Below are 44,708 nucleotides of genomic sequence, written 5' to 3' on the forward strand. Positions count from 1 at the left end.
CTGGTGGCGGTGCTCGTGGTGGCCGTCTCGCTGGTGCGCGAGGCGCGCAAGCGGAAGGCCTCGGCGCCGTCCGGTCCGAAGAGGCTTCCCCGCCCGCCGGACCGCGTGGCGGGGAGAGCCTCCCCGGTGTCCCCGGCGGTCTTCCGTCAGGTAGGCGTACGGGTCACGCGACCGGCGCCGAGGCCTTCCGCTTGCGCGCCTCGCGCACCAGCGAGACGGCCACCACGAGCACCGCCACCAGCAGCGAGAGCAGCACCTGCTCCCGGCCGGCGTCGTCGGTGAGCATGTAGACGAGGACGAACGAGATCATCGCGATCGTCGCCCACGTGAGGTAGGGGAAGAACCACATCCGTACGACGAGCTTCTCGGGGTCCTCGCGCAGGATGATGCCGCGCATCCTCAGCTGCGTGAAGCAGATCACCAGCCACACGAACAGGGCGACCGCGCCGGAGGAGTTCAGCAGGAACGCGAACACCGTGTCGGGCCACTCGTAGTTGAAGAACACGGCCACGAAGCCGAACACCACGGACGAGAGGATCGCCGCCTGCGGGACGCCCCGCTTGTTCACCCTGGCGAAGGCCTTGGGGGCGTCTCCGCGCTGTCCGAGCGAGAAGGCCATGCGCGAGGCCGTGTAGAGGCCGGAGTTGAGGCAGGACAGCACGGCCGTCAGCACGATGACGTTCATGACCTGGCCGGCGTGCGGGATGCCGATGACGTTCAGTGCGGCGACGTACGAGCCGTCCTCGACGATCGACGAGTCGTTCCACGGCAGCAGCGTGAGGACGATGAAGATCGAGCCCAGGTAGAAGATCGCGATACGCCAGATCACGCTGTTGGTGGCCTTGGAGACGGCGCGCCGGGGATCCTCCGACTCGCCGGCGGCCAGGGTCACGATCTCGCTGCCCATGAAGGAGAAGACGACCATCAGCACACCCGTGAGGATGGCGCCCGGCCCCTCGGGGAAGAAGCCCCCGGTGTCCGTCAGGTGGGCGAGGCCCGGCCCGGGGCTGTCCGAACCCGGCAGCACACCGAAGACGGCGAGCAGGCCGACGACGACGAAGGCGCCGATCGCCACGACCTTGATCCCGGCGAACCAGAACTCGAACTCACCGTACGACCCGACGGAGACCAGGTTCGTCGCCGTGAGCACCAGCATGACGATCAGCGCCCAGGCCCACTGCGGCACGCCCGGGACCCAGCCCTCGAGGATCTTGGCGCCCGCCGTGGCCTCGACGGCGAGCACCACGACCCAGAAGAACCAGTACAGCCAGCCGATGGAGAAGCCCGCCCAGCGGCCCAGGGCCTGGTCGGCGTAGGCGGAGAAGGAGCCGGAGCTCGGCCGGGCGACGGCCATCTCACCGAGCATCCGCATGACGAAGACGACCATCAGGCCGACCAGGGCGTACGACAGGAGAATGGCGGGTCCGGCGGCCGCGATGCCGGCGCCGGAGCCCACGAAGAGGCCGGCCCCGATCACGCCGCCGATGGCGATCATCGAGAGGTGGCGGTTCTTGAGGCCGGCCTGGAGACCGTCCGGGGAGTTCGCCTTGTCCGGGTCACCGGGCTGGTGGCCCGGCTGCTCCAGCGTCGTCTGCGACGTCATGGATCGAATCCTTACGTTTTCTGATCACGTGTGTCGGTCCGGCCGCCGCGGGGTGGTGTGCGGCACGGCCACGCATTCAAGCCCGGGCGGTACCAGAAACGGAACCCCCTCATCCGGTCCTTGACCCGATCGTTGCCACAGTGGCCCGGCCCACATCCCGGGGGCGGCGGACGGTGCCGACCCCGCTGACGGCTACCCCGCCCGGTCCGTGCCACACTTCGCTCCATGCGCGTGTACCTCGGCTCCGACCATGCCGGCTACGAACTCAAGAACCACCTCGTCGAGTGGCTCACGGCCCATGGCCACGAGGCCGTCGACTGTGGCCCCCACATCTACGACGCACAGGACGACTACCCGCCGTTCTGCCTCCGCGCCGCCGAGCGGACGGCCGCGGACCAGGGCAGCCTCGGCATCGTCATCGGCGGCTCCGGCAACGGCGAGCAGATCGCCGCGAACAAGGTCAAGGGCGTCCGCGCAGCACTCGCCTGGAGCGAGCAGACCGCCGCGCTCGGCCGTGAGCACAACGACGCGAACGTGGTGGCCGTCGGCGGCCGCATGCACACCCAGGAGGAGGCCACGAAGTTCGTGGAGATCTTCCTGGCCACCCCGTACTCGGGCGAGCAGCGCCACACCCGCCGCATCGAGATGCTGGCGGACTACGAGACCACCGGCGAGCTCCCGCCGATTCCGGCCCACCACCCCCAGCAGGGCTGACCGGCCCCCACCCGCTTCCCCTGTGCCGCCGGGTCCCGCCCGGCGGCACAGGCGTGTTCCCAGGAGACGTGCCGTGCCCGAGGGGCATACGATCCACCGCCTCGCCGCCGACCACCGCGAGCGGTTCGCCGGCGCACCGGTGCGCGTCAGCAGCCCGCAGGGGAAGTTCGCCGACAGCGCGGTGCTGCTCGACGGCCGGCCGCTCACCGGTGTCGACGCCCACGGCAAGCACCTCTTCCTCGGCTTCGCCGGGGCCGGGCCCGGCGGACCGGCCTGGGTCCACATCCACCTCGGCCTCTTCGGCAAGCTCACCTTCGGGCCGGCCCCGGCGCCCGTGCCCACCGACACGGTCCGGCTCCGTCTCCTCAACGACGCCCACCACGCCGATCTGCGGGGACCCACCACCTGTGCGCTGATCACCGGTCCCGAGAAGCAGGCGATACACGACAGGCTCGGCCCCGACCCGCTGCGCACCGACGAGGACGGTGAGCGGGCGTGGCAGCGGATCTCCCGCAGCCGCGTCACGGTGGCCGCCCTGCTCATGGACCAGAAGGTCGTCGCCGGCGTCGGCAACGTCTACCGCGCGGAGGTCCTCTTCCGCGCCGGCATCGACCCGTACCGGGCGGGCCGGGACCTCTCACGCGGCGAGTGGGACGCCCTCTGGGCCGACCTCCGGGTCCTGATGCGACAGGGCGTGCGCGCCAACCGGATCGACACGGTCCGCCCCGAGCACCTGCCCGAGGCGATGGGCCGGCCTCCGCGCGTCGACGACCACGGGGGAGAGGTCTACGTCTACCGCCGCGCGCGGCAGGCCTGCCACGTCTGCGGCACCGGGATCCGCACGGCGGACCTGGCGGCCCGCAACCTCTTCTGGTGCCCGGGCTGCCAGACCCGTTAGCCGTGCCCGGCGACGGCCACGACGCCGGTCCCGTCCGGGGGCCGGGAGGCCGGCCGAGCCGGCTTCCGGCACGGAACCGCGTGCGCCGGCGTCCGGTCCGTAGTAATCCTGGAGGCACCGAAAACCCGCCGCCGCCGTTCGGAGCGTCCGATGACCATTCGCCGCGTCATGCCCGTCATCCGGTCCGAAGCGCCTCAGGACAACCGGGACTTCTACGGCCTGCTGGGCTTCGAGGAGGTCATGGACCTCGGCTGGATCACGACCTTCGCCTCCCCCTCCACCCCGGCGGCACAGGTCAGCTTCATGACCCGGGACCGCACGGCGCCCGTCGACCCCGACATGAGCGTCGAGGTCGACGACGTGGACGCGGTGTACGAGGCCGTGCGGGGGAGTGGTGCGGAGATCGTGCACCCGCTGCGGGACGAGGAGTGGGGAGTGCGCCGGTTCTTCGTCCGCGACCCCAACGGCCGCGTGGTCAACGTGCTGAGCCACCGCTGAGGCGGCCCGTTCCCGGGAGGCGCCGTCAGGACCCGCGCGGGAACGGCGCTGCGACGCACCTGCCAGGACCCGTGCGGGGCGGGCCCTGACGGATCCGTCAGAACTCGTGCGGGCACCACGGCTCGACCTCCGTGAAGAACGCCGACGAGGCCTCGGCCACCGCGCCCTCCCGCTTCTCACGGATCCGGCCGGCCGCCGCCAGCCCGGACAGCGGCACCCCGCCCAGATACGCGGTACCCAACTCCCGTACGGAGAGCGCGAGGTCCGCGGGGTCCTCGGTCCGGCGGCAGGAGGCGACGCCCTTCTCGTCGGCGGTCAGCCGCCAGCGCCCCGCGTTCCACGGGCAGAAGGCGTCCTCCACGTCCAGCACCACGTCCACCGGGGCCCGGTAGCTCCGCGCCTCCAGCGCCGCGCCCACGTCGACGAGCCGCACGTACAGTCCGTCCCGCAGGTGCACCTCGCAGCGCCGCACGTCCGAGACCATGTGCAGTACGGCATCGTCCGCCGGGCGGTTGCGGCACTCCACGACCGAGACCAGGTCGATCCCGAGGAGGAAGCGCCACAGGGCCGCGCAGGACGCGGGGTCCAGGGCCGCGAGGTCCCGCAGCAGGACGCTGCCCCTGGGGCCGGCGCCGTCCCAGTCCGGCCTGACCCGGTACGTCGCGTACCCGGTGACCCGGCCGTCCCGCTCGGCGAGGACGCACTGCAGGGGGGAGGCGCCCTCCCGGGTCTGCTCCGGGTCGAGCAACGCCAACCGGTCCCACCCCGGCTGCCGCACCGGTGTGCCGGGCCGGCCGGGCGCCAGCCGCGCGTACACGTCCTCACAGGCGGCGAGCGCGGCCGCCGGGGACGCGTACCGCACCCGGACCGCGTCCGTACCGGGCGGCACGTCGAGCCGCACCCGTGCCGTGTCGATCCGCAGGCGCATCTCCCGGGCGGCGGCGCCGTAACCGAAGCGGCCGTAGATCGCGGGCTCCGAGGCCGTCAGCACCGCGAGCGGCTCGCCCCACGCGTGCACGTCGGCGAGCTGCCGCCGCATCATCGACGTCAGCAGCCCGCGCCTGCGGTGCGTGGCCGCCACGCTCACCATCGTCACACCGGCGGCGGGCACCGCGGCCCCACCGGGCACGGTCACGCGGAAGCGGTACGCGCCTGCCGTCCCCACCCAGTCCTCGCCGTCCCGGTGACCGAGGGTTCTCGCCGGGTCGGTCAGCGCCGCGAACAGCTCACGCCTCTCGGGGGCCGAGCCGACCCCGCCGAAGGCACGCTCCGTGCACCCGAACCACGCGTCCCACTCGGCAGCCGCCGGCGGCCTCAGCTCTGTCGTCATATGCCATGCCTACCAAGGCAACGGCGCGGGCGGCGACCCAATTTCCGACACATTGTCACGGGGGTCCCCCTGCACCGGAGGCCGCCCAGTGGATAGGGTCCCCGCAATGGCCCGTCGCACAGGAGTAGACGCGTACCCGGCCCGGTGGCGAAAATCGGCGCACCGGGCGCGCATCGCGCTGCGCAGGTCGGGCGTCGACTACTTCCGCGGCGACGGGTCGGACTGGATAGCCCTGGCCGGTCTGCTGCTCATCGTTCCCGCGATCACCTTCGCCAGTCTCCTCAACCCGGTCTGGTGCTCGCCGGCGGCCCTCGCGCTGCCGATCATCGCCGGTGGTCTGCTGCTGAGGCCGGCCAGCCTGCTGGCTCTCTACGCGACCGCGGCAGCCGCCCTCATCGTGGAGTCCGTCGTCCTCGGCCCCTACGCGGACGGGCCCGCCCGCGTCACCCCCGGCATCGTCCTGACCGTCGCCGCCTGTGGGTTCTTCGGGCTCGTCCTCGCCCAGTTCCGGGCACGGGTGGGGGTGCCGTGGCGGCGTGGCGGGACCATGCTCTTCGACCTGCGCGAACGCATCCGGGTGCAGAGCGCCCTGCCCCGGCTGCCCCAGGGCTGGCACCGCGAGATGGCGCTCCGCCCGGCGGGCGGCCAGTCGTTCTCGGGCGACTTCGTGGTCGCGGCCCGCACCAACGGCGGGCGGACCCTGGAAGTCGTCCTCACCGACGTGTCGGGCAAGGGCATGGACGCCGGCTCCCGGGCGCTGCTGCTGTCCGGGGCCTTCGGCGGACTCCTCGGCTCGCTGCCGCCGCACGGGTTCCTGCCCGCCGCCAACGGCTACCTCCTGCGCCAGGACTGGGAGGAGGGCTTCGCCACCTCCATCCACCTCGTCCTGGACCTGGAGTCCGGCGATTACGAACTCCTCTCGGCCGGCCACCCGCCCGCGCTGCAACTGCACGCGGGCAGCGGCCGGTGGGAGGAGAAGGCCGCCGAGGGCCCGCTGCTCGGCGTCTACGACGGGGCGCAGTTCGACGCGGTCAAGGGCTCGCTGGCCCCCGGCGACGTGCTGATGCTGTTCACCGACGGCCTGGTGGAAGCCTCCGACCGGGACATGGCCGAAGGCATCGACCGGTTTCCTCGTGTCGCTCGAACTGCGGCCCGGCCGGGTCACCGAGCGGGCCGACGTGGTGCTTCCCGTCGCCGCCGTCGCCGAGAAGCCCGGCACCTTCCTCAACTGGGAGGGGCGGGCCCGCATGTTCGAGGCCGCGCTCAAGCCCGAGCAGCTGCCCCGCACCCTCTGCCCGACCGACGCGCGGGTCCTGCACATGCTGGCCGACGCGCTGGACGTCCACCTCGCGCTGCCCGACCTGCGGGCGGTCCGCCGTGAGCTGGACCGCCTCGGCGGCAGGCCCGGCCCGTACGCCGAGGACCCGCACACGGCCTCCCGTCCCGTGCCGCGGCCCGGCGACGGGGAGGCGGTGCTCGCGGGCCACCGGCTGCTGCTCGACCGGGGCAGGCTCCAGGAGGGCGACGAGGCGCTGGCCGCGACCCGGCACGCGGCCGTCGCCAGGGTCTCCGCGGCCACGGCGGCCGAGGCGGGCGTGAAGGACGGCGACCTGCTGGCCGTCACCGGCCCCGCCGGCACCACCGAACTCCCGCTCGCGGTCACCGAGATGCCCGACCGGGTGGTCTGGGTGCCGCTCAACTCCGTCGGCCGCGGCGTCCCCGCGGACACCGGCGCCCGGCCGGGCGGCCTGGTGCGCATCGGTCCTGCCGCACCCGGCTCCCACGTCGTGACTTCGGAGGTAGGAGAGTGACCGCCCTCGCCCAACTCGCGGCGGCCCCCCGGGGCACCGTCCTGGCCGCCGAGGACCTCTCGGTGTTCGGCACGGACCCGTGGTGGCTCGTCGTCGTCAAGGCGGTGTTCTGCTTCGCCTTCCTGATGGTGACCGTGCTGTTCTCCATCGTGTGGGAGCGCAAGGTCGTGGCCTGGATGCAGCTGCGCATCGGCCCCAACCGGCACGGCCCGTGGGGCATGCTCCAGTCGCTCGCCGACGGCATCAAGCTGATGCTGAAGGAGGACGTCGTCGTCAAGCGGGCCGACAAGGTCGTCTACGTCCTGGCCCCGATCATCGCCGCCGCCCCCGCCTTCATGGCCATCGCGGTCATCCCGTTCGGCCCGGCCGGCAACGAGGTCTCGATCTTCGGCCACCGCACGACGATGCAGCTGACCGACCTGCCGATCGCGATGCTGTACATCCTCGCGGTCGCCTCCGTCGGCATCTACGGCATCGTGCTGGCCGGCTGGTCGTCCGGATCGACGTACCCGCTGCTCGGCGGTCTGCGCTCCTGCGCCCAGATGATCAGCTACGAGATCGCCATGGGCGCCGCGTTCGCCTCGGTGTTCCTCTACTCGGGTTCGATGTCGACGTCGGAGATCGTCGCGGCGCAGGAGGACCGCTGGTTCATCATCCTGCTCCCGGTCTCCTTCATCATCTACGTCGTCACGATGGTCGGGGAGACCAACCGCGCCCCGTTCGACATGCCGGAGTCCGAGGGCGACCTGGTCGGCGGGTTCAACACCGAGTACTCGTCCATCAAGTTCGCGATGTTCATGCTCGCCGAGTACGTCAACATGGTGACCGTCTCCGCGGTGTCCGTGACGCTGTTCCTCGGCGGCTGGCGGGCCCCCTACCCGGTCAGCACCTTCTGGGAGGGCGCGAACCACGGCTGGTGGCCGATGCTCTGGTTCGTCGTCAAGGTGCAGCTGCTCCTCTTCTTCTTCATCTGGCTGCGCGGCACGCTGCCACGGGTCCGCTACGACCAGCTGATGAAGCTCGGCTGGAAGGTGCTCATCCCCGTCTCGGTGGTCTGGCTGATGCTGGTCGCCACCGTCAGGGCGCTGCGCAACGAGGGTTACGACTTCTCGCGGATCCTGCTGTACGTCGCGGGGGCCGTCATCGCGGTGCTGCTGATCTCGTTCGTCGCCGACGCCTTCCGCGACCGCAAGGCGAAGTCCGCCGGGGAGGCGGCCGGCCCGGAGCCGGAGTTCGACCCGATGGCGGGCGGCTACCCGGTACCGCCACTGCCGGGCCAGACCCTGCCGCCGGTGCCGCGCCGCACGCCGCGGCGCGAGCGGGAGCTCGTTGTCAGTGGCGGGTCGGACACTCCCGGTGACGACCTCGCGGAAAAGGGAAAGGAGGCTGACGGTGTCTGAGCCATCGGAGCCCTCAGGGGACAAGTTCATGAATCCGGTCGCCGGCTTCGGCGTGACCTTCAAGGCCATGTTCAAGAAGCGGCTGACCGAGCAGTACCCGGAAACGCAGAAGGTGACGGCACCGCGCTTCCACGGCCGGCACCAGCTCAACCGCCACCCGGACGGGCTGGAGAAGTGCGTCGGCTGCGAACTGTGCGCGTGGGCGTGCCCCGCGGACGCGATCTACGTGGAGGGCGCGGACAACACCGACGAGGAGCGCTACTCACCGGGGGAACGCTACGGCCGCGTCTACCAGATCAACTACGCGCGCTGCATCCTGTGCGGACTCTGCATCGAGGCGTGCCCCACGCGTGCGCTGACCATGACGAACGAGTTCGAGCTCGCCAACACCACCCGCGAGAGCCTCATCTACACCAAGGACGAGCTGCTCGCGGGCCTGGAGGAAGGCATGGTCGACAGCCCGCACGCGATCTTCCCCGGCATGGACGAACAGGACTACTACCGGGGCCTGGTGACCGAGGCCGCTCCCGGCACGGAGCGCCAGCGGGTCGTCTCCGAAGGAGAAGCGGACAAGGAGGTGGACGCGTGAGCGCCTCCCTGGCCGCGGCGGCCACCGCCACCTCCACCGGCGAGGCCGTCCAGTTCTGGCTGCTCGGTACCGTCGCCGTCGTCGGCGCGCTCTCCACCGTCCTCATGCGGAAGGCGGTGCACAGCGCGCTCTCGCTCGCCGGCACCATGATCGTGCTGGCGGTCTTCTACCTCGCCAACGGCGCCTACTTCCTGGGCATCGTCCAGATCGTCGTCTACACCGGCGCCATCATGATGCTGTTCCTCTTCGTCGTCATGCTCGTCGGCGTCACGGCCGCGGACTCCCTCAAGGAGACCCTCAGGGGACAGCGGTGGCTGGCCGCCGCCTGCGGGCTCGGGTTCGGCGTCCTCCTGATCGCCGGCATCGGGCAGGCCTCCCTGAGGAGCTTCAACGGCCTCGGCGCGGCGAACGCCCGGCACGGCGGAAACGTCGAGGGCCTCGCCAACCTCATCTTCACCAAGTACGTGTTCGCGTTCGAGATCACCGGCGCCCTGCTGATCACGGCGACCGTCGGCGCGATGCTGCTCACCCACCGGGAGCGCACCGAACGCGCGAAGACCCAGCGGGAGATGTCCCAGGAGCGGGTGCGCAGCAGCCACGTCCCGCCGCTCCCCGCCCCCGGTGTCTACGCACGGCACAACGCCGTCGACATCGCGGGACTGCTCCCGGACGGCACCCCGTCCGAGCTGACCGTCATGCAGACGCTGCGTCAGCGCGGCCAGGTCCGCGACGTGTCGGGCGAATCGCTCGCCGACCTGAAGGCGCTGGAACGGCGCTCCGAGGTGCGGCTGGGCCGTGACCACGAAGAAGAAGAGGAGGAGGTCACCAAGTGAATCCCGTCAACTACCTCTACCTCGCGGCCCTGTTGTTCACGATCGGCGCCTCCGGCGTACTGATCAGGCGGAACGCGATCGTGGTGTTCATGTGCATCGAGCTGATGCTCAACGCCTGCAACCTCGCGTTCGTCGCGTTCTCCCGGATGCACGGCAACCTCGACGGCCAGATCATCGCGTTCTTCACGATGGTCGTCGCCGCCGCCGAGGTCGTCGTCGGGCTCGCGATCATCGTGTCGCTGTTCCGCTCACGCCACTCGGCCTCGGTCGACGACGCCAGCCTGATGAAGCTGTAAGGGGTCGCAGTCGTGGAAAACCTGATCGCGCTGCTGGTCGCGGCGCCCCTGCTCGGAGCCGCGGTCCTCCTGTGCGGCGGCCGGCGTCTCGACGGCGCGGGCCACTGGATCGGCACCCTGCTCGCCGGCGCGTCCTTCGTCGTCGGCGTCGTGCTGTTCACCGACATGCTCGGCAGGGACGCCGAGGACCGGGCCCTGCACCAGACGCTGTACAGCTGGATCCCCGTCGAGGGGTTCCAGGCCGACGTGGCCTTCCAGCTCGACCAGCTGTCGATGACGTTCGTCCTGCTGATCACCGGTGTGGGCACGCTCATCCACATCTACTCGGTCGGTTACATGGAGCACGACGAGCGGCGCCGCCGCTTCTTCGGCTACCTGAACCTCTTCCTGGCCGCGATGCTCCTGCTGGTGATCGCGGACAACTACCTCCTGCTGTACGTCGGCTGGGAGGGTGTCGGCCTGGCCTCGTACCTGCTCATCGGCTTCTGGCAGCACAAGCCCAGCGCGGCCACCGCCGCCAAGAAGGCATTCCTGGTCAACCGGGTCGGCGACATGGGCCTGTCCATCGCGATCATGCTGATGTTCACCACCTTCGGCACCTTCACCTTCGGGCCGGTGCTCGAAGCGACCGGGGACACCGGAGAGGGCAAGCTCACCGCCATCGGCCTGATGCTGCTGCTCGCCGCCTGCGGCAAGTCGGCACAGGTACCGCTGCAGTCCTGGCTCGGCGACGCGATGGAGGGCCCGACCCCGGTCTCGGCCCTGATCCACGCCGCCACCATGGTGACCGCGGGCGTCTACCTCGTCGTCCGCTCGGGCGCCGTCTTCAACGCGGCGCCCGACGCCCAGCTGGTCGTCGTGGTCGTCGGAGCCGTCACGCTCCTCTTCGGTGCGATCGTCGGTTGCGCGAAGGACGACATCAAGAAGGCCCTCGCCGGCTCGACGATGTCGCAGATCGGCTACATGATCCTGGCGGCGGGCCTCGGCCCCATCGGGTACGTCTTCGCGATCATGCACCTGGTGACGCACGGCTTCTTCAAGGCCGGGCTCTTCCTCGGTGCCGGTTCGGTCATGCACGGCATGAACGACGAGGTCGACATGCGCAGGTACGGCGGACTGCGGAAGTACATGCCGGTCACCTTCGTGACCTTCGGCCTCGGCTACCTGGCGATCATCGGCTTCCCCGGCCTGTCCGGCTTCTTCTCCAAGGACAAGATCATCGAGGCGGCCTTCGCCAAGGGGGGCACCGAGGGCTGGATCCTCGGCTCCGTCGCCCTGCTGGGTGCCGCGATCACCGCGTTCTACATGACGCGCGTGATGCTGATGACGTTCTTCGGCGAGGAGCGCTGGCGCAGTGCGGCGACACCGTCGCCCGCCGAGCCCGACGTGGAGCCCGCCGCCGAGACGCGCGGTGAGCACGGCGAGCCGCATCCGCACGAGTCACCGAGGTCCATGACGATCCCGATGGTCGTCCTGGCCTTCGGATCGGTGTTCGCCGGCGGGTTCTTCTCCATCGGCGACCGGTTCCTGCACTGGCTGGAGCCCGTCACCGGACACGACCACGGCCACGCCCCGGTCAGCGCCACCACCGTCACCGCGGCCACCATGGTCGTGCTCGTCGTCGGTGTCGCGATCGCCTGGGCCATGTACGGGCGCAAGCCCGTCCCGGCCGTCGCCCCGCGCGGCTCGCTGCTCACCCGGGCGGCCCGCAGGGACCTGCTCCAGGACGACTTCAACCACGTGGTCCTGGTCCGCGGCGGTGAACACCTCACCCGCTCCCTGGTCTACGTCGACCACACCCTGGTCGACGGCGTCGTCAACGGCACGGCCGCTTCCATGGGCGGGCTCTCCGGCCGGCTGCGCAAGCTGCAGAACGGCTACGCCCGCTCGTACGCGGTCTCGATGTTCGGCGGTGCGGCGGTCCTCATCGCCGCCACCCTGCTGATGAGGGCGGTCTGATCCCATGTCCTTTCCCCTCCTGACCGCGACGGCGGCCCTCCCGGCGATCGGTGCGATCGCCACCGCCGCCGTCCCGGCCGCACGCCGCACCGCGGCCAAGTGGCTCGCCCTGGTCGTCTCGCTGGCCACGCTCGCGCTGGCCGGCATCGTGTTCGCCCGCTTCGAGCCGGGCGGCGACCGCTACCAGCTCACCGAATCGCACGCCTGGATCAAGGACTTCGGCGTCCGGTACGAACTGGGCGTCGACGGCATCGGGGTGGCGCTCCTGGCGCTCACCGCGCTGCTGATCCCCTTCGTCGTGCTGGCCGGCTGGCACGACGCCGACCCCCTGGAGACGTCCTCCTCGCGCTGGCGTCCCACCCAGGGCTTCTTCGCCCTGATCCTGATGGTGGAAGCGATGGTGATCCTCTCCTTCGTGGCCACCGACGTCTTCCTCTTCTACATCCTCTTCGAAGCCATGCTCATCCCGATGTACTTCCTCATCGGCGGCTTCGGGGACCGGGCGCACGCGGGCAGCGACGAGAACGCGGCGGCGCAGCGCAGCTACGCGGCCGTGAAGTTCCTCCTCTACAACCTCGTCGGCGGCCTCATCATGCTGGCCGCCGTCATCGGGCTGTACGTCGTCGCGGGGAGCTTCTCGCTCTCCGAGATCGCCGAGGCCCGTGCCAACGGCTCGCTGGACATGGCGACCGGTACCGAGCGGTGGCTGTTCCTCGGTTTCTTCTTCGCCTTCGCGGTGAAGGCGCCGCTGTGGCCGCTGCACACCTGGCTGCCCAACGCCATGGGGGAGGCGACCACCCCGGTCGCCGTCCTGATCACCGCGGTCGTCGACAAGGTCGGCACCTTCGCGATGCTCCGCTTCTGCCTCCAGCTGTTCCCGGAGGCCAGCAAGTGGGCGACGCCGGTGATCCTCGTGCTGGCCCTGATCTCCATCGTCTACGGGGCGCTGCTGGCCGTCGGCCAGCGGGACATCAAGCGGCTCATCGCCTACGCGTCGATCTCGCACTTCGGCTTCATCGTGCTCGGCATCTTCGCGATGACCAGCCAGGGCCAGTCCGGGGCCACGCTCTACATGGTCAACCACGGCCTGTCGACGGCGGCGCTGATGCTGGTCGCCGGATTCCTGATCACCCGGCGCGGCTCGCGGCTCATCTCCGACTACGGCGGGGTGCAGAAGGTGGCACCCGTGCTGGCGGGGACGTTCCTGATCGGCGGGCTGGCCACGCTGTCCCTGCCCGGTCTCGCCCCGTTCGTCAGTGAGTTCCTCGTCCTCGTGGGCGCCTTCAGCGCCTACCCGGCGGCCGGGATCATCGCGACGGTGGGGATCGTCCTGGCCGCGCTCTACGTCCTGGTCCTCTACCAGCGGACGATGACGGGGCCGGTCAGGGAGGGGATCGGGGGCATGCCCGACCTCAGGGTCAGGGAACTGGCGGTGGCCCTGCCGCTGATCGCGATGCTGATCTTCCTGGGTGTCTTCCCGAAGCCGCTCACGGAGGTCGTCGACCCCGCGGTGCGGCACACCATGCACGACGTACAGAAGAAGGACCCCCAGCCCGAGGTGGAGGCCGCCAAGTGAGCGCAACAGCTGTCCACAGCCTGTGGACGACGGCGGGCGGGGTGACCTCGGCCGCACCGGGCGACACGTTCACCGCGCCGACCATCGAATACGCCCAGCTCGCGCCCGTCCTGATCGTGGTCGGCGTCGCCGTCCTGGGCGTCCTGGTGGAGGCGTTCGTCCCCCGCCGGGCCCGGTACACCACCCAGGTGTTCCTGACCGTCGTCGCCCTCGCGGCCGCGTTCGCCGCCGTGGTGGGCCTCGCCGCCGACGGGTACGCCACGAAGAACGCGCACATCGCCGCGATGGGCGCCGTGGCGGTCGACGGCCCGGCCCTGTTCCTGCAGGGGACCATCCTGCTCGTCTCCATGGTCTCCGTCTTCACGTTCGCCGAGCGGCGCCTGGACCCGGCCGCGCACGGAAACCGGGTGGACTCCTTCGCCGCGCAGGCCGGGTCGGTCCCCGGCAGCGACAGCGAGAAGGCCGCCGTGAGGGCCGGCTTCACCACGACCGAGGTCTTCCCGCTGGTCCTCTTCTCCGTGGCGGGCATGCTCGTCTTCCCCGCGGCCAACGACCTGCTGACCCTGTTCGTCGCCCTGGAGGTCTTCTCCCTCCCGCTCTACCTCCTGTGCGCCATCGCCCGCCGCAAGCGGCTGATGTCGCAGGAGTCCGCCGTGAAGTACTTCCTGCTCGGCTCGTTCTCCTCGGCGTTCCTCCTCTTCGGGATCGCCCTGCTCTACGGCTACGCGGGCACCGTCTCGTACGCGGGCATCGCGAACGTGGTGGACGGCACGGTCCAGCAGATCGACCCGGCCCTCGCGGACACCATGGGCAACGACGCGCTGCTCCTCATCGGAGGCGCGATGATCCTCATGGGCCTGCTCTTCAAGGTCGGCGCGGTCCCGTTCCACATGTGGACCCCGGACGTCTACCAGGGCGCCCCCACCCCGGTCACCGGCTTCATGGCGGCGGCCACCAAGGTCGCCGCGTTCGGAGCCCTGCTGCGCCTGCTGTACGTGGTGCTGCCGGGCCTCACCTGGGACCTGCGCCCCGTCATGTGGGGCGTGGCGATCGTCACGATGCTGGGCGGCGCGGTCGTCGCGATCACCCAGACCGACATCAAGCGGCTGCTGGCCTACTCCTCGATCGCACACGCGGGCTTCATCCTCGCCGGTGTCATCGCGGCCAGTCCGCAGGGCATCTCGTCGGTCCTCTTCTACCTCGCGGTGTACTCCTTCGTGACCGTCGGCGCCTTCGCCGTCGTCACCCTGGTGCGCGACGCGGGCGGAGAGGCGACGCACCTGTCGAAGTGGGCCGGTCTCGGGCGGCGCTCCCCGCTGACCGCGGCGGTCTTCGCGGTCTTCCTGCTGTCCTTCGCGGGCATCCCGCTCACCTCGGGCTTCTCCGGCAAGTTCGCCGTCTTCAAGGCGGCGGCGGACGGCGGCGCGTCCGGGCTCGTCGTGGTCGGTGTGATCTCGTCGGCCATCGCCGCGTTCTTCTACATCCGGGTCATCGTCCTGATGTTCTTCAGCGAGCCGAAGGCGGACGGCCCCACGGTCGCCGTCCCCTCCCCGCTCACGATGACCACCATCGCGGTCGGCGTCGCCGTCACCCTGGTGCTGGGCCTCGCCCCGCAGTACTTCCTGGACCTCGCGAGCCAGGCGGGCGTCTTCGTGCGGTAGGCGGGACGACAGCGGGACACACGCCGGACGGGCCTCGGAAAGTCAAGCCCGTCCGGCGTTGTCGTACGCGGCGCCTATGGTTGCCGGTGACGGGTGAAGACGGACGGACGGGCGCGACCATGAGTGTGACGACCGAGAGCGCTGCGCAGCAGACGCTGCACCGGGTGTTCGGGTACGAGGCGTTCCGCGGCGAGCAGGGCGCGGTCATCGACCACGTGGTGGCCGGCGGCGACGCCGTCGTGCTCATGCCCACCGGCGGCGGCAAGTCCCTCTGCTACCAGATCCCCGCCCTGGTCAGGCCGGGCACGGGCGTGGTGATCTCCCCGCTGATCGCGCTCATGCAGGACCAGGTGGACGCCCTGCGGGCGCTCGGCGTCCGCGCCGGCTTCATGAACTCCACGCAGGACTTCGACGAGCGCCGCTCGATGGAGGCCCAGTTCGTCGCCGGTGAGCTCGACGTGCTGTATCTGGCCCCCGAGCGCCTGCGCCTCGACTCCACCCTCGCGCTGCTGGCCCGCGGCGAGATCTCCGTCTTCGCCATCGACGAGGCGCACTGCGTCGCCCAGTGGGGCCACGACTTCCGCCCCGACTACCTGGCCCTGTCCGTGCTGGGTGAGCGCTGGCCCGACGTCCCGCGCATCGCGCTGACGGCCACGGCCACCGAGGCCACGCACGAGGAGATCACCCGGCGCCTCGGCATGCCCGAGGCCCGGCACTTCGTGGCCGGCTTCGACCGGCCCAACATCCAGTACCGCGTCGTGCCGAAGTCCGACCCGAAGAAGCAGCTGCTGACCTTCCTGAAGGAGGAGCACGCGGGGGACGCCGGCATCGTCTACTGCCTCTCGCGCAACTCCACGGAGAAGACCGCCGAGTACCTCTCCCGCAACGGCATCGAGGCCGTGCCCTACCACGCGGGCCTGGACGCCGGGACGCGCGCGCTGCACCAGTCGCGCTTCCTCCGTGAGGAGGGCCTGGTCGTCGTCGCGACCATCGCCTTCGGCATGGGCATCGACAAGCCGGACGTCCGCTTCGTCGCCCACCTCGACCTGCCCAAGTCCGTCGAGGGCTACTACCAGGAGACGGGCCGCGCGGGCCGTGACGGCGCCCCCTCCACGGCGTGGATGGCGTACGGCCTCCAGGACGTCGTCCAGCAGCGCAAGCTGATCCAGGGCGGCGAGGGCGACGAGGCGTTCCGGCGCCGGGCCGCCTCGCACCTGGACTCGATGCTGGCGCTCTGCGAGACGGTGGAGTGCCGCCGCGCCCAGCTCCTGAGGTACTTCGGCCAGGAGCCCGGCGCCGAGAGCTGCGGCAACTGCGACACCTGCCTGACCCCGCCGGAGACCTGGGACGGCACGGTGGTCGCCCAGAAGCTGCTGTCCGCCGTCGTCCGGCTGAAGCGGGAGCGGAACCAGAAGTTCGGCGCCGGCCAGATCATTGACATCCTGCTGGGCCGGAAGACCGCGAAGACCATCCAGTTCGACCACGACCAGCTCTCGGTCTTCGGGATCGGCGAGGAGCTGTCCGAGGCGGAGTGGCGGGGCGTGGTGCGCCAGCTGCTGGCGCAGGGGCTGCTGGCCGTCGAGGGGGAGTACGGCACGCTGGTGCTCACCGAGGAGAGCGGTTCGGTCCTCGGCCGGGAGCGTGAGGTGCTGCTCCGCAAGGAGGCGAAGGTGCCGACGACCCGCTCCTCGGGCCGTGGCGAGCGCAAGGCCAAGTCCGCCGCCGCGGTGGCCGACCTGCCGGCCCAGGCCGTCCCGGTCTTCGAGGCGCTGCGCGCCTGGCGGGGCGCCCAGGCCAAGGAGCTGGGCCTCCCGGCCTACGTGATCTTCCACGACGCGACGCTGCGCGAGATCGCCGCACTGCGGCCCGCGTCGCTGGCGGAGCTGGGCGGGGTCAGCGGTCTGGGCGAGAAGAAGCTGGCGACGTACGGCGAGGGAGTGCTGGAGGTGCTGGCGGGGCTGGGAGACACGGGCCCGTCCGCGGTCGCGGCCGCCGCGCCGGGGACCTCCGCGCCGGAGGCCTCGCCGTCGCCCGCACCGGCCCCGGCGCCCGAGCCTGCGCCGGTGACCCGGTCCGCCGCCCAGGCCCCGGACCCCGAGTTCGGCTGGGACGAGGAGCCCCCGGAGTTCGACTGACCCTCGGGCGGGCCGGCCGACGCGGCCGGCGCTACTCCGTGTGCGCCCGGCGTCGGGAGACGATCGCGGTCAGGTCGAGATCGACGGCGAAGGGCGTGGACACCTTCATCCGGTCGTGGAAGATCCCGGTCGAGGTGTAGGCGCCGGTGGCGGGTTCCAGCTCGAAGACGTGGACGACCGCCCGGCCGTCCTGGTTCTCCACGCGCCGGTAGTGCGGGATCCGCGCCCGCGCGTACTTCACGGGTTTGGTCTCCCGGTCACGGGTGACGGACTCGTCGGAGACGACCTCGACCGCGAGCAGCACACTGCTCGCGGGGAACCGTGTCTGCCGCAGACTCTCGACCGCGTCCGCGCGGACGACGACGACGTCAAGTTCCGGCCGGTTCTGGAAGTCGACGTCGATGGTGAACTCGCGAAAGACGTCCAGGTCGAGCGGTGCGAGTGACTGCAACTGCCACTTCAGGTAGTCGATCGCACGCTCATGGAACACGGCCCGCGGACTCACGAGAACCAGGCTCCCGTCGATCAGCTCCGTGTGCGGAGGCAGATTCGGGAGTGTGTCCAGGCCGTCGGCGGTCCAGCCGCCCACGGGCGGGACCGCCCACCGCGGCTCGGGGGCCTCGGGTTCGATGCTCGTCAGTGCTCCCGTACGAAGGAGTCTCGCGGGTCCGTCCAGCGTATCCGCCGGCATCCCGATCAAGCCCAGCCGTACGTGCGCACGACTCACGCGTCGTTGACCACCGCGCCCCTCGCCGCGTACGCGCGCACGTCCGCGTCCGGGTCCGTGAGCACGCCCGAAAGGGCCTCCCGGGCCGCTTCGTGGGACGTGTGCCGGAGGAGCGCCAGGACCGCCGCCTTGCGGACGTCGGCGTTCGGGTCACCCAGCGCCCGGGCCAGCGGGCCGACCGCCGAGGCCGGATCGGCCGAGGAGAGCGCCGTCGCCGCCCCCGCCCGGACCTGCCACGCCGGATCGGAGAGGGCCGTGACCGCCGTGGCCGCGTACCCGGGCGGGCACCCCGTCGCCGCCAGCGCGCCCAGGGCCGCCGCCCGCACCAGCGGGTCCGGGTCCGACAGGAGAGGGGCCAGCGGCTCCGGGCCGGGGGAGCGCGTGGCCGCCAGGCCCTTCGCGACGGCCACCCGGACCTCCCGGGACGGGTCGGCGGCGGCCCCGGCCAGCAGACCGGTCGCGTCCACCGAGACCAGGGCGCTCACCGTGTGGATGCGTACGTCGATGTCGGAGTCGCCCAGCGTGCCCGCGAACAGCTCCGCGTCGCCCAGCCGCAGCGCCCGCAGGGTGTCCAGCGCCGTGGACCGTACGACGGGGTCCTCCGAGCCCAGCGCCGCCACCAGCGGCTCGCGCAGGGCCGGCACGGCCGGCAGTACCTCGACCAGCTCCCGCAGGGAGGCGGCCGCCGCCGCCCGCACCGAGGGAGCGGAGTCCGCGAGCGTGGCGGCCAGCGCGGGCCCCGCGCCCTCCGGCGTCGACTCGGTGAGCGCGGCCACGGCGGCCCGCCGGACCGCCGGGTCGGAGTCGGCCAGGTACGGCGCGAGGTCCGCGAGCACCGGTTGCTCCTCGGCCAGCGCGAGGAGTTCGAGGATGCGCGGCGAAGGGCCGGCCGGCGCGGAGGTGCGGGCCCCGGCGCGCGGGGGCGCCGTGGAACCGGAGGGAGCGGACTCCCGTGCCCCGGCGGTCGCGACCTGCTCGGCAGCGACCTCGCCGAGCTCCCTGGAGGGCCCGCCGACGGGGTCGAACCCCTCCACCGGCACGAGGTAGGGCGCCACCGGCCGGGCCGTGAACTCCATCGCCCCCGAAGCGGACTTGCGCAGGTCCAGGTGGTGGAACCAGTCCGTGTCGTCGCGCCCCGGATGGTCCGTGCGCTCGTGGTACAGGCCCCAGCGGGACTCCGTCCGGGCCAGCGAGGAGCGCGCCGCCATCTCCGCGCAGTCCCGGATGAAGCTCACCTCCGCGCACCGCATCAGCTCGTGCGGGGTCGTCGCCCCCATCTCCGCGATGTCCGTGCGCATCCGCTCGAAGGACTCCAGCGCCAGTGACAGGCGGGCCCCCGACTTGGGCGGTGCCACGTAGTCGTTCACGAACCGGCGCAGCTTGTACTCGACCTGCGGCTGCGGCGGGCCCTGCGGGTTGCGCAGCGGCCGGTAGACCAACTCGTGGGCCTCGCGCAGCTGGTCGGCGGGCAGCTCGCCCTCGTAGGCCGTGTACTGCGAGGCGTCGGCGCCCGCGAGGTCTCCGTAGACGAAGGCGCCGATCATGTAGTTGTGCGGGACGCAGGCCAGGTCCCCGGCCGCGTACAGGCGCGGCACCGTCGTGCGGGCCTGGTCGTCGACGCGGACCCCCGAGGCCGAGTGCCCGCCGCACAGGCCGATCTCGGAGATGTGCATCTCGATGTCGTGGGTGCGGTAGTCATGGCCCCGGTTCGCGTGGAACGTGCCCCGGGTGGGCCGTTCCGTGGTGTGCAGGATGCCCTCCAGGGCGCTGACGGACTCCTCGGGCAGATGGCTCAGCTTCAGGTACACCGGCCCCCGGTCCGAGGCGACCTCCGCCGCGAACTCCGCCATCATCTGCCCCGACCAGTAGTCGGAGTCGACGAACCGCTCGCCGTGCCGGTTCACCTGGTAGCCGCCGAAGGGGTTGGCCACGTAGGCGCAGGCGGGCCCGTTGTAGTCCTTGATCAGCGGGTTGATCTGGAAGCACTCGATGCCGGTCAGCTCCGCGCCCGCGTGGTAGGCCATGGCATAGCCGTCGCCCGCGTTGGTCGGGTTCTCGTACGTCCCGTAGAGGTACCCGGACGCGGGCAGGCCGAGCCGCCCGCACGGGCCGGTGGCGAGGACGACCGCTCCCGCGCGCACGGTCACGAACGCGCCGGTGCGGGTGTTGAAGGCCGCCGCGCCGATCGCCCGGCCGTCGTCACCCGTGAGGATCCGGACCGGCATGACCCGGTTCTCGATCCGGATCCTCTCCCGCATCTCCCGGCGCCGGAGCTGCCGGTAGAGGACCTTCTTGACGTCCTTGCCCTCGGGCATCGGCAACACGTACGAGCCGGAGCGGTGCACCTGCCGGACGGCGTACTCCCCGTGCTCGTCCTTCTCGAACTTCACCCCGTACGACTCCAGCCGCCGCACCATCCCGTATCCGCGCACCGCGGTCCGGCGGATAGTGGACTGGTCGACGATGCCGTCGTTGGCCCGGGTGATCTCGGCGACGTAGTCGTCGGGTTCGGCGCGGCCGGGGATCACCGCGTTGTTCACGCCGTCCATGCCCATGGCGAGGGCCCCCGAGTGCCGGACGTGGGCCTTCTCCAGGAGCAGGACGGAGGCGCCGTGCTCGGCGGCGGTGAGCGCGGCCATCGTGCCGGCGGTGCCGCCCCCCACGACCAGTACGTCGCAGGAGAGTTCCTCGGCGTCGGCGAGGGAGGGGATCTGCACGGTCGGGCCTTTCAGTGGGCGGAGGTGAGTGAGGCGAGGACCTCGCGGCGCAGCGCGACGGTCGCCGGGTCGGAGTGCGCGGCGCGCTCCCGGGGGCGCGGCACGGCCAGGACGCGGCCGGACGGGAGCAGTGCGACACGGTCGCCGAGGAACAGCGCCTCGTCGACGTCGTGCGTGACGAAGACGACGGTGGCGCCCGTGCCCCGCAGGACGTCGACGAGCAGGTGCTGCATCCCGGCACGGGTCTGGGCGTCCAGCGCCCCGAAGGGCTCGTCCATCAGGACCGCGCGGGGCTCGGCCGCCAGGGCGCGGGCCAGCTGGACGCGCTGGCGCTGGCCGCCGGAGATCCGGTGGGGGAGGCTCGCGCCGTGGCCGGCCAGGCCCACCCCGGCGAGCCAGTCCTCGGCGCGCCTGCGCCGCTCCGCCCGCGCCACACCCCGGACGGCCAGGGGCAGTTCGACGTTGGCGCGCACCGTGCGCCACGGCAGCAGGGCGTCGTCCTGGAAGACGAGGGCGCGCTCGGCGCTGGGCGCGGTGATCACCTCTCCGTCCTGGGTGACCTGGCCGCCGAGGGCGGGCAGCAGTCCGGCCAGGGTCCGCAGCAGTGTCGACTTCCCGCAGCCGGAGGGGCCGAGGACGGCCAGGATCTCGCCGGGCACGACGTCGAGGTCGACGCCGTGCAGCACCGGGGCCCCGGCCCGCCCGAGCACGGCGCCCCGCAGGGTCAGCCGGACGCCGGGGGCTGTGGTCGTGGTCATGGGTGGACCCCTTCCTTCACTCGGGGGACCGGCGCCGCCGCCGGCAGGACGTCCCGGTCCCGGTGCCGTGCGGGGGACGCCGGGCGGCCGCCCTCCGTGCGCGGGAGCCACCGCGTGAGCCGCCGGCCCAGGACCTCAACCGCCGTCGAGGTGACCCACCCGAGCACGCCGATCGTGGCCATGCCGACGAACACCCCCGGATAGTCGACGACCGTGTAGTCCTGCCAGGTGCGGTAGCCCACCCCGTACTCGCCGGAGATCATCTCGGCGGAGATCACACAGATCCACGACACCCCGATGCCGACGGAGAGCCCGCCGAGGATGCCGGGGAGCGCGCCGGGCAGCACGACGGAGCCGAGGATCCGCCACCGCCCGCCGCCCATGGTCAGCACCGCCTCCTCCCAGACCGGGGTGAGCGCCCGCACCGCGTGCCGGGTGGACACCATGACCGGGAAGAACGCCGCGGTGCAGGTGATGAAGACGATGCCCTGCTCGTTGGTGGGGAAGAGCAGGATGGCCACGGGCACCAGCGCGATCGCCGGTACGGGGCGTACCACCTCCAGGACGGGGCCCAGCAGGTCCGAGGCGATCCGGGACCGGGCGACGGCCGTGCCGACCGAGATGCCGAGCACGCCGGCCAGCGCGAAGCCGGTGAGGATCCGGGTCAGGCTGTCGGTGAGGTCCTGCCAGTAGGCGTCGGTGCCGAGACGGTCACCGAAGGCGCGGGCCACCTCGGTGACCGTGGGGAACTGCTCGAAACGGAGCCACAGATCGACGTCGTAGGAGGTCAGCAGCTGCCAGAGGCCGAGTGCCGCCACCAGCGACAGGACCCGCCGCACGGCCGACCGGTGCCGGGCGCTCATGAGGCGCGGGCCAGGTCGAGCGCCGTGCGGTAGGGGACGACGCGGGCGCCCGGATGCGCGGCGGTGTCCCGGCGGGCCGCGGCGGGGGTGACGTAGGGCCTGAGCTCCGTCCCGTCGGCCACCCAGACGGCCCGGTCCGCGAACCACAGGGTGCCGGTGCCCGCGTCGGGGACGTACGCGGCGCGGACGCGGCCCTCGTGCCGGGCGGCGTACCGCAGGACCTCCGCGGGGGTGGCGAACGCCGACGTGGTGTCCTCGCCCTTCAGCCAGACCTCGCCGCCGCGCGCGGGGGGCGGCCCGGCGGCCCGCGCCTTCGCGTAGGCGGAGCCGTACACCCGCTTCACGTACGTCTCGTCGACGAAGGAGTCGACGTCCACGTCGCCGACGAGTTTCGCCGAGCGCAGCACGGGGACGTCCTTCTTCAGCGCGGCCACCAGGGCCGGCTTCACCGTCGTGTCGAACGTGGCGATGCCCTGGGCGCCGTTGTACAGGTGCACGACCTCGGCCGGCAGGCCCGTCGCCTTCGCCACCGACTCGGAGGCCGCCACCGGGTTCTTCCGCAGGTACTCCGTCGCCCGGCCCTGGGCCCGGAGGAAGTCCTCCAGCACGGCGGGCCGCTTCTTCGCGAAGTCCTCGACGACGGTGACCCCGTGGAAGGTCGGGAGATTCAGCTCGGCCCCGTCGTAGAGGGCCTTCGCCCTGCCCTGGAAGGCCAGCAGACCCGGCCACGCCACGAACTGCGACAGGGCGTCGGCGCTTTCGGCCTGGAGCGCCGAGGCCCCCACCGCCGGCTGCTGGTTGAGCTTGCGGATGTCCTTCTCCGGGTCGAGCCCCGCCTGCTGGAGCGCACGGACGAGTGTCCCGTCGGCGGCCGAACCGACGCTGGTGGAGACCTTCTTGCCGCGCAGGTCCCGCAAGGACCCGACGGACGATCGGGGGCCGGTCACCACGGTGTTGAGGCCGCCGCGCAGGTTGTAGCCGGTGACCGAGACCAGCTTCGTCGGGCGGTTCAGCTGCTTGCCCCGGGCGGCGTTGATCAGCAGCGGGAAGTCGCCCATCGAACCGATGTCGATCTTGCCCGCGGTCATCTGCGCGGTGATCGGCGCACCGGTGGCGTAGTCCTGCCACTTCACCGCGTACGTGACACCGTCCCGCTCGCCGCGGGCCCGCAGCGCGTCCTCGAAGTAGCCGAGCGAACGCAGGAGCGTCCCCGCCGTGACGGTGTTGATGGTCCTGGACTGGTAGCCGACGGTCACCGTGACCGTGTCGCCGTCACCCGCGCCCGCCTCGCCGCCGCAGCCCGCCGTGAGCGGGACGAGCAGGAGGGGGGCCAGCAGGGCACCGGCGCGGATTGCCGTGCGTCGCATGGGAGGAGGGGCCTTTCACCGCAGGAGATAGGGCATGTTGACCGTGACCGCGTCGGTGGGACACCGGGCCGCGCACGGGCCGCAGTACCAGCACTCGTCGACGTGCATGAACGCCTTGCCGCTCTCCGGGTGGATGGCCAGGGAGTCGAGGGGGCACATGTCGACGCAGAGGGTGCAGCCGTCGATGCACTTGGACTCGTCGATGGTCACGGGCACGTCGGCCCGCTGGGGCGCCAGAGGCATGGCGGTCTCCAGGGAAGAGGGGGGCTGGCGGGGAGGTCAGTCGGATCTGTGCAGCAGGGCGTTCATGCTGATGCGGTCGCCGCGGAAGCGGATGAACTCCAGGTCCACGGGCCGCCCGTCACAGAGGTGGGTGAGCCGTTCCAGCATCAGGACGGCGGAGCCGGGCGGTGTCTCCAGGACGGCGGCGGAGTGCGCGTCGGCGTTGACCGCCTCCAGCGTGATGTCGGCGGTGCCGAGCGGCCGGCCCGTCAGGGACTCCAGGAGGCGGAAGACGTCGGTGTTCTCCAGGTCGCAGCCGACGAGCCCCGCCCCGATGTCCATGGGGATGTACGTGAGGTCGAGGGAGAGCGGCAGCCCGTTCAGCAGCCGGCGCCGCTCGATGTAGAGCACGTCGCCGTGCTCCTCGACGCCGAGCCGCCGCGCCACGGGCACCGGCGCGGGTACGGGGCCCACGGTGCGGACCTCGTTGGTGACCCGGCCGTGTTCGCGGAGCGTCTCGGCCAGGCCCTGGAGCCGGTCGAGGCGATGCGGGTACTTCTCGCTGACCACGACGGTGCCGACACCCGGCTGCCGCTCCACGAGACCCTCGGCCCGCAGCAGGTCGAGGGCCTGGCGGACGGTGTTGCGCGAGACGCGGTAGTCACTGCCGATGGTGTCCTCGGAGGGCAGGACCCCGCCCGGCAGACCACCCGTGCGCACCTGGTGGCGCAGCAGGTCGGCCAGCTGCCGGGCATGGTCCGCGCGCAGCCGGCGCCGACGGGCGGCGGCGACGGGCACGGTGTGCTCACGGGTGCGTTCGACTGGCATGCGCCGGACCATACCGACGGGGTCCGCGCAATGGTGTTGCCGCAGTGTTGCGCCACCTGAAGGTCTCCGGCACACGGCCGTGACCTGCTGTTTCCGCCTCCGTGGGCGAGGATCCGCCACCCGGCTGCCCACGCCTCGGACACGCGGGGGCCCGCTCAGCCGCCGGCCCCGCCCCCGTCCCCGCCGCCCCCGCCTCCGTCGGCCGACGCGGCCTTGTCCTGGCGCACGTCGCGGTGGACGGCCCACGCGGCCCGCTCCGTGCGGACCAGGGAGCGTGCCGCCGCACGCGTGCGGCGGCCGCCCCGCCGCAACTCCTCGGGAAGGGTGAGCTCCTGCAGGGTCACCGAGGGGCCGTGATGCGCCCGGTGACGTCACCGAGCCCGACCCGGGTGCCGTGGGGGCCGGGCGCCCACGCGGTCAGGGTCACCGTGTCCCCGTCCTCGAGGAAGGTGCGCTTCCCCTCCGGCAGATCCAGCGGATCACGGCCGTTCCACGTCAGTTCCAGCAGCGAACCGCGCTGTCCCGGCTCCGCCCCGCTGACCGTCCCGGACCCGTACAGGTCGCCGGTCCGCAGCGAGGCGCCGTTCACCGTCATGTGGGCCAGCTGCTGGGCGGCCGTCCAGTACATGGAGGCGAACGGCGGCTCCGAGACGGTCTGCCCGTTGATCTCCACCGAGATCCGGATGTCGAAGCCCCCGGGCTCCTCGTCGTGCGCGTCGTCCAGGTAGGGGAGCAGCTCGGCGTCCCGGGCGGGGGGCGCCGTGCGCGCCGCGTCCAGGGCCTCCAACGGGGTCACCCACGCGGACACGGAGGTGGCGAAGGACTTGCCGAGGAAGGGGCCGAGCGGCACGTACTCCCAGGCCTGGATGTCCCGGGCCGACCAGTCGTTGAGGAGCGAGAGCCCGAAGACGTGCTCGCGGAAGTCGCCGAGCGGCACGGGTGAGCCCTGCCGCGAGGGGACCCCGACGACGAAGCCGACCTCGGCCTCGATGTCCAGCTTGACCGACGGGCCGAAGACCGGGGCGGGATCGGTGGGCGCCTTCCGCTGTCCGCAGGGGCGCACCACGTCCGTACCGGAGACGACGACCGTGCCGGCCCGCCCGTGGTAACCGATGGGCAGGTGCTTCCAGTTGGGGGTGAGCGCGGCGCCGTCGGGGCGGAAGATCCTGCCGACGTTGGTGGCGTGGTGCTCGCTGGCGTAGAAGTCGACGTAGTCCGCGACCTCGTACGGCAGGTGCAGGGTCACCGCGTCCACGGGGTGCAGGAGGGGCTCCACGTCCGGCCGGTGGGCCGGCACGGTCACCCAGGCCGTGAGCGCCCGCCGGACGTCCCGCCAGGCGGTGCGCCCCGCTGCCAGGAGCGGCGTCAGGCTGGGCTGGGCCAGCAGCCGGGCGTACGGCGAACCCAGCGCGTGGGCGGCCGCGCCGGCGTCCAGGACGTGCCCGCCGATGCGGACGCCGACCCTGCGGTCGTGCGGGTGTCCGGGGGTGGAGAACACGCCGTACGGAAGGTTGTGCGGACCGAAGGGGTCGCCCTCGGCCAGATCGAGCGGGCTGCTCTGCTCGGGCATCTGTCGCTGCCTCGCTTTCCAGGTCGCTTGGGGGACACGTTACGTCGGCCGAACGGGTCGCCGGCAGGGCCGCAACCAGCCGCTACGCCCGGAAAGTTATGCCGTGTTCCCGTATGGGCACCGGTGTCACCCCGCCGTGCGCGGGATCCGCTTCTCCCACGTCCGGTGGAAGACGATCTCACCGCCGTCCTTGCAGACGACCTCGTCGGACGTGATGAAGTCGTGCGCGTCCGCGGTGGTTTCGGAACGGGTCTCCACGCGCACGTCCCAGGACATCTCCGGCCGGTGCAGGCGGATCGTCCAGTCCGAGCGGGCCCTGGCCGACAGCGGGTCGTCCTCCCGGATCGTGTACGTCTCCACCGCGTCCTCGGTGAACTCGAGCCCGTCCGGGTAGACACGCGTGCCGCCGTAGCGGGGGTCGACCTCCAGACGCCACTCGCCCTTGGCGACGTCCCGGACCACCAGGCGCTCGGGGCGCTGTTCGTCGAGCGTGGCGGGGAAGACGACGTTGAGCGGCTCGGACTGCTCCGGTTCGCCGAAGGTGATCGCGGGGTCCTCCGTGTGGCGGCGCACCGGGAGTTCGACGAGGCTCCCGTCCGCCTGGAGCGTGAAGCCCTCCGAACCCGCCTGCGGCCAGATCCACGGCCAGTACGCGGACGAGACGGCCAGCCGGATGCGGTGGCCGGGCGGGAAGGTGTGCCCGATGCCGTTGAGTTCGAAGGTCACGTCCTCGGTCTCCCCGGCCGGCCAGTCGTCGGACCGGTCGCGTCCGTGGCGGGCCGAGAGGTTGAGGGAACCGCGGGTCACGAGGGTCGAGGCGCCGTCGGGGGAGACGTCGCAGAGGCGGGCGACGGCCTGTCCGCGCGGCACGTCCATACGGATGCGGAGCCGCACCCGGGGCCTGCCGAGGATCTCGATCGGCGCGTCCTGGACGGGGAACTCGAAGCACACCGACCTGGCGTCCTCGTCGCGCTGGTCCGGCGGCAGGTCGGCCTCGTTGCCGAAGGGGAAGAAGCGGCCGGCGTCCACTCCGGTCTGCTGGGGTGAGCGGACGGTCTGCGGCCCGCCCTGGAGGGCGTAGGCGACGACCGAGACGTTCGCCGACGGCCAGGAGGCGTCACCGACCCAGCGCCCGGGCAGCGTCTCGTACACCGTGGCCGGGCGGTGCGATCCGCTGATCCAGGACCGCAGCAGGGGCTCGTTCATCACCCCGGTGTCCTGGTCCTTGAGGTGCTGGTCCCACCAGCGCAGCGTCTCCTGGAGGAAGCCGATCGCGGGCCCTGGGGGCAGTCCGCGGTCCGGGTACTGGTGGGACCAGGGGCCGATCAGTCCGCGGACCTTCGCGGGGTCCAGGTGCTCGACGAGCCGAAGGACGGTGTCGCGGTAGGGGTCGTGCCAGCCGCCCACCGCCAGCACGCTCGCCTCGACAGCGCCGTAGTCCTCGCAGACGCTGCCGTGCTTCCAGTAGTCGTCACGCGTCTGGTGCGCCAGCCAGGTGTGGATGAACGGTTTCACCGCCTCCAGCCGGCCGAGCCACATGTCACGCCAGTCGTCGCCGACGTCCGCCGGGTCCGGGGGGCGGCAGACGAAGGCCAGCATGGTGGCGGCCCAGGCGTGCATGTCGACACCGAGGACGGAGCCGCCCATGTAGTGGACGTCGTTGTCGTAGCGGTCGTCGGCCGAGCAGACGGTGACGACGGCCTTCAGCGGCTCCGGCGCGAGCGCGGCGATCTGCAGGGAGTTGAAACCGCCCCAGGAGATGCCGAACATGCCGACCCGGCCCGAGCACCAGTCCTGCTCCGCCAGCCAGTGCACGACGGCGACGCCGTCGGCCAGCTCGGTCGCGTCGTACTCGTCACCGGGCAGGCCCTCGCTGTTGCCGTGCCCGCGCACGTCCACCCGTACGGAGGCGTAGCCGTGGCCCGCGTACCAGGGGTGGCGCTGCCAGTCGCGGGGAGCCGTCCAGTCGCTCAGCCGGTACGGGAGGTACTCCAGCAGGGCGGGCACCGGTTCCTCGGTGACCGGCCGCCAGATCCGGGCGTACAGCTGGGTGCCGTCCGCCAGCGGGATGTAGAGGTCCTCGCGGGTGGTCTCGTACGGGAAGTCGGTGCGGATCTGCATGGCGATACCTCAGTGGACGGGGTGCATGGTGCGCCTGAGCCAGGGAGCGGCGGCGACGACGGCCACACCGGCCACCACCGCGACAGCGCCATTGACACCGAAATAGGCGGGGTTGGAGACCTCGCCGTACAGCTTCACGATCTGTGCCTGGATGCCGTTGGCCAGGGCCAGGGACAGGAACCAGAGCGCCATCGTCTGGCTGGCGAACGCCCGGGGGGCGAGCTTGGTGGTGGCGGACATGCCGGAGGTCTCCAGCAGGACGTCGCCGAGACCGAGCAGCAGGTACGAGCCGACGATCCACCAGGCGGCCATCCGGTAGGTGTCGCCGGTGTGCCCGGAGGTCGGCAGGACCATCAGGAGGAAGGACAGGCCGCCGAGGATCACCCCGAACGCGATCTTGTTGGAGGCGTGCGGCTGGCGCGGACCCATCCGGGCCCACACGGCGGCCACGACGGGTGCCAGCGCGACCTCGAAGGCGCCGAGCGCGGAGGCGTACCAGCCCGCCGGGAAGTGGAAGCCGAAGACCTCCGTGCGGGCGTTCGTCGAGGCGAGCAGCATCATCGTCGAGTACGCCTGGAAGAGGATGAAGTTGAAGACGACGGACGCCAGGAACAGCACCACGTACGGACGCAGCCTGCCGCGCTCGTCCGCGGTCACCCGGGGGCTGCGGAACATCACCGTGAAGTACACGACGGGCGCGATCACGGAGACCAGCGTGAGGACGTCGACGAAGCGGTCCATCGTGAGCCATCCGGCCAGGGCGAGGGCGCTCGCCACCAGGGCGGCCGTGAGCAGTCCCGCGGCGCCCAGCAGCACGGCCCGGCGCATCGGGCCGGGCGCGAGGGCGTACTCCGCCGCGTGCTTCCGCCCGGCCAGGTGACGCCGGCCCGCCACGTACTGGACGAGTCCGAGCGTCATGCCGACCGCGGCGGCCGAGAACCCCCAGTGCCAGCTCGCGTGCTCTCCCAGCCAGCCGGTGACCAGCGGGCCGGCGAAGGCGCCGATGTTGATGCCCATGTAGTAGAGCGCGAACCCGGCGTCCCGGCGCGCGTCCTCGGTGCGGTAGAGCTTCCCCACCATCGAGGCGACGTTCGGCTTCAGCAGGCCCGTACCCGCGCTGATCAGGCCGAGGCCCACCCAGGTCGTCACGGCGGCCGGTACGGCCATCGCGTAGTGGCCGCAGGCGATGAGGACGCCGCCGTACAGGACGGCGCGGTAGGAGCCGAGGATCCGGTCGGCCAGCCAGCCGCCCGCGACGGAGACCAGGTAGACGAGGGTGCCGTAGGCCGCCGACACCGAGGCGGCGGTGCCCGGGTCCATGCCCAGCCCGCCGTCGGACACCCTGTCGGCGAAGAACAGCACCAGGATCGCCTGCATCCCGAGGAACGAGAAGCGCTCCCACACCTCCAGCCCCGACAGGGTCATCAGGCCCCGCGGCTGCCCGAAGAAGGCGTGATCGTCCTCGGGTGGTGGCTGATCCGGTTCGGTACCGGTCACGGTGTGGGACAAAGCGACAACTCCTGATCGTATGGGCTCATCCCGAACATACCGGCGGCGGCGGGAAGGCGCCCACGGTGATCCAAAGGCGACCGGATACGCTGGCTTGGGTGAAGACAGCGACACATCGACATTCCGTGTGATCGTCAGCAGACAGGAGACCCCCTCGTGACCGTCGTCGGGCCGTTCGGACTGCGCGTGCGGGACCAGGCTCTTGAGGCCGATGTCCAGGCCGGTTTGGCCGCTGTCGAGGCGGGGCTGCTGGACGCCACGAAAAGCGACGTCCCGTTCATCACGGAGGCGGCACAACACCTCGTCAGCGCGGGCGGCAAGCGGTTCCGTCCGCTCCTGGTGATGCTGGCGTCCCAGTTCGGGGACCCGGGCGCGCCGGGGATCGTGCCCGCCGCCGTGGTCGTCGAACTGACGCACCTGGCGACGCTGTACCACGACGACGTGATGGACGAGGCGGACGTGCGCCGCGGGGTGGACAGCGCGAACACCCGCTGGGGCAACTCCGTCGCCGTCCTGACGGGTGACTTCCTCTTCGCCCGGGCCTCCCACATCCTGGCCGACCTCGGCCCCGAGGCCGTACGCGTCCAGGCGGAGGCGTTCGAGCGCCTCGTCACCGGACAGATCCTGGAGACGGCGGGCCCGCGCGAAGGCTGCGACCCCGTCGACCACTACATGGACGTCCTGGGCGGCAAGACCGGCTCCCTGGTCGCCGTGTCCGGACGCTTCGGCGCCATGATGGCCGGGGCCGACGAGTCGGTCGTCGACATCCTCACCCAGTACGGCGAACGGCTCGGCATCGCCTTCCAGCTCGCCGACGACGTACTCGACATCGCCTCCGACTCGCACGAGTCCGGCAAGACACCCGGCACCGACCTGCGCGAGGGCATCCCCACGCTCCCGGTCCTCCACCTGCGCGCGCGGGCGGCGGCCGAGGGCAGGCCGGAGGACCTCGCGCTCGTGGAACTGCTGGACGGCGACCTCGGCGACGACGACCGGCTCGCCCGGGCCCTCGGCGGCCTGCGCGCCCACCCGGCGCTGGAGCAGGCGCGGCGGGACACCGTCCGCTACGCCCAGGAGGCGAGGGCCACCCTGGCGCCGCTGCCCGAGTGCTACGCGAAGGCCGCGCTCGAAGAGCTGTGCGACGCCGTGGTGCACCGCGCGGGCTGACCCCCGGCGCGCGCGGGCCGTCGCCCCCTAGGGGCTCCGCCCCCCTCGGAGTCATCCCGGAGAGGTAGCGACAGTTGCACCCGGGGGCTGACGCTTGTCGCCGCCCGATTTGGTCAGATGGAGGACAACCACTCCTGACCACATCGGGTGAGCAGGGCGGCGAGGGGTGGACGAGTGCAACGGGATGGCAGCCGCCGACCACGGAGGTAGGGCACACATGGCACCGAACGACAGCGCGGAGACCACCGGCGAGGCCACGAGCACTGTCGTGGGCCGCCGGAAGGCGGCACGCTACATCGTCCCCGTCGCGGTGGCGGGGGTGGCGGCGGCGACGATCGGGCTCGTCCCGGCACTGGCGAGCTCCGGCGACCCGGACCTGCCGGAGATCACCGCACAGCAGCTCGTCGAGAAGATCGCCGCGTCGGACGAGGAGCAGCTCTCCGGCACGCTGAAGATCAGCACCGACCTCGGCATCCCGTCCCTCGGCGGGCTCGCGGGCTCCTTCGTGCCGGGGGCGCAGGGCGGCGGCGGCGCGTCGAGCGCCGCCCCCGAGACGAAGCTGATGGAGCTCGCGTCCGGTACGCACACGCTCCGGGTGGCGGTCGACGGCCCCGACCGGCAGCGCCTCTCGATCCTCGGCGAGGGCTCCGAGTACAGCGTCGTCCACAACGGGGACGACGTCTGGGCCCACGACAGCGGGAGCAACCAGGTCTACCACGCGCGGTCCGAGGGGGCCGACGGGAAGGCCGGGAAGCACGCGGCACCCGAGGGCGTCCCGGCGACCCCCGGGGAACTGGCCGAGGAGGCCCTCGCGGCGGCCGGCGACACGACGTCGGTCACCGTCGACGGCACGGCGCAGGTGGCGGGCCGCGACGCCTACCAGCTGCTGATCAAGCCGAAGCAGTCCGGCTCGACGATCGGATCCGTCCGGATCGCGGTCGACGCCTCGACCGGCGTACCGCTGAAGTTCACCCTCGCTCCGAGCAGCGGTGGCAAGGCCGCGATCGACGCCGGGTTCACCAAGGTCGACTTCCGGAAGCCCGCCGCGTCCTCCTTCTCCTTCACCCCGCCCAAGGGGGCCGAGGTGACCGAGGCCGACGAGCTGTCGGCCGGTGCCGCGAAGAACGGGATGGACGAGAAGGCGCGGAAGGACGTCGCCGCCCTGGGGGAGGACTTCAAGGGCCTCGACGTCATCGGTGAGGGCTGGAACGCGGTCGCCGAGGTCGAACTGCCGGGCGGCGCGGGCCTCCCGGCCGAGGGCTCCGGCGACATGCCCGCCCAGGCGCAGCAGTTCCTGGACGCGCTCGGCGACAAGGTCACCGGCGACTTCGGCTCCGGCACGGTCTTCAGGACGCGCCTGGTCAACGCACTGATGACGGACGACGGCAAGGTCTACGTCGGAGCGGTCACCAAGGACGCCCTGGTGAAGGCGGCCGACGCCGCCGAGTAGGAGCGCCGCGTCCGGTGCCGGACCGTGCGCCGGAGGCCGCACGGGCAAGGCCGGGCAGGGACGGCGGCACGGACGGCGGGTGCGGGAAGAGGCCCGCACCCGCCGTCACCGTCCGGGCCGTGACCCCCGGGGCGCGTACGCGTGAGCGCCCCGGGGGTTTCCCGTGTCCGGGTGCCGGTGGCGGGGCTCCGGCGTCCGGCGCGCAGGCGGCCCGGGAGCGAGGGGCCTGGGCGCGGGGCGGAGGGCCCGGGGGGACGGGTCCCGACCCGGAGGGCGCGGCGGGAGGCGGACGCGGATCACCGGGGTCCGTCGGCCCCGGGGGCTGCCGGGGCGGGCGGGCGGTCGGCACCGGCAGCCCGGCGAAGGTTCGGGTGCGAGGGAAGTTCGGGTGCCGCCGTGTTGTGCCTTCACCCGGCGGCAGCGGACCGGCAGGGCTGCGATCCGCGCGTTCGTGGGTCACGCGGTCCGGCGTCCTGTGCGGGCCGCGCGTCTGCGGCGGCCCGGGCGCGATTCTCGGCCAGGGGCGCACCGCCCGAGGAGACGACCAGGTGGCCGGTTCGCGCCGTCGGCCGGTCGAGCCGTCCCCCGATCGGCTCGTCGCGGCACGAACGGCACGAACGGTGTAAGGCACGGAACGCGCACGACACGGTACGTTCCGTTTCTACCTCGTCATTGTTCGACTTCTGGCGACGAGCTGTCAACAAGAGGTGGCCGGAATCCCCCTATGCTCACCGAATGATCACATCGCCGAGTTCCGGTCGCCGCAGCGAGCGATCACGACGGGCGACGCTGGACGCGGCTCTGGAGCTGTGCTCGGAGAAGGGGTACGGCCGGGTCACCGTGGAGGCCATCGCCGCCCGCGCCGGCGTGAGCAAGAAGACCATCTACCGGTGGTGGCCGTCGAAGGGCGCCGTCCTGCTGGAGGCCTTCACCGAGGCGCTCGTCGGAGCCACGCCCTTCACGGACTCCGGGGACATCGCGGCCGACCTGCGCACCCACATCAACAGCGCCGTCCAGCTCATCTCGACAGCACCGTACGGACCGGCCTACGCGGGCATCCTCTCCGAGATGCACCACGACGACGAGCTGGCCCGGGCCGTCCGCGAGCAGCTCGTCGACCCCCGTTTCGAGGCCGCGCTGGGACGGCTGCGCAGCGCGCGGGAGCAGGGGCAGATCCCGGCCGGTGCCGACCTCCCCCTGGCGGTGGAGATGCTGTACGGCCCCGTCTACTACCGCCATGTCCTGCGCAAGCCCCCTCAGGACGAGGCGGCCGTCGCCGCTCTGGTGGCCCACGTCCTGCGGTCCCTGGGAGCGGCCCCGGGGGACGTGGACTGACGCGGGGAGCCCGTCCGGGCCTCCCCGCGCCTGTCCGGGCGGGCCCTTCCGCGCCTGCCCGGGCGGCCCGGTCTCCCTCGCGCCTGCCAGGGCAGGCCGGGGGTGTGCCGGGCGGCACCTGGGCGAAGCCGGGGGAGGGCCGGGTGGGTCCCGCCCCACCCCATCCCGCCCCACCCCTCACCTCCGGCCGAACAACCGCTCCAGGACCACCGCCACCCCGTCGTCGTCGTTCGACAGGGTGATCTCGTCCGCGGCGGCCCGCAGCTCCGGATGGGCCCCCGCCATCGCCACCCGGTGGCCCGATCGGCGGAACATCGGCAGGTCGTTCGGCATGTCGCCGAAGGCCACCGCCCCGGCCGGGTCGCGGCCCAGGATTTCGGCGGCCAGGCCGAACCCGGTCCCCTTGTCCACGCCGTGGGGCGCCAGCTCCACCGTGCCGGGACCCGCCATCGTGACGGTCGCCAGATCGCCCACGACCGCACGGGCGGCGGCGGCCAGCTCGTCGTCCGTCAGCCGCGGGTGGCGCACCAGGACCTTGATGACCGGGGCTTCCCAGAGCTCACGCCGGTGCCCGGTCCGCTGGGCCGGGAGCGTGGGGTGGGGCATCAGGTAGCCGGGCTCGATCAGGGTCCTGCCCTCGGTCCCGTCCTGGTCCACGGCGGCGAACACCGGCCCGACCTCGGCCTCGATCTTGCCGAGCGCGGTGTCGGCCAGTTCCCGGTCGAGCGTGCGCGAACTCAGCATCCGGGCGGAGCCGGCGTCGTACACCTGGGTGCCCTGCCCGCAGACCGCTAGGCCCTCGTAGGAGAGGTCGGCGAGCAGGGCGCGTATGCCGGGCACCGGCCGCCCCGTGACGATCAGATGCGGTGCGCCGGCCGATGCGGCGCGGGTCAGGGCGGTTCGGGTGCGGGCGCTCACGGTGTCGTCGGAGCGCAGGAGGGTGCCGTCCAGGTCGGTCGCGACGAGGCTGTGGGCGGGTGGGGTCGACATGGGCCCAGCGTAGGAGGCGCGGGCCCCCGGACGGACACCGCCGGCCCGAGGGCCTCTCCCCGCCTCACGGAGCGGACGGCCCGCCTGTCACTGCACGCAGAACTCGTTGCCCTCCGGGTCGAGGAGGACCTGCCACGAACCGCCCGGCTCCTCGACGCTGCGCAGCACGCTCGCCCCCAGGGACACCAGCCGCTCCACCTCCGCGTCGCGCTGCCCGGGGGGCGCGTGCACGTCCAGGTGGAGACGGTTCTTCACCGTCTTGGGCTCCGGTACGCGCTGGAAGAGCAGGCGGCGCCCCAGACCGGTGCCGCTCCCCTCCTCGTACGGGTCGTCCGGGTGCCGCACCGCGACGAGGTCGCGGAACGCGTGGCGCCCGTGGGACTCGACCACGGCCGCCCCGGGCAGGGCCCCGGCCTCCAGCAACCGGCCGATCAGGGCGCTGTTGTCCTCGACCAGGTATCCGAGGGCCTCGGCCCAGAAGTCGGCCTGGCCGTGCGGGTCGTTGGCGTCGATGACGACTTTCCAGTGCAGGGTCATGCGACCGTTCATAGCGGGTGCGCCGTCGGACCGGCAACACGATCGCCGGGAGCGGGCCGATTTACGCCGTGCGGGCGTCCGGGAGGGGGCCACGGGCCGGCGGGCAGGCGCCGCAGGCGTGTGCGTCGGCCGAGGCGAGGAGGGTCCCGGCGGCTTCGCGGACCGCCGGATCGCCGTGCCCGGCCAGCCGCTCGGCCGTCGGCCGGCCCACCAGCACGGCCGCGTGCGCGGCCCGCGTCCACTCCGGCCGGTGCGCGTGCCCGTGCGCGTGCGCGTGCGCGAGGATCGTACGCAGGAGGTCGAGCACCCCCGCGCGGTCCCTCACCGTCTCCGCGTCGGCCAGTTCCCACAGGAACGGGACGGCGGCGACGGTCGAGTCGAAGAGCGCCCCGGCGCCTATCCACCGCCCCAGGTCGCCCAGCGCGTCCCCCGCCGACTCGCCGTCGCCCCAGGCGATCCGCGACAGCAGGCCGGGGACCTGGGACGCCGACCCCTGGGCGTGACGCAGTTCGTGCCACCGGACGTGCCTCATGTCCCCCAGAAGCGTTTCCATCCCGGGCACTCGATCAGCCTTTGCGCGCGCCGTCCACCATGTCCGCGGTACCCGTCCGATCCGCCCGGGGAGCACGGTCGAGCGCGTCGAGGTACCCCAGCACCGCCGCGGTGTCGCCCGCCGTCGCGATCAGCCCGACGTGGTTGTCGGGGCGGATCACGACGACGGCGTCCTCCTCCACGCCGTACGCCGACCGTGCGTGCCCCGCGTCGTCGTGCAGTCCCGCCGGGCCGCCCGGGGAGGCGGGGGTCGCCTCCCCGGGGCCGTACACCCGGTACGCCCGCACGGTGTCCCCGTGGGCGGCGACCGCCGCCTCCAGCGCGTGCGCCGCACCCGCGCCGAAGCCGAGCACGGTGAGGTGCGGTCCGGCGAACGCGTGGAAGAGGCGGATCGGTGCGCCGGTGACCGCCTCGCGGCACGGGGCGTCGGGCGCCCGGTCGCCGGACAGCGGGCCGCCGGCCCCGGCCCTGTGTCCGGGGCGCGCGAGGGAGCTCCACCGGTAACCGCGGTCGAGACCGGCCGTCTCGGGGGTGACCGCGCTGTCCAGCCCGCCGCCCGGCTTCCTGATCGCCTCGAGCGTGGCCCGCAGCCGCTCGGAGGTGAGGTCCAGTGTCCAGGCGGCGACCGGGAGCCGCTCCTCCTCGTAGGTGTCGAGCAGCCCGGGGTGCGCCCGGCCCCGCACCACCTGTGCGAGCTTCCAGCCCAGGTTGTAGGCGTCCTGGATGCCGGTGTTCATGCCGAGGCCCCCCGCGATGGAGTGCACATGGGCGGCGTCCCCGGCGAGGAGGACCCGGCCCACCCGGTAGCGGTCGGCCATCCGCACGTTGACGCGGTACGTGGACAGCAGCGTGGCGGCGGTGAGGTGTGCGGCGGGGAGCCGGGTGTGCCGGGCGAAGAGGCGCCGGAAGCCGTCGTGGCTCGGGGCGAGCGGGCGGCCCCGGGAATCCCGCTCGGGACCCGACTGGTACCACCAGCCGGCCCGGGTGCCCGGGATCGGGCACAGCATGACGGCCCCGTCCTCGTCGAACCACTGGTGCCAGACGCCCCGGTCCAGGACGCCCGGGGTGATCTCGACGTCGCCGCAGACCATGACCTGCTCCTCGTCCGTCGCCCCGTCGAACGGGACGCGGAGCAGTTTCCGTACGGAGCTGTGGGCGCCGTCGCAGCCCACCACGTACCGTGCGGTGGCCCGGGACCCGCCGGCCAGCTCGGCGGTCACGGCGGTGGCGCCCTCCGTGAGCCCCACGACCTCGGTGCCCAGCTCGACCTCCACGCCGTAGGCCGCGAGGCGGTCGCGGAGGACCTCCTCCAGCCGCCACTGGGCGATGAGCCGCCCCCGGTCGTAGGGCGCGTCCGGCGTCGGGGAGGAGTCCGCGTACGGGTCGGTCTCGGTGACGGGGAGGCCGTCGCGGTACTTGCGCATGGGGAGCGGCGCCGATCCGGCGGCCAGGACCGCGTCGACGACGCCGAGGTCCTCCAGCACCTCCAGGGAGCGGGCGTTGGGGCCCTTGGACCGGGAACTGCGCGGATGCTCCGGCGACCTGTCCAGGACCCGTACGGCGATCCCCCGCCGGGCGAGGTCGCACGCCAGGGTCAGTCCGGTGGGGCCCGCGCCCACGATCAGTACGTCGGTCATCGCCATCTCCCAGGTTCGAGTCGTCCGGAACCAGGGAAACGTAACCAAGTAATAAAAGCAACTCGGTAACGACAGGGTGCGCCGACTCCGGCCTACCGCGGGGCGGCCGGGCCCGTGGCCGGATCCTTGGTGGACGCCGGCGACGGCGGGGTGGCGGGGTCCGTGCGCTCGTCGGCCGCGTAGGCGGAATCCGTGCCGGTCGGTGCCGTGACCTCGGCCGCCCGCACGGCCAGCCGCAGCGCCTGCGCCCTCGTGCGCCGCGCCGTGCGCAGCGCGTCCCAGGTCAGCAGCATCAACGCCACCCAGACCAGGGCGAAGCCGGCCCACCGCTCGGGCGGCATCTCCTCGTGGAAGTACAGGATGCCGAGGGTGAACTGGAAGACGGGCGCCAGGTACTGCAGCAGACCGAGCACGGACAGCGGGACCCGGATGGCCGCCGCCCCGAAGCAGACGAGCGGGATCGCGGTGACGAGACCCGTCGCCGCGAGCAGGGCGCCGTGCCCGGCCCCGCCGGCCAGGAACGTCGCGTCACCGCGTGCGCCGAGCCACAGCAGGAATCCGAGCGCGGGCACGAACAGCACGGCGGTCTCGGCGGCCAGGGACTCCAGGCCGCCCATGCCGACCTTCTTCTTCACCAGGCCGTACGTGGCGAAGGAGAACGCCAGGGTCAGCGAGATCCACGGCGGCTGCCCGTACCCGACCGCCAGGACGAGCACCGCGGCGAAGCCGGTCGCGACCGCGGCCCACTGGGCGGGCCGCAGGCGCTCGCCGAGCAGCAGGACGCCCATCGCGATCGTCACCAGGGGGTTGATGAAGTAACCGAGCGACGCCTCGACCACGTGGCCGTTGTTGACGGACCAGATGTACAGGCCCCAGTTGACCGATATGACGGCGGCGGCGGCCGTGATCAGGCCCAGCTTCCGGGGCTGCCGCACGAGCTCCCCGATCCAGGCCCAGCGGCGCAGGGCGAGCAGGGCGATCCCGACGACGCCCAGCGACCAGACCATCCGGTGGGCGAGGATCTCCACCGCCCCGGACGGCTCCAGCAGCGGCCAGAAGAGGGGGACGAGGCCCCACATCCCGTACGCCCCGACTCCGTACAGCAGGCCCGCCCGCTGTTCGTTCTTCCCCTTCACGGGTCCCTCCTGGCACTGTCCGGCGCCGGCGATCGGCCGACCGCTCGACGGTAGCGCCGGAAGGCCCCGGTGTCATACCCGTCTCACGGTAACGGTCGTGACAGGGTGGTCCGGGCATGCCTCCGGCGGCAGGCGGGGGGCGCCTCGGGGAGGGCGGATGTCCGCGCGAGGTGCCTCAGGGCGTGCCTCTCACAGGGCGGCCACCGCGGCGGCCACCGTCTCGGCCATGGGGGTCGTCGGGCGGCCGATGAGGCGGGCCAGGTCGCCGGTCGTCCCCGCGAGCAGCCCGCGCCGGACCGCCTCGTCGACGTCGACGAGGATCGCCGCGAAGTCCTCGGGGAGCCCCGCCCGGACGAGGATCTCCTGATGCGTGGCGGCGGGCACGTCGGAGTAGGTGATCTCCTTGCCGCTCGCCGCCGCCACCGCGTCGGCGTACTCCGCCAGGGACCAGGCGACGTCACCGCTCAGCTCGTACGTCGCGGCGAGGTGCCCCTCGCCGGTGAGGACCGCCGCGGCCGCGGCGGCGTAGTCGGCCCGGGTGGCGGAGGCGACCCGGCCGTCACCGGCGTTCGCCACGACGGTGCCGTGCCGCAGGACGGGGGCGAGGTTCGCCGTGTAGTTCTCGGTGTACCAGCCGTTGCGCAGGAAGGTGTACGGGAGCCCGGAGTCGAGGATCAGCCGTTCGGTCACCTTGTGTTCGGCGGCCAGCCGGAAGTCGGCGTCCGGGCCGCCCAGGACACCGGTGTACGCGAGCTGCGCGACCCCCGCGGCCCGGGCGGCCCCGATCACGGCGGTGTGCTGCGGAACCCGCCTGCCGACCTCGTTGCCGGAGATCAGCAGCACCCGGTCACCCGCCCCGAAGGCGTGGGCGAGGGTCTCCGGCCGGTCGTAGTCGGCGACGCGGAGGCGGACGCCGCGTGCGGCGAGGGCGGCGGCCCTGCCCTCGTCGCGGACGACCGCCACGACCTCCCCGGCCGGCACCGTGGCGAGCAGCCGCTCGACGACGAGACGGCCGAGCTCGCCGGTGGCTCCGGTGACAACGATGCTCATGGGGTTTCTCTCCTGTGCGCTGGTCCGTGCGGGCTTCGTGCACTCACCGTAAGTCGGGCGCTAACCAAATGAAAGTACCCACTTTGAAGTAAGGTACTGGCATGAGCGTGAGTGCGACGAGCCAGGAGGCCGCGGGCGGGGCGCCCCGCTGGGTCCCGGACGTGAACCGGCCGGTGTGCCCCTCCCGGGTGGTGCTGGAGCACGTGACCAGCCGCTGGGGGGTCCTCGCACTGGCCGCGCTGCTGGAGCGTCCGTACCGCTTCGGCGAGCTCCGGCGCACGGTGGGCGGCGTCAGCGAGAAGATGCTGGCCCAGACGCTGCGGACACTGGAGCGCGACGGTTTCGTGCACCGCGACGCCAAGCCGGTGATCCCGCCGCACGTGGACTACTCGCTGACCCCGCTCGGCCGGGAGGCCGCGGAACAGGTCTGGGGGCTGGCCCGCTGGGCGGAGCACCGGCTGGACGCGGTGGAGACGGCACGCGAGGCGTACGACGAGGCCCGGAGCTGACCGGTCGGGCCGGCTCCGGGCCTGTGGGGCGGACGTCGTGCGCGGGGGTCAGCCGACGACGGTCCAGGTGTCGCCACCCGCCAGCAGCGCGCTCAGGTCGCCCTTGCCGTGTTGCTCGATCGCGGTGTCGAGCTGGTCGGCCATCAGGGTGTCGTAGACGGGACGCTCGACGCTGCGCAGCACCCCGATGGGGGTGTGGTGCAGGGTGTCCGGGTCGGCCAGCCGCGAGAGGGCGAAGGCGGTGGTGGGGCTGGGGTTGTGGGCGTCGTGGACGAGGATCCGGGACTGGTTCTCCTCGGTCACCGTCACGACCTCCAGGTCGCCGGTCAGCGGATCCCGGACGACACCCTTGCCCCCGTCGGCCCCGAAACGGATCGGCTTGCCGTGCTCCAGGCGGATGACGGCCTCCTCGGCCCTCTCCTTGTCCTTGAGGGCGTCGAAGGCGCCGTCGTTGAAGATGTTGCAGTTCTGGTAGATCTCCACCAGTGCGGTGCCCGGATGGTCCGCGGCGGCCCGGAGCACGCTCGTGAGGTGCTTGCGGTCGGAGTCGACGGTGCGGGCCACGAAGGACGCCTCGGCCCCGATCGCCAGCGACACCGGGTTGAAGGGCGCGTCGAGCGAGCCCATGGGCGTCGACTTGGTGACCTTCCCGACCTCGGAGGTGGGACTGTACTGGCCCTTGGTGAGCCCGTAGATCCGGTTGTTGAAGAGCAGGATCTTGAGGTTGACGTTGCGGCGCAGGGCGTGGATGAGGTGGTTCCCGCCGATGGACAGGGCGTCGCCGTCACCCGTGACGACCCACACGCTCAGGTCACGGCGCGAGGTGGCCAGCCCGGTCGCGATGGAGGGCGCCCGGCCGTGGATCGAGTGCATCCCGTAGGTGTTCATGTAGTACGGGAAGCGGGACGAGCAGCCGATGCCGGAGACGAACGTGATGTTCTCCTTGGCCAGCCCCAGCTCGGGCATGAACCCCTGCACCGCCGCCAGGACCGCGTAGTCACCGCAGCCCGGGCACCAGCGCACCTCCTGGTCGGACTTGAAGTCCTTCATGGACTGCGCACCCTCGGCTTTGGGCACCAGGTGGAGGAGTTCGTTGGCGTGGACGTCAGGCACCGTTGGCCTCCTTGAGGGCTGTGGCGAGCTGCTCGGCCTTGAAGGGCATTCCGTTGACCTGGTTGTAACTCCGCACGTCCACGAGGTACCTGGCCCTCAGCAGACTGGAGAGCTGTCCGAGGTTCATCTCCGGGACGACGACCCTGTCGTAGCGCTTCAGCACCTCCCCGAGGTTCTTCGGGAAGGGGTTGAGGTGGCGCAGGTGGGCCTGTGCGATGGTCTCGCCCGCGGCGCGCAGCCGGCGGACCGCCGCGGTGATCGGCCCGTAGGTCGAACCCCAGCCCAGGGCGAGGGTGGTCGCGCCGGCCGGGTCGTCGACCTCCAGGTCGGGCACCTCGATGCCGTCGATCTTGGCCTGGCGGGTGCGGACCATGAAGTCGTGGTTGGCCGGGTCGTAGGAGATGTTCCCGGTGCCGTCCTGCTTCTCGATCCCCCCGATCCGGTGCTCGAGCCCCGGGGTCCCCGGTACGGCCCACGGCCGTGCCAGCGTCCTGGGGTCGCGCTTGTAGGGCCAGAACACCTCCGTGCCGTCGGCGAGCTCGTGGTTGGGGCCGGTCGCGAACTGCACGCGCAGGTCGGGCAGGCTGTCGATCTCCGGGACCCGCCACGGCTCCGACCCGTTCGCCAGGTAGCCGTCGGACAGCAGGAAGACCGGCGTGCGGTAGGTCAGGGCGATCCTCGCCGCGTCCAGGGCCGCGTCGAAGCAGTCAGCCGGGGTCCTGGGCGCGATGACCGGGACGGGGGCCTCGCCGTTGCGGCCGTACATCGCCTGGAGCAGGTCCGCCTGCTCCGTCTTCGTCGGCAGGCCCGTCGAGGGGCCGCCGCGCTGGATGTCGACGATCAGCAACGGCAGCTCCAGCGAGACCGCCAGGCCGATCGTCTCCGACTTCAGCGCCACCCCGGGCCCCGAGGTCGTCGTCACCGCGAGGGACCCGCCGAACGCCGCACCGAGTGCCGCGCCGATCCCGGCGATCTCGTCCTCGGCCTGGAACGTCCGCACCCCGAAGTTCTTGTGCTTGCTCAGCTCGTGCAGGATGTCCGACGCCGGGGTGATCGGGTACGACCCCAGGTACAGGGGGAGATCCGCCTGCCGGCCCGCCGCGATGAGCCCGTAGGACAGGGCCAGGTTCCCCGAGATGTTGCGGTAGGTACCGGTCGGGAAGGCGTGCGAGGCCGGAGCGACCTCGTACGAGACGGCGAAGTCCTCGGTCGTCTCCCCGAAATTCCAGCCCGCCTTGAAAGCCGCCACGTTCGCCTCGGCGATGACCGGCTTCTTCGCGAACTTGGACCGCAGGAACTTCTCCGTGCCCTCCGTCGGACGGTTGTACATCCAGGAGAGCAGCCCGAGCGCGAACATGTTCTTCGACCGCTCGGCTTCCTTGCGGGAAAGTCCGAACTCCTTGAGGGCCTCGATCGTCAAAGTCGTCAACGGCACCGGATGCACGTTGTACGCGTCGAGCGATCCGTCTTCCAGCGGCGACACCGCATAGCCGACCTTGGCCATGGGGCGCTTCGTGAACTCGTCCGTGTTCACGATGATGTCCGCCCCGCGCGGCACGTCGGCGATATTCGCCTTCAGTGCCGCCGGATTCATCGCGACCAGCACATTCGGGGCGTCACCCGGCGTCAGGATGTCGTGGTCCGCGAAATGCAGCTGGAACGACGACACACCCGGCAGGGTTCCGGCGGGCGCCCGGATCTCGGCCGGGAAGTTCGGCAGCGTCGACAGGTCGTTCCCGAACGAAGCCGTCTCCGAGGTGAACCGGTCACCCGTCAACTGCATGCCGTCACCCGAGTCCCCCGCGAAACGGATGATCACCCGGTCCAGGCGGCGGACTTCCTTCTCCGCGGCGCCCGTCCCCTCGGCGGAGGGGACGCTGTGCTCCCCGACGACGGCCTCGCTGGCCTCATCGGTCTTTCCGGCTGGGCTACTGACCTGGCTGGTCACTGAACTGGACCTCCCTCGGGGCGGCGGCTCGGGACCGGCCGGCCCGCGGGCGGTCCGGGCCCCACCCTACTTCTGTAAGGGTCGCCTTCCTCGGACCGATCATATGGTGGACGGGAATCCAGGACATGAATTCATCCGACTCCGTCCCATTTCACAAGCCCCGGCCGACCGCCGGGACCGCCTCCCGACTCAGCCTTTCGACCTAGGCCTGCCGTTGCGGATCAGGTTCCGCATAGGGCTCCCCGTCCGGTTCCGGATCAGGCTCCCGATCGGGTTCCGGATCGGACTCCGGGCAGGGCGCCGAATGCGGCTCTCATTCATGTTTTCCCGAGGCTCGGGGTGGGTATTGCGAAGCGGCTGCGGACGGATTATCGATCATGTTCTCGCGGCGCGGCTCCGCGGGCGCGGCGGCCGCTCGGGTTCCGGATCACGCCCGGTCGACCATGCCGTTCCCGTGACGCGTCAGGAGTTGAGATAGGTGAGGACCGCGAGCACACGCCGGTGGTCCCCGTCGCTGGGGGACAGGCCGAGCTTCATGAAGATGTTGCTGACGTGCTTCTCCACGGCCCCGTCACTGACCACCAGCTGCTTGGCGACCGCCGAATTCGTCCGGCCCTCCGCCATCAGGCCGAGGACCTCCCGCTCGCGCGGCGTGAGCCCGGCCAGTACGTCCTGCTTGCGGCTGCGGCCCAGCAGCTGGGCCACCACCTCGGGGTCCAGCGCGGTCCCGCCCTGGGCCACCCGCACCACGGCGTCGACGAACTCCCTGACCTCGGCCACCCGGTCCTTGAGCAGGTAGCCGACGCCCCGGCTGCTGCCCGCCAGCAACTCGGTGGCGTACTGCTCCTCGACGTACTGGGAGAGCACCAGCACGCCGATGTCCGGATACTCCTTGCGCAGCCGTACCGCGGCCCGCACACCCTCGTCGGTGTGGGTCGGCGGCATCCGCACATCCGCGACGACGACGTCCGGGAGCGCGTCCAGCGCGGCGAGGTCACCCACCGTCCTGATCAGCGCCTCGGCATCCCCCACCCCCGCCACGACGTCGTGCCCCAGGTCGGTCAGCAACCGGGTCAGCCCCTCCCGGAGCAGTACCGAATCCTCGGCGATGACGACCCGCACCCTGTCCTCCACGACGGTTGTGTCCCCCACTGTCGGTCCCGCTCCGCGCACGCCGCTCGGCGCGGCGCCCCTGCTTTCCCCCAGCATCCCAGCATCCCTGCGCGCACGGGCCCCGCCCCGCGGATTCCCGCCGGCGCCCCGCCGGGGAACGTGCCGCAGTGCCCCGGCGGCCATGGG

General features: G+C 72.1%; 37 protein-coding genes and 2 pseudogenes. 17 read left to right on the plus strand and 22 right to left on the minus strand.

The features are described from left to right. Positions 1–163: 163 nt before the first annotated feature. Complete coding sequence (locus tag ABZ371_RS04800; RefSeq protein WP_358673460.1) at positions 164–1,603, minus strand: amino acid permease; 1,440 nt, start codon at positions 1,601–1,603, stop codon at positions 164–166. Positions 1,604–1,828: 225 nt separating this feature from the next. Between ABZ371_RS04800 and ABZ371_RS04805 the strand changes: the two genes are divergently transcribed. From ABZ371_RS04805 to ABZ371_RS04815, 3 genes are all read left to right on the plus strand, one after another. Further along, a complete protein-coding gene (locus tag ABZ371_RS04805) occupies positions 1,829–2,317 on the plus strand; it encodes a ribose-5-phosphate isomerase (protein ID WP_358673463.1) in 489 nt (162 codons plus the stop codon). Between the two features lie 73 nt (positions 2,318–2,390). After that, complete coding sequence (locus tag ABZ371_RS04810; RefSeq protein ID WP_358673466.1) at positions 2,391–3,215, plus strand: DNA-formamidopyrimidine glycosylase family protein; 825 nt, start codon at positions 2,391–2,393, stop codon at positions 3,213–3,215. Between the two features lie 150 nt (positions 3,216–3,365). Beyond that, the gene (locus ABZ371_RS04815) at positions 3,366–3,713 is read left to right on the plus strand and encodes a VOC family protein (RefSeq protein ID WP_358673469.1); all 348 of its coding nucleotides are present in this window, start codon (positions 3,366–3,368) and stop codon (positions 3,711–3,713) included. A gap of 97 nt (positions 3,714–3,810) precedes the next feature. Here ABZ371_RS04815 and ABZ371_RS04820 read toward each other — a convergent pair whose 3' ends face one another. Beyond that, entirely contained in the window at positions 3,811–5,043 is a 1,233-nt protein-coding gene (locus ABZ371_RS04820; protein WP_358673472.1) for a GNAT family N-acetyltransferase, read from the minus strand. Between the two features lie 106 nt (positions 5,044–5,149). Between ABZ371_RS04820 and ABZ371_RS04825 the strand changes: the two are divergent. The 10 genes and pseudogenes from ABZ371_RS04825 to recQ all read left to right on the plus strand — a co-directional run. Then, a pseudogene (locus ABZ371_RS04825) lies at positions 5,150–6,169 on the plus strand (PP2C family protein-serine/threonine phosphatase); the annotation flags it as partial. Continuing rightward, a pseudogene (locus tag ABZ371_RS04830) lies at positions 6,168–6,854 on the plus strand (molybdopterin dinucleotide binding domain-containing protein); the annotation flags it as partial. The pseudogenes ABZ371_RS04825 and ABZ371_RS04830, both read left to right, overlap by 2 nt. After that, the gene (nuoH, locus tag ABZ371_RS04835; RefSeq protein WP_358673475.1) at positions 6,851–8,254 is read left to right on the plus strand and encodes an NADH-quinone oxidoreductase subunit NuoH; all 1,404 of its coding nucleotides are present in this window, start codon (positions 6,851–6,853) and stop codon (positions 8,252–8,254) included. The pseudogene ABZ371_RS04830 and the gene nuoH, both read left to right, overlap by 4 nt. After that, the gene (gene nuoI, locus ABZ371_RS04840) at positions 8,247–8,843 is read left to right on the plus strand and encodes an NADH-quinone oxidoreductase subunit NuoI (protein WP_358673478.1); all 597 of its coding nucleotides are present in this window, start codon (positions 8,247–8,249) and stop codon (positions 8,841–8,843) included. Before nuoH ends, nuoI begins: the two co-directional genes overlap by 8 nt. Then, positions 8,840–9,676 carry an NADH-quinone oxidoreductase subunit J gene (locus ABZ371_RS04845; protein WP_358673481.1) on the plus strand — a complete coding sequence of 279 codons (837 nt, stop codon included), beginning with the start codon at positions 8,840–8,842 and terminating at the stop codon, positions 9,674–9,676. The genes nuoI and ABZ371_RS04845 overlap by 4 nt, the downstream gene beginning before the upstream one ends. After that, positions 9,673–9,972 (plus strand): NADH-quinone oxidoreductase subunit NuoK, encoded by a 300-nt coding sequence (nuoK, locus tag ABZ371_RS04850; protein WP_069171239.1) that lies wholly within the window; start codon positions 9,673–9,675, stop codon positions 9,970–9,972. Before ABZ371_RS04845 ends, nuoK begins: the two co-directional genes overlap by 4 nt. A gap of 12 nt (positions 9,973–9,984) precedes the next feature. After that, a complete protein-coding gene (nuoL, locus tag ABZ371_RS04855) occupies positions 9,985–11,931 on the plus strand; it encodes an NADH-quinone oxidoreductase subunit L (protein ID WP_358673484.1) in 1,947 nt (648 codons plus the stop codon). Between the two features lie 4 nt (positions 11,932–11,935). Continuing rightward, positions 11,936–13,507 carry an NADH-quinone oxidoreductase subunit M gene (locus tag ABZ371_RS04860; RefSeq protein ID WP_358673487.1) on the plus strand — a complete coding sequence of 524 codons (1,572 nt, stop codon included), beginning with the start codon at positions 11,936–11,938 and terminating at the stop codon, positions 13,505–13,507. Continuing rightward, positions 13,504–15,168: an NADH-quinone oxidoreductase subunit NuoN gene (nuoN, locus tag ABZ371_RS04865; protein WP_358673490.1), complete on the plus strand. Its 1,665-nt coding sequence runs from the start codon at positions 13,504–13,506 to the stop codon at positions 15,166–15,168. The genes ABZ371_RS04860 and nuoN overlap by 4 nt, the downstream gene beginning before the upstream one ends. 119 nt (positions 15,169–15,287) lie before the next feature. After that, entirely contained in the window at positions 15,288–17,303 is a 2,016-nt protein-coding gene (gene recQ / locus ABZ371_RS04870; protein WP_358673493.1) for a DNA helicase RecQ, read from the plus strand. Between the two features lie 31 nt (positions 17,304–17,334). On the opposite strand, the gene ABZ371_RS04875 is transcribed toward recQ, so the two are convergent. The 11 genes from ABZ371_RS04875 to ABZ371_RS04925 all read right to left on the minus strand — a co-directional run bounded on the left by ABZ371_RS04875 (position 17,335) and on the right by ABZ371_RS04925 (position 29,985). Next, positions 17,335–17,994 (minus strand): Uma2 family endonuclease, encoded by a 660-nt coding sequence (locus ABZ371_RS04875; protein ID WP_358673496.1) that lies wholly within the window; start codon positions 17,992–17,994, stop codon positions 17,335–17,337. A 32-nt stretch (positions 17,995–18,026) separates the two neighbouring features. Next, the gene (locus tag ABZ371_RS04880; RefSeq protein WP_358673499.1) at positions 18,027–20,747 is read right to left on the minus strand and encodes a fumarate reductase/succinate dehydrogenase flavoprotein subunit; all 2,721 of its coding nucleotides are present in this window, start codon (positions 20,745–20,747) and stop codon (positions 18,027–18,029) included. Positions 20,748–20,758: 11 nt separating this feature from the next. Further along, positions 20,759–21,505, minus strand: a complete 747-nt coding sequence (locus ABZ371_RS04885) for an ABC transporter ATP-binding protein (protein WP_358673502.1) — start codon at positions 21,503–21,505, stop codon at positions 20,759–20,761. Next, on the minus strand, positions 21,502–22,368 hold the full coding sequence (locus ABZ371_RS04890; RefSeq protein ID WP_358673505.1) for an ABC transporter permease: 867 nt from the start codon (positions 22,366–22,368) through the stop codon (positions 21,502–21,504). Before ABZ371_RS04890 ends, ABZ371_RS04885 begins: the two co-directional genes overlap by 4 nt. Next, positions 22,365–23,735, minus strand: coding sequence for an ABC transporter substrate-binding protein (locus ABZ371_RS04895; protein WP_358673508.1), 1,371 nt, complete (start codon positions 23,733–23,735; stop codon positions 22,365–22,367). Before ABZ371_RS04895 ends, ABZ371_RS04890 begins: the two co-directional genes overlap by 4 nt. A gap of 15 nt (positions 23,736–23,750) precedes the next feature. After that, positions 23,751–23,978 (minus strand): ferredoxin family protein, encoded by a 228-nt coding sequence (locus tag ABZ371_RS04900; protein ID WP_358673511.1) that lies wholly within the window; start codon positions 23,976–23,978, stop codon positions 23,751–23,753. 36 nt (positions 23,979–24,014) lie between these two features. Beyond that, positions 24,015–24,785, minus strand: a complete 771-nt coding sequence (locus ABZ371_RS04905; protein WP_358673514.1) for a GntR family transcriptional regulator — start codon at positions 24,783–24,785, stop codon at positions 24,015–24,017. A gap of 155 nt (positions 24,786–24,940) precedes the next feature. Beyond that, positions 24,941–25,129, minus strand: a complete 189-nt coding sequence (locus tag ABZ371_RS04910; protein WP_358673517.1) for a hypothetical protein — start codon at positions 25,127–25,129, stop codon at positions 24,941–24,943. Further along, positions 25,126–26,355 carry a fumarylacetoacetase gene (gene fahA, locus ABZ371_RS04915; RefSeq protein WP_358673519.1) on the minus strand — a complete coding sequence of 410 codons (1,230 nt, stop codon included), beginning with the start codon at positions 26,353–26,355 and terminating at the stop codon, positions 25,126–25,128. The genes ABZ371_RS04910 and fahA overlap by 4 nt, the downstream gene beginning before the upstream one ends. A 126-nt stretch (positions 26,356–26,481) precedes the next feature. Beyond that, a complete protein-coding gene (locus ABZ371_RS04920) occupies positions 26,482–28,476 on the minus strand; it encodes a CocE/NonD family hydrolase (RefSeq protein ID WP_358673522.1) in 1,995 nt (664 codons plus the stop codon). A 9-nt stretch (positions 28,477–28,485) separates the two neighbouring features. Then, a complete protein-coding gene (locus ABZ371_RS04925; protein WP_358673525.1) occupies positions 28,486–29,985 on the minus strand; it encodes a peptide MFS transporter in 1,500 nt (499 codons plus the stop codon). A 156-nt stretch (positions 29,986–30,141) separates the two neighbouring features. Here ABZ371_RS04925 and ABZ371_RS04930 point away from each other — a divergent pair, with 156 nt between their 5' ends. The 3 genes from ABZ371_RS04930 (at position 30,142) to ABZ371_RS04940 (ending at position 33,937) form a co-directional block, all read left to right on the plus strand. Beyond that, on the plus strand, positions 30,142–31,152 hold the full coding sequence (locus ABZ371_RS04930; protein ID WP_358673528.1) for a polyprenyl synthetase family protein: 1,011 nt from the start codon (positions 30,142–30,144) through the stop codon (positions 31,150–31,152). A gap of 217 nt (positions 31,153–31,369) precedes the next feature. After that, a complete protein-coding gene (locus ABZ371_RS04935) occupies positions 31,370–32,602 on the plus strand; it encodes a DUF2092 domain-containing protein (protein ID WP_358673531.1) in 1,233 nt (410 codons plus the stop codon). Between the two features lie 735 nt (positions 32,603–33,337). Next, entirely contained in the window at positions 33,338–33,937 is a 600-nt protein-coding gene (locus tag ABZ371_RS04940) for a TetR/AcrR family transcriptional regulator (protein ID WP_358673534.1), read from the plus strand. Positions 33,938–34,114: 177 nt separating this feature from the next. Here ABZ371_RS04940 and ABZ371_RS04945 read toward each other — a convergent pair whose 3' ends face one another. From ABZ371_RS04945 to ABZ371_RS04970, 6 genes are all read right to left on the minus strand, one after another. Continuing rightward, complete coding sequence (locus ABZ371_RS04945) at positions 34,115–34,927, minus strand: HAD family hydrolase (protein ID WP_358673537.1); 813 nt, start codon at positions 34,925–34,927, stop codon at positions 34,115–34,117. A gap of 87 nt (positions 34,928–35,014) precedes the next feature. Beyond that, on the minus strand, positions 35,015–35,464 hold the full coding sequence (locus ABZ371_RS04950; RefSeq protein ID WP_358673540.1) for a VOC family protein: 450 nt from the start codon (positions 35,462–35,464) through the stop codon (positions 35,015–35,017). 61 nt (positions 35,465–35,525) lie between these two features. Further along, positions 35,526–36,017 carry a hypothetical protein gene (locus ABZ371_RS04955; protein ID WP_358673543.1) on the minus strand — a complete coding sequence of 164 codons (492 nt, stop codon included), beginning with the start codon at positions 36,015–36,017 and terminating at the stop codon, positions 35,526–35,528. Between the two features lie 13 nt (positions 36,018–36,030). Then, positions 36,031–37,653, minus strand: coding sequence for an FAD-dependent oxidoreductase (locus tag ABZ371_RS04960; protein WP_358673546.1), 1,623 nt, complete (start codon positions 37,651–37,653; stop codon positions 36,031–36,033). A gap of 92 nt (positions 37,654–37,745) precedes the next feature. Continuing rightward, on the minus strand, positions 37,746–38,789 hold the full coding sequence (gene rarD, locus ABZ371_RS04965; RefSeq protein ID WP_358673549.1) for an EamA family transporter RarD: 1,044 nt from the start codon (positions 38,787–38,789) through the stop codon (positions 37,746–37,748). A gap of 189 nt (positions 38,790–38,978) precedes the next feature. Then, positions 38,979–39,839 (minus strand): SDR family oxidoreductase, encoded by an 861-nt coding sequence (locus tag ABZ371_RS04970; RefSeq protein ID WP_358673552.1) that lies wholly within the window; start codon positions 39,837–39,839, stop codon positions 38,979–38,981. Between the two features lie 101 nt (positions 39,840–39,940). Between ABZ371_RS04970 and ABZ371_RS04975 the strand changes: the two genes are divergently transcribed. Then, positions 39,941–40,348 carry a helix-turn-helix domain-containing protein gene (locus ABZ371_RS04975; protein WP_358673555.1) on the plus strand — a complete coding sequence of 136 codons (408 nt, stop codon included), beginning with the start codon at positions 39,941–39,943 and terminating at the stop codon, positions 40,346–40,348. Positions 40,349–40,396: 48 nt separating this feature from the next. On the opposite strand, the gene ABZ371_RS04980 is transcribed toward ABZ371_RS04975, so the two are convergent. The 3 genes from ABZ371_RS04980 to ABZ371_RS04990 all read right to left on the minus strand — a co-directional run bounded on the left by ABZ371_RS04980 (position 40,397) and on the right by ABZ371_RS04990 (position 44,531). Beyond that, entirely contained in the window at positions 40,397–41,461 is a 1,065-nt protein-coding gene (locus tag ABZ371_RS04980) for a 2-oxoacid:ferredoxin oxidoreductase subunit beta (protein ID WP_358673557.1), read from the minus strand. Next, positions 41,454–43,409, minus strand: coding sequence for a 2-oxoacid:acceptor oxidoreductase subunit alpha (locus tag ABZ371_RS04985; protein WP_358673560.1), 1,956 nt, complete (start codon positions 43,407–43,409; stop codon positions 41,454–41,456). Before ABZ371_RS04985 ends, ABZ371_RS04980 begins: the two co-directional genes overlap by 8 nt. 462 nt (positions 43,410–43,871) lie before the next feature. Beyond that, positions 43,872–44,531, minus strand: a complete 660-nt coding sequence (locus tag ABZ371_RS04990; protein ID WP_358673563.1) for a response regulator transcription factor — start codon at positions 44,529–44,531, stop codon at positions 43,872–43,874. Positions 44,532–44,708 lie beyond the last annotated feature (177 nt).

Source organism: Streptomyces sp. NPDC005899, from assembly GCF_040629645.1.
GTDB lineage: Bacteria > Actinomycetota > Actinomycetes > Streptomycetales > Streptomycetaceae > Streptomyces.

Coding starts and splice junctions, on each gene's coding strand:
- ABZ371_RS04970 (WP_358673552.1), bottom strand. CDS start 39,839: ATGAGCATCGTTGTCACCGGAGCCACCGGCGAGCTCGGCCGTCTCGTC.
- ABZ371_RS04900 (WP_358673511.1), bottom strand. CDS start 23,978: ATGCCTCTGGCGCCCCAGCGGGCCGACGTGCCCGTGACCATCGACGAG.
- ABZ371_RS04975 (WP_358673555.1), top strand. CDS start 39,941: ATGAGCGTGAGTGCGACGAGCCAGGAGGCCGCGGGCGGGGCGCCCCGC.
- fahA (WP_358673519.1), bottom strand. CDS start 26,355: ATGCCCGAGCAGAGCAGCCCGCTCGATCTGGCCGAGGGCGACCCCTTC.
- ABZ371_RS04940 (WP_358673534.1), top strand. CDS start 33,338: ATGATCACATCGCCGAGTTCCGGTCGCCGCAGCGAGCGATCACGACGG.
- ABZ371_RS04945 (WP_358673537.1), bottom strand. CDS start 34,927: ATGTCGACCCCACCCGCCCACAGCCTCGTCGCGACCGACCTGGACGGC.
- ABZ371_RS04815 (WP_358673469.1), top strand. CDS start 3,366: ATGACCATTCGCCGCGTCATGCCCGTCATCCGGTCCGAAGCGCCTCAG.
- ABZ371_RS04895 (WP_358673508.1), bottom strand. CDS start 23,735: ATGCGACGCACGGCAATCCGCGCCGGTGCCCTGCTGGCCCCCCTCCTG.
- ABZ371_RS04805 (WP_358673463.1), top strand. CDS start 1,829: ATGCGCGTGTACCTCGGCTCCGACCATGCCGGCTACGAACTCAAGAAC.
- ABZ371_RS04920 (WP_358673522.1), bottom strand. CDS start 28,476: ATGCAGATCCGCACCGACTTCCCGTACGAGACCACCCGCGAGGACCTC.
- ABZ371_RS04905 (WP_358673514.1), bottom strand. CDS start 24,785: ATGCCAGTCGAACGCACCCGTGAGCACACCGTGCCCGTCGCCGCCGCC.
- ABZ371_RS04890 (WP_358673505.1), bottom strand. CDS start 22,368: ATGAGCGCCCGGCACCGGTCGGCCGTGCGGCGGGTCCTGTCGCTGGTG.
- ABZ371_RS04860 (WP_358673487.1), top strand. CDS start 11,936: ATGTCCTTTCCCCTCCTGACCGCGACGGCGGCCCTCCCGGCGATCGGT.
- ABZ371_RS04885 (WP_358673502.1), bottom strand. CDS start 21,505: ATGACCACGACCACAGCCCCCGGCGTCCGGCTGACCCTGCGGGGCGCC.
- ABZ371_RS04800 (WP_358673460.1), bottom strand. CDS start 1,603: ATGACGTCGCAGACGACGCTGGAGCAGCCGGGCCACCAGCCCGGTGAC.
- recQ (WP_358673493.1), top strand. CDS start 15,288: ATGAGTGTGACGACCGAGAGCGCTGCGCAGCAGACGCTGCACCGGGTG.
- ABZ371_RS04955 (WP_358673543.1), bottom strand. CDS start 36,017: ATGGAAACGCTTCTGGGGGACATGAGGCACGTCCGGTGGCACGAACTG.
- ABZ371_RS04875 (WP_358673496.1), bottom strand. CDS start 17,994: ATGCCGGCGGATACGCTGGACGGACCCGCGAGACTCCTTCGTACGGGA.
- ABZ371_RS04935 (WP_358673531.1), top strand. CDS start 31,370: ATGGCACCGAACGACAGCGCGGAGACCACCGGCGAGGCCACGAGCACT.
- ABZ371_RS04960 (WP_358673546.1), bottom strand. CDS start 37,653: ATGACCGACGTACTGATCGTGGGCGCGGGCCCCACCGGACTGACCCTG.
- ABZ371_RS04820 (WP_358673472.1), bottom strand. CDS start 5,043: ATGACGACAGAGCTGAGGCCGCCGGCGGCTGCCGAGTGGGACGCGTGG.
- ABZ371_RS04950 (WP_358673540.1), bottom strand. CDS start 35,464: ATGACCCTGCACTGGAAAGTCGTCATCGACGCCAACGACCCGCACGGC.